Source organism: Bacterioplanes sanyensis (assembly GCF_014652515.1).
In the GTDB taxonomy this organism is placed as follows: domain Bacteria; phylum Pseudomonadota; class Gammaproteobacteria; order Pseudomonadales; family Oceanobacteraceae; genus Bacterioplanes; species Bacterioplanes sanyensis.
Map to the genome: position 1 here is coordinate 288,358 of NZ_BMYY01000004.1, position 57,671 is coordinate 346,028.

The 57,671-nt window shown below is 53.9% G+C and carries 57 protein-coding genes (2 of these 57 only partly in view); 17 read left to right on the forward strand and 40 right to left on the reverse strand.

Going from position 1 to position 57,671, the window contains the following annotated elements; all coding sequences use genetic code 11:
- The 9 genes from hisS to IE090_RS08820 form a co-directional block, all read right to left on the reverse strand.
- Nucleotides 1–292, reverse strand: the 5' portion of a protein-coding gene (gene hisS / locus IE090_RS08780) for a histidine--tRNA ligase (protein ID WP_189387986.1). It extends 989 nt beyond the left edge of the window; only the first 292 of its 1,281 coding nucleotides appear in the window; it begins with the start codon at nt 290–292; its stop codon lies off the left edge, out of view.
- Between the two features lie 26 nt (nt 293–318).
- Nucleotides 319–1,431: a flavodoxin-dependent (E)-4-hydroxy-3-methylbut-2-enyl-diphosphate synthase gene (gene ispG, locus IE090_RS08785; RefSeq protein ID WP_189387987.1), complete on the reverse strand. Its 1,113-nt coding sequence runs from the start codon at nt 1,429–1,431 to the stop codon at nt 319–321.
- Nucleotide 1,432: 1 nt separating this feature from the next.
- Nucleotides 1,433–2,233, reverse strand: coding sequence for a type IV pilus biogenesis/stability protein PilW (pilW, locus tag IE090_RS08790; RefSeq protein WP_189387988.1), 801 nt, complete (start codon nt 2,231–2,233; stop codon nt 1,433–1,435).
- Nucleotides 2,233–3,372 (reverse strand): dual-specificity RNA methyltransferase RlmN, encoded by a 1,140-nt coding sequence (gene rlmN / locus IE090_RS08795; RefSeq protein WP_189387989.1) that lies wholly within the window; start codon nt 3,370–3,372, stop codon nt 2,233–2,235. Before rlmN ends, pilW begins: the two co-directional genes overlap by 1 nt.
- Nucleotides 3,373–3,459: 87 nt before the next feature.
- Nucleotides 3,460–3,885 carry a nucleoside-diphosphate kinase gene (gene ndk, locus IE090_RS08800; protein WP_189387990.1) on the reverse strand — a complete coding sequence of 142 codons (426 nt, stop codon included), beginning with the start codon at nt 3,883–3,885 and terminating at the stop codon, nt 3,460–3,462.
- Nucleotides 3,886–4,003: 118 nt separating this feature from the next.
- Nucleotides 4,004–5,167, reverse strand: coding sequence for an aminotransferase class V-fold PLP-dependent enzyme (locus tag IE090_RS08805; protein ID WP_189387991.1), 1,164 nt, complete (start codon nt 5,165–5,167; stop codon nt 4,004–4,006).
- A 69-nt stretch (nt 5,168–5,236) separates the two neighbouring features.
- Nucleotides 5,237–5,722: a Fe-S cluster assembly transcriptional regulator IscR gene (gene iscR / locus IE090_RS08810; RefSeq protein ID WP_189387992.1), complete on the reverse strand. Its 486-nt coding sequence runs from the start codon at nt 5,720–5,722 to the stop codon at nt 5,237–5,239.
- An 86-nt stretch (nt 5,723–5,808) separates the two neighbouring features.
- A complete protein-coding gene (cysE, locus tag IE090_RS08815; RefSeq protein WP_189387993.1) occupies nt 5,809–6,636 on the reverse strand; it encodes a serine O-acetyltransferase in 828 nt (275 codons plus the stop codon).
- Nucleotides 6,637–6,670: 34 nt separating this feature from the next.
- Complete coding sequence (locus tag IE090_RS08820; protein WP_189387994.1) at nt 6,671–7,444, reverse strand: RNA methyltransferase; 774 nt, start codon at nt 7,442–7,444, stop codon at nt 6,671–6,673.
- A gap of 110 nt (nt 7,445–7,554) precedes the next feature.
- Between IE090_RS08820 and IE090_RS08825 the strand changes: the two genes are divergently transcribed.
- Nucleotides 7,555–8,331, forward strand: coding sequence for an inositol monophosphatase family protein (locus IE090_RS08825; RefSeq protein WP_189387995.1), 777 nt, complete (start codon nt 7,555–7,557; stop codon nt 8,329–8,331).
- Nucleotides 8,332–8,355: 24 nt separating this feature from the next.
- On the opposite strand, the gene IE090_RS17990 is transcribed toward IE090_RS08825, so the two are convergent.
- Complete coding sequence (locus tag IE090_RS17990) at nt 8,356–8,847, reverse strand: cold shock domain-containing protein (protein WP_308428495.1); 492 nt, start codon at nt 8,845–8,847, stop codon at nt 8,356–8,358.
- 260 nt (nt 8,848–9,107) lie between these two features.
- Between IE090_RS17990 and IE090_RS08835 the strand changes: the two genes are divergently transcribed.
- Nucleotides 9,108–9,344 carry a SlyX family protein gene (locus IE090_RS08835; protein WP_189387996.1) on the forward strand — a complete coding sequence of 79 codons (237 nt, stop codon included), beginning with the start codon at nt 9,108–9,110 and terminating at the stop codon, nt 9,342–9,344.
- Nucleotides 9,345–9,395: 51 nt separating this feature from the next.
- On the opposite strand, the gene IE090_RS08840 is transcribed toward IE090_RS08835, so the two are convergent.
- The 3 genes from IE090_RS08840 to IE090_RS08850 are packed head-to-tail and all read right to left on the reverse strand — an operon-like array spanning nt 9,396 to nt 12,899.
- Nucleotides 9,396–11,231, reverse strand: a complete 1,836-nt coding sequence (locus tag IE090_RS08840) for a GldG family protein (protein WP_189387997.1) — start codon at nt 11,229–11,231, stop codon at nt 9,396–9,398.
- 10 nt (nt 11,232–11,241) lie between these two features.
- Nucleotides 11,242–11,970 carry an ABC transporter permease gene (locus tag IE090_RS08845; protein WP_189387998.1) on the reverse strand — a complete coding sequence of 243 codons (729 nt, stop codon included), beginning with the start codon at nt 11,968–11,970 and terminating at the stop codon, nt 11,242–11,244.
- Nucleotides 11,970–12,899, reverse strand: a complete 930-nt coding sequence (locus IE090_RS08850) for an ABC transporter ATP-binding protein (RefSeq protein WP_189387999.1) — start codon at nt 12,897–12,899, stop codon at nt 11,970–11,972. Before IE090_RS08850 ends, IE090_RS08845 begins: the two co-directional genes overlap by 1 nt.
- A 334-nt stretch (nt 12,900–13,233) precedes the next feature.
- Between IE090_RS08850 and plsB the strand changes: the two genes are divergently transcribed.
- Nucleotides 13,234–15,705 carry a glycerol-3-phosphate 1-O-acyltransferase PlsB gene (gene plsB, locus IE090_RS08855; RefSeq protein ID WP_189388000.1) on the forward strand — a complete coding sequence of 824 codons (2,472 nt, stop codon included), beginning with the start codon at nt 13,234–13,236 and terminating at the stop codon, nt 15,703–15,705.
- Nucleotides 15,706–15,720: 15 nt separating this feature from the next.
- On the opposite strand, the gene IE090_RS08860 is transcribed toward plsB, so the two are convergent.
- The 6 genes from IE090_RS08860 to ppc all read right to left on the reverse strand — a co-directional run bounded on the left by IE090_RS08860 (nt 15,721) and on the right by ppc (nt 23,894).
- Entirely contained in the window at nt 15,721–16,530 is an 810-nt protein-coding gene (locus IE090_RS08860; protein WP_189388001.1) for a class I SAM-dependent methyltransferase, read from the reverse strand.
- A complete protein-coding gene (locus IE090_RS08865; RefSeq protein WP_189388002.1) occupies nt 16,527–17,333 on the reverse strand; it encodes an undecaprenyl-diphosphate phosphatase in 807 nt (268 codons plus the stop codon). The genes IE090_RS08860 and IE090_RS08865 overlap by 4 nt, the downstream gene beginning before the upstream one ends.
- Before the next feature lie 3 nt (nt 17,334–17,336).
- Entirely contained in the window at nt 17,337–18,017 is a 681-nt protein-coding gene (gene tsaB / locus IE090_RS08870; RefSeq protein WP_189388003.1) for a tRNA (adenosine(37)-N6)-threonylcarbamoyltransferase complex dimerization subunit type 1 TsaB, read from the reverse strand.
- Between the two features lie 141 nt (nt 18,018–18,158).
- Entirely contained in the window at nt 18,159–19,262 is a 1,104-nt protein-coding gene (locus IE090_RS08875; RefSeq protein ID WP_189388004.1) for a hypothetical protein, read from the reverse strand.
- 1,110 nt (nt 19,263–20,372) lie between these two features.
- The gene (adk, locus tag IE090_RS08880; RefSeq protein WP_189388005.1) at nt 20,373–21,029 is read right to left on the reverse strand and encodes an adenylate kinase; all 657 of its coding nucleotides are present in this window, start codon (nt 21,027–21,029) and stop codon (nt 20,373–20,375) included.
- Between the two features lie 231 nt (nt 21,030–21,260).
- Entirely contained in the window at nt 21,261–23,894 is a 2,634-nt protein-coding gene (ppc, locus tag IE090_RS08885) for a phosphoenolpyruvate carboxylase (protein WP_189388006.1), read from the reverse strand.
- 232 nt (nt 23,895–24,126) lie between these two features.
- Between ppc and IE090_RS08890 the strand changes: the two genes are divergently transcribed.
- On the forward strand, nt 24,127–24,444 hold the full coding sequence (locus tag IE090_RS08890; RefSeq protein WP_189388007.1) for a type 1 pili tip component: 318 nt from the start codon (nt 24,127–24,129) through the stop codon (nt 24,442–24,444).
- A 167-nt stretch (nt 24,445–24,611) separates the two neighbouring features.
- Here IE090_RS08890 and mazG read toward each other — a convergent pair whose 3' ends face one another.
- From mazG to cysM, 4 genes are all read right to left on the reverse strand, one after another.
- Complete coding sequence (gene mazG, locus IE090_RS08895; protein WP_189388008.1) at nt 24,612–25,424, reverse strand: nucleoside triphosphate pyrophosphohydrolase; 813 nt, start codon at nt 25,422–25,424, stop codon at nt 24,612–24,614.
- Nucleotides 25,424–27,682, reverse strand: a complete 2,259-nt coding sequence (gene relA / locus IE090_RS08900) for a GTP diphosphokinase (protein ID WP_189388009.1) — start codon at nt 27,680–27,682, stop codon at nt 25,424–25,426. Before relA ends, mazG begins: the two co-directional genes overlap by 1 nt.
- A gap of 2 nt (nt 27,683–27,684) precedes the next feature.
- The gene (locus tag IE090_RS08905; RefSeq protein ID WP_189388010.1) at nt 27,685–29,013 is read right to left on the reverse strand and encodes a class I SAM-dependent RNA methyltransferase family protein; all 1,329 of its coding nucleotides are present in this window, start codon (nt 29,011–29,013) and stop codon (nt 27,685–27,687) included.
- Between the two features lie 121 nt (nt 29,014–29,134).
- Nucleotides 29,135–30,028 carry a cysteine synthase CysM gene (gene cysM, locus IE090_RS08910; RefSeq protein WP_444542205.1) on the reverse strand — a complete coding sequence of 298 codons (894 nt, stop codon included), beginning with the start codon at nt 30,026–30,028 and terminating at the stop codon, nt 29,135–29,137.
- Nucleotides 30,029–30,231: 203 nt separating this feature from the next.
- On the opposite strand from cysM, the gene IE090_RS08915 reads away from it, so the two are divergent.
- Entirely contained in the window at nt 30,232–33,012 is a 2,781-nt protein-coding gene (locus tag IE090_RS08915) for an ATP-binding protein (RefSeq protein WP_189388012.1), read from the forward strand.
- Here IE090_RS08915 and acpS read toward each other — a convergent pair.
- The 12 genes from acpS to rpoE form a co-directional block, all read right to left on the reverse strand.
- Nucleotides 32,985–33,380, reverse strand: coding sequence for a holo-ACP synthase (acpS, locus tag IE090_RS08920; RefSeq protein ID WP_189388013.1), 396 nt, complete (start codon nt 33,378–33,380; stop codon nt 32,985–32,987). The two genes, IE090_RS08915 and acpS, sit on opposite strands and share 28 nt — an antisense overlap.
- A complete protein-coding gene (pdxJ, locus tag IE090_RS08925) occupies nt 33,377–34,111 on the reverse strand; it encodes a pyridoxine 5'-phosphate synthase (protein WP_189388014.1) in 735 nt (244 codons plus the stop codon). Before pdxJ ends, acpS begins: the two co-directional genes overlap by 4 nt.
- Nucleotides 34,077–34,772 (reverse strand): DNA repair protein RecO, encoded by a 696-nt coding sequence (recO, locus tag IE090_RS08930; RefSeq protein WP_189388015.1) that lies wholly within the window; start codon nt 34,770–34,772, stop codon nt 34,077–34,079. Before recO ends, pdxJ begins: the two co-directional genes overlap by 35 nt.
- Entirely contained in the window at nt 34,769–35,659 is an 891-nt protein-coding gene (gene era / locus IE090_RS08935; RefSeq protein WP_189388016.1) for a GTPase Era, read from the reverse strand. The genes recO and era overlap by 4 nt, the downstream gene beginning before the upstream one ends.
- Nucleotides 35,656–36,354, reverse strand: a complete 699-nt coding sequence (gene rnc, locus IE090_RS08940) for a ribonuclease III (protein ID WP_189388017.1) — start codon at nt 36,352–36,354, stop codon at nt 35,656–35,658. Before rnc ends, era begins: the two co-directional genes overlap by 4 nt.
- The gene (locus IE090_RS08945; protein ID WP_189388018.1) at nt 36,351–36,719 is read right to left on the reverse strand and encodes a DUF4845 domain-containing protein; all 369 of its coding nucleotides are present in this window, start codon (nt 36,717–36,719) and stop codon (nt 36,351–36,353) included. Before IE090_RS08945 ends, rnc begins: the two co-directional genes overlap by 4 nt.
- Nucleotides 36,716–38,515: a translation elongation factor 4 gene (gene lepA / locus IE090_RS08950; RefSeq protein WP_189388019.1), complete on the reverse strand. Its 1,800-nt coding sequence runs from the start codon at nt 38,513–38,515 to the stop codon at nt 36,716–36,718. The genes IE090_RS08945 and lepA overlap by 4 nt, the downstream gene beginning before the upstream one ends.
- Nucleotides 38,516–38,611: 96 nt before the next feature.
- Complete coding sequence (locus IE090_RS08955; RefSeq protein ID WP_189388020.1) at nt 38,612–40,000, reverse strand: DegQ family serine endoprotease; 1,389 nt, start codon at nt 39,998–40,000, stop codon at nt 38,612–38,614.
- A gap of 16 nt (nt 40,001–40,016) precedes the next feature.
- Nucleotides 40,017–40,442, reverse strand: a complete 426-nt coding sequence (locus IE090_RS08960; RefSeq protein ID WP_189388021.1) for a SoxR reducing system RseC family protein — start codon at nt 40,440–40,442, stop codon at nt 40,017–40,019.
- Nucleotides 40,439–41,401 (reverse strand): MucB/RseB C-terminal domain-containing protein, encoded by a 963-nt coding sequence (locus tag IE090_RS08965; protein WP_189388022.1) that lies wholly within the window; start codon nt 41,399–41,401, stop codon nt 40,439–40,441. Before IE090_RS08965 ends, IE090_RS08960 begins: the two co-directional genes overlap by 4 nt.
- Nucleotides 41,398–42,087, reverse strand: coding sequence for a sigma-E factor negative regulatory protein (locus tag IE090_RS08970; RefSeq protein WP_189388023.1), 690 nt, complete (start codon nt 42,085–42,087; stop codon nt 41,398–41,400). Before IE090_RS08970 ends, IE090_RS08965 begins: the two co-directional genes overlap by 4 nt.
- Nucleotides 42,088–42,103: 16 nt before the next feature.
- Entirely contained in the window at nt 42,104–42,691 is a 588-nt protein-coding gene (gene rpoE, locus IE090_RS08975) for an RNA polymerase sigma factor RpoE (RefSeq protein ID WP_189388056.1), read from the reverse strand.
- A gap of 239 nt (nt 42,692–42,930) precedes the next feature.
- On the opposite strand from rpoE, the gene nadB reads away from it, so the two are divergent.
- Nucleotides 42,931–44,535 carry an L-aspartate oxidase gene (nadB, locus tag IE090_RS08980; RefSeq protein WP_189388024.1) on the forward strand — a complete coding sequence of 535 codons (1,605 nt, stop codon included), beginning with the start codon at nt 42,931–42,933 and terminating at the stop codon, nt 44,533–44,535.
- A 20-nt stretch (nt 44,536–44,555) separates the two neighbouring features.
- Here nadB and IE090_RS08985 read toward each other — a convergent pair whose 3' ends face one another.
- Entirely contained in the window at nt 44,556–44,948 is a 393-nt protein-coding gene (locus IE090_RS08985) for a hypothetical protein (RefSeq protein ID WP_189388025.1), read from the reverse strand.
- Nucleotides 44,932–45,186, reverse strand: a complete 255-nt coding sequence (locus IE090_RS08990) for an FAD assembly factor SdhE (RefSeq protein WP_189388026.1) — start codon at nt 45,184–45,186, stop codon at nt 44,932–44,934. The genes IE090_RS08985 and IE090_RS08990 overlap by 17 nt, the downstream gene beginning before the upstream one ends.
- Nucleotides 45,187–45,499: 313 nt before the next feature.
- Between IE090_RS08990 and ygfZ the strand changes: the two genes are divergently transcribed.
- The 3 genes from ygfZ to IE090_RS09005 are packed head-to-tail and all read left to right on the forward strand — an operon-like array spanning nt 45,500 to nt 48,010.
- Nucleotides 45,500–46,303, forward strand: coding sequence for a CAF17-like 4Fe-4S cluster assembly/insertion protein YgfZ (gene ygfZ / locus IE090_RS08995; RefSeq protein ID WP_189388027.1), 804 nt, complete (start codon nt 45,500–45,502; stop codon nt 46,301–46,303).
- Between the two features lie 43 nt (nt 46,304–46,346).
- Nucleotides 46,347–47,195: an HDOD domain-containing protein gene (locus IE090_RS09000; protein ID WP_189388028.1), complete on the forward strand. Its 849-nt coding sequence runs from the start codon at nt 46,347–46,349 to the stop codon at nt 47,193–47,195.
- Nucleotides 47,192–48,010, forward strand: a complete 819-nt coding sequence (locus tag IE090_RS09005) for an HDOD domain-containing protein (RefSeq protein ID WP_189388029.1) — start codon at nt 47,192–47,194, stop codon at nt 48,008–48,010. Before IE090_RS09000 ends, IE090_RS09005 begins: the two co-directional genes overlap by 4 nt.
- On the opposite strand, the gene IE090_RS09010 is transcribed toward IE090_RS09005, so the two are convergent.
- Nucleotides 48,007–49,143, reverse strand: a complete 1,137-nt coding sequence (locus IE090_RS09010; RefSeq protein WP_189388030.1) for an enoyl-CoA hydratase/isomerase family protein — start codon at nt 49,141–49,143, stop codon at nt 48,007–48,009. The genes IE090_RS09005 and IE090_RS09010 overlap by 4 nt on opposite strands.
- Before the next feature lie 38 nt (nt 49,144–49,181).
- Here IE090_RS09010 and IE090_RS09015 point away from each other — a divergent pair, with 38 nt between their 5' ends.
- Nucleotides 49,182–49,838, forward strand: a complete 657-nt coding sequence (locus IE090_RS09015) for a hypothetical protein (RefSeq protein ID WP_189388031.1) — start codon at nt 49,182–49,184, stop codon at nt 49,836–49,838.
- A gap of 14 nt (nt 49,839–49,852) precedes the next feature.
- Entirely contained in the window at nt 49,853–50,806 is a 954-nt protein-coding gene (locus tag IE090_RS09020; RefSeq protein ID WP_189388032.1) for an alpha/beta fold hydrolase, read from the forward strand.
- A 12-nt stretch (nt 50,807–50,818) separates the two neighbouring features.
- On the opposite strand, the gene IE090_RS09025 is transcribed toward IE090_RS09020, so the two are convergent.
- Both IE090_RS09025 and IE090_RS09030 read right to left on the reverse strand, forming a co-directional pair.
- Entirely contained in the window at nt 50,819–52,471 is a 1,653-nt protein-coding gene (locus IE090_RS09025) for an alkaline phosphatase D family protein (RefSeq protein ID WP_189388033.1), read from the reverse strand.
- 11 nt (nt 52,472–52,482) lie between these two features.
- Complete coding sequence (locus IE090_RS09030) at nt 52,483–53,526, reverse strand: metallophosphoesterase (RefSeq protein WP_189388034.1); 1,044 nt, start codon at nt 53,524–53,526, stop codon at nt 52,483–52,485.
- A gap of 199 nt (nt 53,527–53,725) precedes the next feature.
- Here IE090_RS09030 and IE090_RS09035 point away from each other — a divergent pair, with 199 nt between their 5' ends.
- The 6 genes from IE090_RS09035 to IE090_RS09060 form a co-directional block, all read left to right on the forward strand.
- Complete coding sequence (locus IE090_RS09035) at nt 53,726–54,136, forward strand: GNAT family N-acetyltransferase (protein ID WP_189388035.1); 411 nt, start codon at nt 53,726–53,728, stop codon at nt 54,134–54,136.
- Between the two features lie 29 nt (nt 54,137–54,165).
- Entirely contained in the window at nt 54,166–54,663 is a 498-nt protein-coding gene (locus IE090_RS09040) for a DUF4442 domain-containing protein (protein WP_189388036.1), read from the forward strand.
- Between the two features lie 134 nt (nt 54,664–54,797).
- Complete coding sequence (locus IE090_RS09045) at nt 54,798–55,571, forward strand: ABC transporter ATP-binding protein (protein WP_189388037.1); 774 nt, start codon at nt 54,798–54,800, stop codon at nt 55,569–55,571.
- A gap of 33 nt (nt 55,572–55,604) precedes the next feature.
- Nucleotides 55,605–56,357 (forward strand): ABC transporter substrate-binding protein, encoded by a 753-nt coding sequence (locus IE090_RS09050; protein WP_189388038.1) that lies wholly within the window; start codon nt 55,605–55,607, stop codon nt 56,355–56,357.
- A gap of 99 nt (nt 56,358–56,456) precedes the next feature.
- Nucleotides 56,457–57,149, forward strand: coding sequence for an ABC transporter permease (locus tag IE090_RS09055; RefSeq protein WP_189388039.1), 693 nt, complete (start codon nt 56,457–56,459; stop codon nt 57,147–57,149).
- Nucleotides 57,146–57,671 carry the 5' portion of an ABC transporter permease gene (locus IE090_RS09060; RefSeq protein WP_189388040.1) on the forward strand. 185 nt of this gene lie beyond the right edge of the window, so only the first 526 of its 711 coding nucleotides appear in the window; its start codon is at nt 57,146–57,148; the stop codon falls past the right edge of the window. The genes IE090_RS09055 and IE090_RS09060 overlap by 4 nt, the downstream gene beginning before the upstream one ends.

Here is a 57,671-nt window from a genome sequence, read left to right on the forward strand (position 1 = left end):
ACAAACCGTGCTCTTCACACGCACGCACACAACCGGCCGTGCCTTCAGGACGCAACGTCAAACTGTCGCCGTTGCGATCATCGAAGGTGTACATTTCTTTTTCGACGATGTCTGTGACTTCACCGATGGAGCGCTTAAATAAGTTGGTCGACTCAACGATCGGCATGCGGATTTCGTTGTAGCCATAAGAGCCGAGCAGTTCAGCGACGGTGCCTTCCAAATACTGCCATACTGGTGACTGCGCTGGCAGAATATCGTTCATGCCGCGAACGGCCTGAATTTTTTTACTCATGATTTTGTGTATTCCTAAGCCAGCGTTTAAACGTCGCTGACAATTAATGCTTTGCGTTGTTGTTCCAGCTCGGTTGCCCGCTGGCGAATCAGCTGTTCAAGATCATCAACCAGATTCTCGTTGGTCAGCTTTTGTGCTGGTTTACCATCGATGTACACCAAATTGGGCTGACCGCCGGCCAAGCCAACGTCGGTTTCTTTTGCTTCACCCGGACCATTGACCACGCAACCAATCACAGAAACATCCATATCGGTACGAATGTCTTCTACCCGCTGTTCCAGCTCGTTCATGGTTTTAATCACATCAAAGTTTTGCCGCGAGCAGCTAGGGCAGGCAATAAAGTTGATGCCACGCGAGCGCAGCTTGAGGGACTTCAGCATGTCCCAGCCGACTTTAACTTCTTCCACTGGGTCCGCAGCCAGAGACACCCGAATGGTGTCGCCGATGCCATCCCACAAGAGCAAACCCAAACCGATCGAGGATTTAACGGTACCGCCTCGCAAACCGCCCGCTTCGGTAATGCCCAAGTGCAGTGGCTGCTCAATTTGATCGGCAATTTTCCGATACGCCGCCACCGTCATAAAAATATCCGACGCTTTTAAACTGAGTTTAAAATCAGGGAAATTCAAGCGGTCGAGAATATCGATATGGCGCATGGCCGATTCGACCAGCGCATCGGGCGTCGGCTCGCCGTATTTTTTTTGTAGATCTTTTTCCAATGACCCCGCATTCACGCCAATACGAATCGGAATGCCGTTATGACGTGCGGCATCTACCACGGCTTGCACTCTGTCTTCGCGGCCAATGTTGCCAGGGTTAATACGTAAACAATCAACGCCTAAATCTGCCACTTTTAACGCGATGCGATAATCAAAGTGAATATCCGCCACCAGTGGCACATCAACCTGCGCGCGGATTTTGCCAAAAGCATCGGCGGCATCCAGCGTCGGCACAGACACACGCACAATGTCCGCCCCAGCATCGGCAACTTGGCGAATCTGCGCCACCGTGGCATCAACATCTAACGTATCCGTATTGGTCATGGTTTGCACCGCAATCGGCGCATCACCACCAATCGCGACATTACCAACGTGAATCTGACGACTTTGACGGCGTTTAATCGGGTTTTCGAACTGCATATCAGTCACCCGCTCCCTTCAGCGAATCCTGGTACATTTGATATTCATCGGACTGGGGGAAGTTTTGCTTCAATTGCGTCGCCAGCTGAATGGCGCGCTGAGTTTGGCGCGCAATGGTCGTTAGCTTAACGCCCAGCCATAAACTGTGTGCTGTGTGCTCGGTTTGATCGCGTTCTACCAAACGATCAAAGCGATCAAAATAACGTTGCGATTCTTCATAGCGCTGCGCTTCAAACAGCAGCGTCGAAGCATTGACGAGCGCATCCACATTGTAAGGAGCAATGCGCAGCGCACGCATATACACCTCAATGGCTTGGTCGCGCTCATCCTGGCGATAAGTATTTAATGCCAGATCATTCAGTGCAGACACGCGATTCTCGTAATAGCGATCGCCCGCAGCTTGCTGCAAATACTGCTCTGCTTCATCGTGCTTGCCCTGGCGAGAATACAGTCGACCAAGATTATGACGCGCCTGGGTGTAATCGCCGTCGAAACTCAATGCTTTGCGAAAATACTCCTCGGCCAGATCTTCTTCGCCTTCTGCTTGCCACACCAGCCCCATGGCGTCATTGGCAGGGGCATAGTCAGCATCAATTTCCAGTGCCTTGGATAACCTCTGACGCGCCCAATCTGGCCGACCTTTCTGCAAATAGCCCAACCCTAATTGGGTATAGTTTTCGACCGCTTTTTTCGGTGAGGCTTTGGCACTGAAACGGCTCTCAGTGACAGTAACGCAACCGCTGCTCAAGGCAGCAACCAACACCAAAAAAGCAATATTTCGCAGCAGGGTCATCGCAGGCATTATTGTATCCTTGTTGGTTGATCTAGCTGGACCGCTTTAATGTAGCGCTCGCTGCGGCGAGTACGATCGGCCACTCGGCCGACCAGCTGGCCGCAAGCGGCATCGATATCGTCACCACGCGTGGAGCGAATGGTCACCACATGACCGGCGTTAATCAGATGATCGCGAAAACGATAAACGCGGTTATTGCTAGGGCGCTTATAACCCGAGTTAGGGAACGGGTTAAACGGAATCAGGTTAATTTTGCACGGTACCTGTTTCATTAGCTCGGCTAACTGCTCGGCATGCTCAAGGCTATCGTTTACGCCTTCCATCATGGTGTATTCGATGGTGGCTTTGCGTTTATCCGGTAACTTCTGCAAATAGCGATTGGTCGCCGCAATTAACTGCTCCAGCGGGTATTTTTTGTTAATGGGGACCAACTCATTACGTAACTCGTCATTGGGCGCGTGCAGGGATACGGCCAACGACACATCAATATCATCGCCCAGCTTATCCATCATGGGCACCACACCCGAGGTGCTCAGCGTCACGCGACGCTTCGACAAGCCGTAGCAAAAATCGTCCATCATCAAGCGCATGGCATCGACGACGTTGTCATAATTCAACAGCGGCTCGCCCATGCCCATCATCACCACATTGGTGATTCGGCCGGCGCGTTTCTCGCCTTGCTGGTGAAAACTCATGGCCGCCACATACACTTGGCCAATGATTTCGGCGACGCTCAGGTCGCGGTTGAAACCTTGCTTACCGGTAGAGCAAAAACTGCAGTCTAGGGCACAGCCAATCTGTGAGCTCACACACAATGTGCCGCGCTCTTTTTCCGGAATATAAACCGTTTCAATGGCACTGCCACCGTCCATGCGCATCACCCATTTTTGGGTGCCGTCATTGGAAATATCGTGATAAATCACTTCTGGCAGGCGGATTTCGCAAACGTCGGCCAGTTTGGCGCGCAACGCTTTGCTCATGTTGGTCATGTTATTGAAGTCGGACTCACCGTACTGGTGGATCCATTTGAGCATTTGCTGAGCTCGAAAGGGTTTTTCACCCAGACTGGCAAAAAAATCAGCCATTTTGGCAGGCGACAAGCCCAGTAAGTTCACTTTTTCAGTGGAAGCAGATGGAGTATCTGACATTTACAGCAACCTTGACGGTGTACGTCTTCAATAACCATGAATGGGGCAGCACGCCACCCCACCCGAGCCCGAAAGGGCCATTTCATCTTAGCGTGGGCAGATTTCTGCCGCGCCAAAGAAGTACTCAATTTCACGCTGAGCAGACTCAGCAGAATCAGAACCATGTACCGCGTTAGCATCGATGCTTTGAGCGAAATCAGCGCGAATAGTGCCCGCTGCCGCTTCTTGTGGGTTGGTAGCGCCCATCAGCTCACGGTTTTTCGCAATCGCGTCTTCACCTTCCAGCACCTGAACCACAACTGGGCCAGAGGTCATGAAAGAAACCAGATCACCAAAGAAAGGACGCTCTTTGTGCTCTGCGTAGAAACCGCCTGCTTTGTCGTCGTCCAGGTGCAGCATTTTCATTGCTACCACGTTCAGGCCCGCTTTCTCAAAACGTGTAACGATTTCGCCAATCACGTTCTTACCAACCGCGTCCGGTTTGATGATGGACAGGGTGCGTTCTACAGCCATGTTAGTCTCCAGATATAGTATGTTGATCAGTGCAAGTGGTCCGGCAGTGCCCGCATGGACACTGGGGCGGAATCAAAACCCGCGGATTATACGCACGTTTTGGCCAAAGTTGTACGACTCAGGCATCACCGCGTAGCAGCCGTACCACACGGCTCACCTCTTCGATCACCAACTCAATCTCATCGGCCTGGGTAAAACGGCCAACGGAAAAGCGCAGCCCCGCATGCGCCAGTGCATCACTGCGGCCAATCGCCTTCAACACATAAGACGGCTCAACACTGGCCGAGGTACAAGCAGACCCAGACGACACCGCCACTTTGGCCAGGGATGCCAGCAAGATTTCACCATCAACGCGATCAAAACTGACGTTCAAGTGGCACGGACTGAGGTGGTCGACATGACCATTCAAGTACACCTCGCCAATCTCTTGCAGCCCTTGCCACAAACGATCACGCAAAGCGCGCATGTGTATTTGATCTTGTTGCAGGCGCTGCGACACCAACTCTGCTGCGGCACCAAACCCAACCAACTGATGGGTCGCTAAGGTGCCCGAGCGAAAACCACGCTCATGACCACCACCGTGAATTTGAGCGCGCAGCGCAGGTTGCGGCTCACGTCGGATAAACAGCGCACCAACCCCTTTGGGGCCGTAGCCCTTATGCGCCGACAACGACACCAAATCGGCCTGCCATTGCTGCACGTTAATATCCAGCTTGCCCAGCGCTTGAGCGGCATCGACATGCCACAGCGCCGGGTGCGATTGCAGCAACTCACCGATGGCAGCGCTGTCGGTTACCGTGCCCAGCTCGTTGTTCACCGCCATCAAGGACACCAGCACGGTGTTGTCTTGCAGTGCATCCGCCACTTGCTGCGGGGAAATCATGCCATCGGCATCTGGGCTTAAATACGTCACCTCAACGCCGTAGCGCTGCTGCAACCAAGCACAGGGATCAAGCACCGCTTTGTGCTCAATGGCCGAAGTGATAACGTGCACGGGGCCCGATGCCTGTTCGAGCGCGGCTTCGACCGCACCTTTAATGGCCAGGTTATTGCTCTCGGTGGCACCTGACGTCCAAATAATTTCGCGCGGGTCGGCCTGAATCACATCCGCCACTTGTCGGCGGGCTTTTTCTACCGCTTGCTCGGCTTTCCAGCCAAAGCGATGTGAGCGCGATGCTGGATTAGCAAAGTTGCCTTCCAGTGTCAGACAGTCAGCCATGGCGGCCGCAACGGCAGGATCAACAGGCGACGTAGCGGCGTAATCCAGATATACAGGTGTCATAGGTTGTTCCGGGTTGTGAGACCGGCGGCATTGTACACGCCAGAGCTGCCAATCAGACAGCCATGATCGTCAAACAGTAACCTCGTCATCACGCAGCAAGGCACTGATACGCTGACTGGCCTGTTCTTCTTGGCGTGCTGCTGTGTCTTGAATTTCACGCCGCTGAATCAAACTGTGTAGGGTAATGTTCCCGAGAAAAGCATGAATCTGATCGCTGAGATCGAGCCAAAGGTGATGCGTCAAGCATTGCTGACCGTCTTGGCAATCGCCCTTGCGATTGCAGCGGGTGGCATCCATGGATTCATTCACGGCGTCGACGATTTCTGCCACATTGATTTCGGTATCGCCGCGACTGAGACGATAACCACCGCCCGGCCCACGCACACTGGCAACCAAGCCATTGCGACGCAATTTGGCAAACAACTGCTCCAGATAGGATAGGGAGATTCCCTGACGACCCGAAATATCGTTCAAACTCACAGGGCCATTCTGGGCGTGAATGGCCAAGTCGAGCATCGCAGTAACCGCATAACGGCCCTTAGTAGTCAGGCGCATGATAATTCCCCCTCATTCATTATGGGGGCATTATGCTAATTCCCGACCAAAACAGTCAACTTTATTGCTGCCGCTCTGACGAATAATTACTTATTCTCAGACCCAGCCACGGATTCGGCTTGATCAGTCTTCGCCACCTCTTCCGTCTCAACTTCAGCAAGGCTAACAAAGTCTTCTTTTTCCAACTCAGGCAAAGCTTCATCGCAGGTGCGATCACCCAAGTTGTGCAGAGCTTGGCACATGGTGTCGATTTTACGATCGACAGCGCCCATGTGATCCATCAAGTTATTGATAGAACGAGCAATAGGATCTGGCATTTCATCCGTCATGCCATAGGCATCAAAACCAATTTTCTTGGCGATGGCGGCGCGGCGGTCTTCTTGCTCGCTGCGCTCATCGGCTTTGCGCACTATGCGCCCCGGAATACCCACCACAGTTACCGCATCCGGCACATCTTTGGTCACCACTGCGTTAGAGCCAATGCGCGCATCCTTGCCGACATTAATCGGACCCAGCACCTTGGCACCAGCGCCAACCACAACACCGTCTTGCAAGGTTGGGTGACGCTTGCCTTTATTCCAACTGGTACCACCAAGTGTCACGCCGTGATACAGGGTACAGTCATCGCCAATCTCTGCTGTTTCACCAATCACCACGCCCATGCCATGGTCGATAAAAAAACGCCGCCCAATGGTGGCCCCAGGGTGAATTTCAATGCCGGTCATCCAGCGACTGAAAGCCGATAAAAACCGCGCCAACCACTTAAAACCACGGCGCCACAGCGCATTGGCCAAGCGATAGTGAATGATGGCGTGCACACCTGGATAGGTGGTAAATACCTCCAGGGCATTGCGGGCCGCAGGATCACGCTCAAAAACACAGGCGATGTCTTCACGCAGCAACTTAATATTCAAAGGAGCTCCTTGGCGCTGCTTTGCCAGCAGCGATTCAGTCAGCACGAGGCGGCAGACGCTTGTTTATCTGCGCCAACATGCCTCGCAAGATATTGATTTCCATTTGGTCTGGTGCGGCGCGCTGAAACAAGCGCCGCATCCGGGTCATCAGCTGTTTGGGTGTATTGGGGTCGAGAAAGTCGATATCAACCAGCGTTTGTTGCAGATGCTGCAACATGCCGTCCAGCTGCTCGTGGGTAGCCAGCGGATAATCCCACTCCACCCCCCAAGCTGGTTGGTTGTCAGGAGATGCATCCGTTACCGCCAAGCGCATCTCGTAGCACAAAAGCTGGATCGCTTGCGCCACATTTAAAGAGGAGTAATCGGCATCGGTCGGAATGTGCACATGCAGATGGCATAACTGCAGCTCTTCATTACTAAGGCCATTAGACTCACGACCAAACACCAGCGCAATGCGATTACCCGCCGGTAGCGCCGTCGCCACCCGACCACCCAACTCGCGCGGCGACAGTAAAGGCCAAGGGATATGGCGTGAACGCGCACTGGTGCCAACCACCAGATTGGCACTGGCCAATGCTTCGTTTAACGTTGGCACGATGCGCGCATGATGCAAAATATCCTCGGCACGCGAGGCGCGAGCAATGGCTTCATCGTCAATGCTCGCCTTAGGGTTGACCAGCACCAAACGGCTTAGGCCCATATTTTTCATCGCCCGAGCAGCGGCGCCAAGGTTGCCCGAATGCGTGGTTTCAACCATTACTACATCGATCTGACTGAGTGCAGCACGAATGGCAGCATCATCCATCATGGTATTTATTTCATCCGCATGGTTTTCAGGGCTGCGAAGTGTAGCGCAAATCACCCCCCGACTGATATAATTGCCGGTTCCCGTTTGTTCTTTAAGAGACCCACTGCCTTATGCAACCCATGGTGAACTTGGCGTTGCGCGCTGCGCGTAACGCAGGTCAAGACCTGGTCCGTCGCCTGGACCGTTTTGATGTGTACCAAAGTACAGATCAAGAAAAGGCGAAATTTGTCGCCGACTGCACCATCGGCCTGGAAAAGAGCATCATCTTTGAGCTGAAAAAAGCCTACTCAGAGCACAACTTCCAGGGCCGCGAAACTGGCCTAAACCAAGGCGAAGCACACCAGCCCACTTGGCAGATCTGCGTCATTGACGATATTGCGAACTTTCGTGTTGGCATTCCCAGCATTGCCATCACCATTTGCTGTCTGATCAAGGGTAAGGCAGAGCACGCTGTGGTGCTCAACCCAATGAATGGCGATGAATTTACCGCATCACGCGGCCGTGGCAGCCAACTGAACAACCGCCGCATTCGTTGCAGCCAGCAACATTCATTAAACGACGCCATTATTGGTTACACCCAGCCAATGAGCTTCAATGAGTCAGCCTATGAGCAGCGTCAGCGCACGCAAAAACTCATGTCACAAGGCTTGGAGCTGCGCAATATTGGCTCCAACGCATTGTCACTAGCCTATACCGCAGCCGATCGCTTTCAGGCGTCTTTGCTGGCCGATGTCGATGAATACTCACTGCAAGCCGCAGGCTTGGTTGCCAAAGAAGCCGGCTGCTTGCTGGCCGACATTCATGGCAAACCCAACCTGAGCGCGCCAGCCAATTTGGTGGTGGGCAACCCCAAACTACTGCGCCTGCTGGTCAGCAATGGCGAATAAAAAAAGCGGCCGCAGCCGCTTTTTTTAACGAATGGCGGAGACATCTTCCGCCTGTGGTCCTTTCTGCCCGCGGACAACAGCAAACTTCACTCGCTGCCCTTCTGTCAAAGAGCGATGCCCTTGGCCACGAATGGAGCGAAAGTGTACGAATACATCCTCGCCCTCATCCCAGGTAATAAAACCAAAGCCTTTTTTCACGTTGAACCATTTCACCACGCCACGCTCACGGCCGTCGTCGACGTCTTCCTCGACCACTGTGCCACTACCACGATGACGGCGACGACGCGTTGGCACCAACTGGGCAGAAGCAAAACTCACCGCAAAGCCCAGCAGGGCAAAAATTACAACCAGCACCACAGCCTGAGGCAATGACCAGAAGTTTGCTAACGTCAAAGCCGAACCATCCGTCAGCGTTAATTCAGATAACAAAGAAGTGATCGCCAATACCGCCACAACACCGGACAACAATGCAGATACACCTGCCACCATTAACTTTCGAACCAATAATTTACCCATGCGCTCTCTCGTTTTGATTACGTTATTATGCATCTGGGAGCGGTTGAATCAGTGATGATGTCCTTTGCTGTTGCGGCGACTATACAGCCGCAAACGAACCGCTCCGCAAGGTGGTTGCATACCCTCAGCCTTAGGTAAAAGGCCAGCCACAACACGGGCTACTGCTGCACCTTTTACTGGCCGATTGCGCTAGCAAACCGTTCGGTATCAAAGCCCAATTCATTAAAAAAATCAACATGATAGCCATGGGGAGTCAAGCCATGTCAGAGACAGGTCAACATAACGATGACAACACCCGGATCGTTGAGCTAGAAACCCGTGTGGCTTTTCTAGAGCACACGGTCGAAACGCTCAATGAGCAATTAGCCACACTAAACCGTGACTTTATTCTCGCCCACCAGGCGCTGCAATTGATGAATAAACGGCTGGAATCACTGCAAAGCGGCCAAGCCGGTGTTAAAGACTTCAGTGAAGAAACACCGCCACCACACTATTAAAACCAGCGGCAGCGCCTTTAATCGACGCTGCCGCTATTTCTCACAGCAAAATTACAGCACTGAGCGACGCTGCCACAGCCAGGCGACCAGCCCAGCCAGCAAGGTCAGCAACAACGGCAGGATAAAGATATTCAGCACTTTAAGCCGCGCCCCTAGGGCTTCAATATCCTGATTAAGGGCATGCTGCACCTCACGCAGCTCACGGCGAATATCCAGTTTTTGCTGTTGAAACTCCTCCAACGCCTGCTGCTGCTCAGACGTTAAGGCTAAAGAGTCTTCGCCTACTTCAGGCTGCAACTCGTTTAGTTTTTGCTCGGTCTCTTGCAAACGCTGCTGCAAGCGCTGCTCACTGGCCAAGAAACGCTGCTCGGCTTGCTGGCGCAAATGATCGACACGCGTGAATGGTCGCTGATATTGACCGCGAGCCCGCAGCGACATTAGCGCCGCACTGCCGGCCATCTGATCACTGAGGTTGACCAGCAAGGCACCGTTATCGGCCCATGGGGTTGCAATGCGCTGACCAAAGAAGTTTTGTACCTGCACCCACAAGCGATCACTTAGCCAGTCGGTATCGGCGACCAAAGTCACAGCCAACTGCTCAGTATCCGCCAAATGCGCTTGATCGCCCTGCTGCCAGTCGCTAGCCTGCTCCGAGGTAAAAGCCGATGACGCCTTGCCCGTCACATGCGCGGCCAGCACCTGACGCTCGTCAGCACTGGTAAACTCACGCTGCAAAGCTAGCAAGTCATTACCCAGCTGTAGCTTATTGGCATTGATGCGCATCGACTCAGTGCTGGTGAACAACCAAGGCTGAAACTCTGTGGTCGCCGAGTCGATCGCCGCTAAAAACCCAGCACTGGAAAAGTTCAACGCTTCTAAATTGGCCGTGACCAACAATTCTTCTGGCTGCTTGGCAGGGCTCAACGCCAGCAAACCAAAATGACGCAGCGGTGGCTTACCAGGCCCTTGGCTAACCACCAAGGCGTTACTGGCATCGAGCACGGCTTCGCTCGGCTGCCAGTTCACCCCCCAAGCTTTTAGCAAAGGCTGCAAACTGCTGGCACTGGCTTGGTCGCCCATGCCCATCATGCCGCCCTGCGCGGTTTCAGCGACGGGGTCTATAAAGGCCATTACGCGACCGCCGGCAAGGGCAAACTGGTCGATCGCATACAAAGTTTGATCGGTCAGCTCAGGCGGCTGAATCAGCATCAGCACATCGACATCCTCATCTACCTGAGTTAGATCACTGGGCAGTGAACGCACCTCGTATAAGTTACGCAGCTGCTCAATGGCCGTCCAGGGCCCACTGGGTTGACCACTGCGAGGGTCAAAACCTCCCATCACGGGCAACCCGCTCAGCACCCCGATCACTGGTGCCCGATCTTGCTGCAAACGATAAATCATTTGGGTGATTTCGTATTCTAGGTAGGCTTCGCGATCGGGTTGCAGGAAGGTGAGCGCTTCGTAGTTATCATCAGCATCGCGTATCACCAAACCAAAGTACAACGAGTCACCAAAATTCCCCACCGGCACCGACTGCAAGCCGAAGCGAGTGGCGTCATCTTCCGCTTCTGAAAATGGCTCTGGGTCTATACGCTGCACACTCAACTGACCGCCGGCACGCAAGCGGTATTCTTCCAGCAACTCAGTGACCCGCTCGGCATAGGCGCGCAGACGGGTTAAGTCTTCACTGCCCTGCTGAGAAAAGTACAACTCCATGGTCAGCGGCTTTTGCAGTTCACTGAGTATTTTTTCGGTGCCATCCGACAAGCTATAGAGCTGATGCTCGGTCAGATCTAACCGCGCTTGGCCACCCAATTGCTGCAGCCCAGCACTGCCTAACAACAACACCAAAACCATGCTGATAAAAATCATTACCTGACGCATGACTTCCTCCTCAGGCCGATTTTTTGATATTCAACAGCTGCACTGTGGCGGCCAAAAAGACGCCCATCAGCAGCACGAAATAACCCACATCACGGACATCAATCACGCCACGCGATAAAGCTTCAAAGCGGGTTAAAAAACTGAGTCCAGCAACGACGTCGACCACGGCAGCAGGTGCCCAGCCGCGCAAGGCATCCAACACGATGGAAAGCCCTGACACCATCAGTACAAAGCACACCACCACGGCCAAAATAAAGGCGACGATTTGGTTGCGACTTAACACCGACATACAAGAGCCAACGGCCAAAAAAGCACCGGCCATCAGCCAGCTACCCAGATAACTGGCAATAATGACGCCATTGTCAGGGTCACCCAAGTAGTTCACCGTCAGCCAGATTGGAAAGGTCAACAGCAAGGCAATGCCAGCAAACAACCAGGCGGCTAAAAACTTACCCAGCACTGCTTGGGTAATGCTTACCGGCAAGGTCAGCAGCATTTCGATGGTGCCAAGCTGGCGTTCTTGCGACCACAACCCCATGGCAACAGCCGGCATAAAAAACAAATATAACCAAGGGTGAAAATTAAAAAACGCGACCAAATCTGCTTGACCGCGCTGATAAAACTGGCCCAGATAAAAGGTAAAGACACCGGCCAAGGCCAGAAACATAAAAATAAATACATATGCCACCGGTGTGGCGAAGTAGGCGTTCAGTTCACGTTTGCAGATAACCCAACTCATCAGGCCACCTCTTGTTGCGTTAATTGCTGAAATACATCGTCCAAACGACCGCGCTCCATATGCAAGGTATCTACAACCCAGCCTTGGCGCTCGATCAACTCCGTGAGCGGCGCATAGAGTTGCGCCTGGGGTTGCGGCAGCAGCACGTAGGCTTGATCTGGCTCCAGCATTTCAACCTGCTCTACCCCAGAGACGGCCAATAATGCTGGCTCCAAATCGGCCACCGGTTGCTGCAGGCGCACACTGATAGCACCGTAATAGCGTGAACGCTGCTCCAGCTCATGCGGTCGACTATCGGCAACTAAACGACCGCCAGCAATAATGACGGCACGACTGCATACTGCAGCGACTTCTTCAAGAATGTGGGTGGAAATAATGACGATTTTATCCGCCGACAACTGGCGAATTAATTGCCGCACTTGGTGCTTTTGATTCGGGTCTAGGCCATCGGTAGGCTCATCCAGAATCAACACTTGCGGGTCATGCACCAGGGTTTGTGCTAAGCCCACTCGGCGTTTAAAACCCTTTGATAGCGTTTGAATACGCTGCTCAAGTACCGCACCGATATCCACCAGGTCAACGACATAACGCAACCTTTCACGCAAGCGCTCACCGCTCAAACCACGCATTTGCGCCATAAACTGCAGATACTGGCCGACACGCATATCGTCGTAAGCGGGAGCACCTTCGGGTAAATAACCAATGCGCTGTTGTACGGCTAATCGGTCACGCACCACATCTTGGCCAAATATTTGAATCTGGCCCGCGGTCGGTTCAAGAAACCCAGCCAACATTTTCATGGTGGTGGACTTACCCGCCCCATTCGGGCCTAGAAACCCCAGCACTTCGCCGGCTTGAACCTGAAAAGACACATCATTCACGACGGTAACGCCATCAAAGCGTTTCGTCAGATTCTGAATATCAATCATCTTGTACTCCGTACCAAACACAATTGACCGGAGCCTCCGAATGTTTCGGCACAACGGATGGGCCAGAGCAGCAGGCTTGCCGTACAAGACGCCGACAACGGGACGCGACCGGCCTTCTTCAACATCGACATTATGTATGCCTGTCGCCCGCACCCTTCGCCCACATCCGTCGCCAGCACACCGGGGGCGCCGAATTGTTCAGAGGTCCCTTAACAGCCAGAAAACTGACTGTGCTTTTGCCATGCTGCCTGTCGATGCTGCAATGCCGTTTAATCCCCGACGTCGCCGAGGTAAACTCGCATCCCTGTTAATTGAGTAACCGGTTCAGGCCAACATGAGTTTTCTTAAATCGCTACGCCGCACGCTTTTCCGCTGGCAGCAAACCTGGCTATACGGCGTCATTCGCACCCAAATCATTGGGCCGAGTTTGGAGGAATTCAAGCTCGACCCAGAACGCCCAGTGGTATATGCCTTGCTGTATTCATCGCGCGCAGAAAAACTGGTCATCGACCGCGAAGTTAGGCGCTTGGGCTGGCCAGCCCCCGTTGACAGCGCCGATCAAAACCAACTGACAGCAAAGCCGTTTTTTCCTATTTATCGCCGTGCGGGGGCGCCGTTTCGTAAGCGCGGCACTCCCATCGTTCACCGCTACTTAGTACGCCATTGCCAATGGCTGGCCGAGCACCAACACAGTGATGTGCAAATCGTACCAGTACGAGTTTTTTGGGGGCGGGCGCCCGATAAAGAGGGCTCCTTTCTGCGCATCTGGTTACAAAACAGCGGCACCCTAGGCGGACGGCTGACCACCTTGATGGCTATTTTACTCAATGGGCGCAATACGTTTGTCCATTTCAGTAAACCTTTGTCACTGAGTGAACTGCATGACGACGGCAAAAACCCAGAGTTATTGGCGCGCAAAGTGGCACGCGTTTTACGCGTGCATAATCGTCATGTATCGGCGTCGGTATTGGGGCCAGATTTGTCACACCGGCGTACGCTGGTGCACAAAATCCCCCATGCACCGTCGGTGGTGAAGGCGATTGAAACCGAGGTAACAACAAAAGGCATTAACCGTCAGCAGGCGCAAAAGAAGGCCCTCAAGTATGCCGACGAAATCGCCTCCAACATCTCTTATACCAATGTACGCTTCCTCGATGTGCTGTTGACCTGGGTGTGGAATAAGATTTACGACGGCGTGCAAGTACACAACATTGACCACTTAAAAGAGGTCAGCAAAGACAACGAAATCATTTACGTGCCCTGCCATCGCAGTCACATTGACTATTTGCTACTGTCTTACTTGCTATACCATCAAGGCTTGCAGCTGCCACAAATTGCCGCCGGTATTAACTTGAACATGCCCATCGTCGGGCCGATTTTACGTCGCGGTGGCGCCTTTTTTATGCGCCGCACCTTCCGTGACAACCAGCTCTATGCGGCGGTCTTTGACCAGTACCTGCACACTATTTTCACTCACGGCTATGCCACCGAATATTTTGTAGAGGGCGGGCGTAGCCGTACTGGCCGCACCCTAAATCCGAAAGCCGGCATGCTGGCCATGACCTTGCGTAGCTATTTGCGTGACAGTCGCAAACCAATCTTGTTTGTACCTGTGTACACCGGCTATGAAAAGGTATTTGAAGCCAGCAGTTACTTGGGAGAGTTACGTGGCCAGAAAAAGAAAAAAGAAAGCCTACTGGGCGTAGTCGGTACGCTGCGCGCCTTCCGTAAATCGTTTGGCAAAGTGCATGTTACCTTCGGTGACCCGGTTTATCTCACCGATTTCCTTAACGACCACCAACCTGGTTGGCAACAGCAAGACTACAGCCAGTGTGACTACCGCCCTGACTGGGCTCGCAACACCGTGGATCAACTGGCTATGCGTGTGGTCACTGAAATCAATCGCGCCACCTCGGTCAACCCGATTAACTTAATGGCACTGTCAATTTTGTCGGCGCCGCGCCAAGCACAAGAAGAGGCGCAAATTATTGCGCAAATGGAAGCTTACAAGCGTTTACTGGAGTTCACGCCCTACAGCCCTCTAACCCAGCTTCCCGACGGTAGTGGCAAAGACTGGCTGGCCTATGCGGAAAAGCTGGAGGTGGTATCACGCTCACCGCACCCAATGGGTGATTTAATTCAAACCAATGAACGCCAGGCCGTTACGCTAACCTATTATCGCAACAACGTACTGCACCTGTACGCACTGCCCTCTTTGATTGCCTGTTTGTTTATCAGCAATGGTCGCTATCAGCGCCAGCAAGTGTGCGACATAGTGCAACAGCTTTATCCCTTTCTGCAGGCTGAGCTGTTCTTGCAGTGGTCGCCGGCTGAGCTGGAGGCAGTCTGCGAGCAATGGTTAGAAGCTCTGGTCGGCGTCGGTTATTTATATCAAAGCGCACAGGGTTATCACGCAACACCGGCTCACAGTGACGAGTTCGTACAGCTGCAAGGCTTGGCTGATCATATGCTGCAAACCTTACAGCGCTACTATTTAACCTTGAGTATTTTGCGCCACACCACAGCGCCTTTGGATGCCCAACAGCTGGAAGAGCACAGCACCCTACTGGCTCAGCGCATCGGCATGCTGTATGGCATTAACTCACCTGAGTTTTTTGATAAGCAGTTGTTTCGCACCTTGATTCGCCAGCTGCTGAGAGGCGACTATATCAGCGAAGACCAGCAAGGTGCCTTGCAAGCAACAGAAGCTTTGCCTGCTCTACTGGAAACGCTCGAGCAACTACTGGATGGCGCTTTGCGACAAAGCATTCAGCACAGCGTCAGCACCACTCAGACGCAAGCGTAAACCGTTAGGCGTCGCTCAGTGCGGCGCCTCAACTTTGCGCTTGGCATACACATCGAAGCGATTGGCTTTACCCACCAGCTCATAAGTCGGTTGCTGTTGCGCTAACGGTGCCGCTTTGCGCGCGCGTTTGACCACACAACGGCAGCGCGCCACCCGCAACGCCTCAGCCAATAATTCGTCCGCATCATCATCACTGCCCACTAAACTACGAAAAGCCTGCATGTCTTTTTTGACTTGCGCTTTTTGCCGGCCGTCGTGGGCAAACATCGGATCTAAATACACCACATCAATGCTGTCGTCCCTTTGCTGCGCTAACCACTGGGCTGCGCCGATGTGCTGTAACCGAATGCGCTGGGCGATTTGGCGAACCTCCTCTGCTGGCAACTCATAACTGAGCGGCCACTCCCCTTGCGCATTGCCTGCCCGAGCTAAGCCATCAGCCAACAAGGCAGCCACGACAGGGTGGCGCTCCAGCGCCTGTACTCGACACCCCAAGGACGCCAGCACAAAGGCATCGCGCCCCAGGCCTGCGGTTAAATCTGCCACCTGAGGAACATAGCTCGCCACACCGACGGCCTTGGCAATATCCTGGCCTTTACCGCCACCAAAGCGTCGACGGTGGTCGTTAGCACCGCCACAAAAATCGACCTGAACTCGGCTTTTATCCGAGCAACTGCGCGCCAAGCTCAAGCCTGAGTGATCGAGTAATAATTGATACTCCTGCGCCTCCGTCGGCCAGTCGCTATTCACCTTTAACTGATAATAGTGGGCGATTTGTTGTGCACATGACCACAGCGACGAATCACCACAGATCAGCCAAGTCATACCACACCCGCCATTAACAATCCGGCCAGCACTAGCCCAAGCAGCAAGCGATAAATAACAAACGGCATTAAACCAATGCGTTGCAACCAGGCGAGAAAATAATAAATACACAGCCAAGCACTGACCGCCGCCACCAAGGTTGCCACCGCCAACATCAGCCAGTCGGGCGCATGGTCGGCTGCCAATAGCTCAGCGCCTTTTAATAAACCGGCAGCCAGAATTAAAGGAATGGACAGCAAAAATGAAAACCTTGCCGCATCCATGCGATTAAAACCCAGCAGCAATGCAGCTGTCATGGTAATACCACTGCGTGATGTGCCAGGAATGAGCGCCAATGCTTGCGCCAAACCAATCACCAACGCCGCCGCCAAGGTCATCTGTAGCAGCGTCCTCTGCTCATGGGCGCTGGCATGCGCTAGCCACAACACGCCACCAAAAATCAGTGTGGTGGCGGTAATCACCTCCACACTGCGCAGGTGCATAGCGATCCAGTCATTCAGAAACAGACCCGCAAACCCAGCGGGTAATGTGGCCACAATGATCCACCACCCCAAGCGGGCATCGTCGTCGGGTTGATGCCAGCCTGTGGCAACAAAGCGACGACTGATATGCCAGATATCCCGACGAAAATAAAACATCACAGCCAGCAAGGTGCCCAGGTGAACCGCGACATCAAACGCCAGCCCTTGATCAGGCCATCCGAACAACTGCGACGGCAAAATAAGATGGGCCGAGCTGGAAATAGGTAGAAACTCGGTCAGCCCTTGAATCAACGCCAAGATCAGCGCCTGCACCATGTCCATCACTTAGCGCCTCAGCAAACTGGGCTGTTCAGCAAGTTTTTTCCAAGCAACACCGTCACGCAAATACACAGGTGCATGCAGCTCTATATCGCCAAACTGCTGCTGTTGCCAAGCATACTCCACCAAAGGCGCCATATCCTCAGCCAGCAACACTTGGTCCGCATTGCCTGGCCAATGACACAGCTCATTTAATGCAAGGCCATTCCCCACCGCCGGCATATCAGCCTCTGCATGCGCCAGAAAATCCGCTGGCGAACACACCCGCTCAGGGGCCATAGGCTGCGCCAAACCATTGTTGTATTGATAGGGTGCCCAAAAAACCTCGCCCATATGCGCATCCAAGACAGCGATACACTGCTCTCCGGGCGACTGCAGCGTTTTTTGCGCCAATGCTTGCAGCGTAGAAATACCTGCCACAGGCAAGTCCAGTGCCATAGCGATGCCTTGGGTTACGGCTGCTGCGATGCGAATACCGGTGAACGAACCTGGGCCACGCCCATAGGCGATGGCGGTTAACTGGTCGCGGTACACCCCATTTGAACTTAACAGTTCTTCTACCATGGGCAATAAACGCTGAGCATGTTTGCGCGGCTGATGCTCATGCAACCCGATAACTCCCTCTGGACGCAACAGCGCTACAGAGCATAGCGATGACGACGCATCGACGATCAGAATATTGGCCATAACGACTCTGGCTAGCAGACAAAGGCGGGCAGTATAGCAAATACCACCCATTAGACCGAATGCCGCCTGACTACGTGCCAAACAGACACAAAAAAAAGCCGCTCAGGAATCCTGAGCGGCTTTTTATGCAACAGCGCCGACTTATTCTGCCGAAGAGTTATCGCTATTTGAATCTGCCGGCGTGGGCGTTACTGCTGGCTCCACCGCAGGCTTCGCTGCTGCTTTAGGCGGACGACCGCGACGCTTAGGTGCTGCTTTTTCTGCTACTGCCTTATCCGCTGCGGCTTTAGGCGGACGACCACGACGCTTAGGTGCCGCCTTTTCTGCTACCGCCTTTTCCGCTGCGGCCTTCGGTGGACGACCGCGACGCTTAGGTGCCGCCTTTTCTGCTACCGCCTTTTCCGCTGCGGCCTTAGGTGGACGACCGCGACGCTTAGGTGCCGCCTTTTCCGCTACCGCCTTATCCGCTGCGGCTTTAGGCGGACGACCGCGACGCTTAGGTGCCGCCTTTTCCGCTGCGGCCTTAGGTGGACGACCGCGACGCTTAGGTGCCGCCTTTTCTGCTACTGCCTTGTCCGCTGCTGCCTTAGGTGGACGGCCACGACGTTTAGGTGCAGCTTTCTCTGCTGCCGCCTTAGGAGGACGACCAGGGCGACCGGCCTTAGTTTGCGACTCTTCCGTCGCAGCGATGCGCTGCTCCAGTTTTTTTACTTTAGCGGCAACATCGCGCTTAATTTTGCTGGCCTGGGTTTTAACCTTGCTACCGTCTTTACGTTCGCGCTGCTTGCGCCATTTACTTTCAAATGCCGCCAAGGCTTTGTTCAGATCAGCTTCTGCTTTCTCTGCCAGACGCGCCTCAAACTCTGCTACGCTCTCTTCCGCTTTCGCCTCAGCTTCCTGAATACGCGCTTGCAGCTCTGCTACCTTAACGCCGACCTTTGCCTCGCGCATTTTTGCTTTAAGCTGCTGCAGCTTTTCTTTTTCAGCTTTCACTTTGTCGGCAGCACGCACCGCTGCACGCTGAGTCGCCGCGGTAGCACGCGGACTAGAAGTTTTTGCTTTGGCTTCAACTGCCTTTTTTTCCGCCGCCTGTACCTTATTCTCTTGAGTTGCTACCGCAGACTCTGCTTTTAAGAGAACAGCACTGGCCTTGGCGATCACTGCAGGTACCGCAGCCTTGTCAGCTGCTTTGCTGGCAGCTGGCTTGCGGCCGCGCTTGGCAGGGGCTTTTTTTGGTCTGGCCATATTTTATTCCTCTGTATTCACCTGATCTGTATAGCGAACGCCAGTGCTGTGACTGACGAATGGGCTATCAATGTGTATCGGATAGTGACAGTTGCCGTTAACCGTCTGTCATTCCAAAAGCGCAATGCAGACAAAGATCTTAACTACTGATCTATACAACTAGAGGCATCCGAAATGCACCCAGATCAATAATAGTATTTATATAACAAAATCCAAAACAAATTATGCGATAAAACACCCCATTGAGGCCAGCTTTTGTCAGCATAAGCCGATAAAATTGCTTTGTCGCGGCCGCCAAGGTTATTAGAGCGAAATACTGTCCACCCTGTATTCGGATTTATTACTCCAGCTCTTTCTATGATGCACTTAGCCTATAGATGACAGGCGGTTCGTCAATATGGCGCCAAACAACCTCCGAGCAAGACTCAGATAGCAACAACTTAAAAGCTTTTCGGCAGCATCGGGAGCAAAATAATTCTAGGACACCTCTGAATATTGCCACATTTGCACTCACACGCTCTTCTATAGCACACATAGCAGGGCCTAGCATCCTGAGTAAGAAGCTCGTATATATTCAAAGGCGCCTTCGGTTAGCAGGAAATATCGAGCTCATTTCAAGAGTAGCAACGCCGTCGTTTGTTCCCGTAGCACAGCCCTCTAGCTTCGTTCTGCCTCTTACCAAAGAGCTTGGATGCACGCTGAAAGCATGCGAGCTTCTGACTCAGAACACTAGGGCACCTCTGAATAATTCTGCACAGTTCTGCGCGAGTGCAGCAGGCTTTCAGAACAAGGCGGTGAGGGCAGGAAATGGCCAGCCCTTTTCAACATCACCAACGACGTTATGGAAGCCTGCCGCCCGCGCCCTGCGGGGATCGCCAGAGAACTCCAGCTCTGTGTCGCCGTTTTGTGCTGTAGCCTTGCTAGAGCAGCAAACCGTCTTCGGGATCTGAAGCCCTCTGGCGATCCAGAGCGGGCACCGAATTATTCAGAGGTGCCCTAGAAAGGAGGCGCAGGCGTTTAAAGATAGGTGTGGCTGCTGCCAACAGTGACAACAGCACCATAAGCCAAGAGGGGGGGGGGGGGTAGAGCCGGCCTAGGCCGGCTTAAATACTAACTCTGCAGAGCGGACAACACGGCGTTCTTAATGTCATCCAAAGAACCAACGCCGGCAATATGGTGATACTGCGGTGCTTGCTCACCTTTTTCTTGCTGCAGTTGCTGATAGAAATTCACCAGCGGCGCAGTTTGCTCATGGTAAACAGCCAGACGCTTACGCACAGTCTCTTCTTGGTCGTCGTCACGCTGAATCAAATCTTCACCGCTAACATCATCTTTGCCAGCAGTGGCTGGCGGGTTGTATTCAACATGGTACACACGACCAGAACCCGGATGCACTCGGCGGCCGCTCAAACGTTTAACAATTTCTTCATCATCAACGTCGATCTCAACCACGTGATCAATTGCCACACCAGCATCCAGCATGGCTTGCGCTTGGGGAATGGTACGCGGAAAGCCGTCAAACAAAAAACCGTTAGCACAATCGTCGGCTTGGATACGCTCTTTCACCAGGTCAATGATGATGTCGTCAGAGACCAGGCCACCGGTTTCCATAATTTCTTTGACCTTCAGGCCTAGTTCGGTACCCGCTTTTACCGCTGCACGCAGCATATCGCCGGTCGAAATTTGCGGAATGGCGAACTTGTCGCAAATAAATTGTGCCTGCGTACCTTTACCGGCACCTGGTGCACCCAACAGAATTACGCGCATGCGCATACTCCTTGTGGTTAATGAAAAGCCTGCGGTTTCGTTAAAACTTGTATATTTTTCAACCAGAAACCGAAAAAATAGGCCTAACCTTACTCTGTGCGCGTCATCGGCTCAAGTGATTGGCAGTAAAAAGCCACATCAGTGGCAGCAGACTTTGGTAGAGCGACAAGCGAAGCCACCATGCAGCATTCGCGGCACGCGAACACTGCAAGGCAGTTAGGCCATTAAACGCTAGCCCGTGTTGCGCATGCCCGCCGCGATACCGGCCATGGTGACTTTTAACGCTTGCTCAACCAACTCATTGGTCACATCGCCCGCTTGACGATCTCGATACAGCAGCTCGCTTTGCAGATAATGTAACGGATCTGTGTAGGGGTTACGCACCGTCATCGAATGCTGCAAGCTGGGGTTGTCCTCCAGCAAATGCTGCTGCTGTTTTATTTGCAACACCAGCTCACGCGCCCGTTCCAAGCGCTGGCGCAATAAACTACCCAATGGCTGCAGCTCTGCGGCGACTAAGCGTTTTTCATAATATACCGCGATTGCTGGGTCAGCTTTTGATAACACCATTTCCAACATATCAATGTAGGTGCGGAAAAACGGCCAGCTCTTATACATGCTGTGCAAGGTGGCCAGCTCTTCGCGCTCAATACTGGCCTGCAAAGCCTCATCCGCACCCAGCCAAGCCGGAAGCATCAATCGCATTTGCGTCCAAGCAAAAATCCAAGGGATTGCACGCAGTGTTTCTATGCCACCGCCGGCCTTACGGCGAGCCGGCCGACTGCCCAAAGCTAATTTACCTAGCTCCATTTCAGGCGTCGCAGCACGAAAATAGGTCACAAAATCCGGCTCCTCTCGCACCATTGCCCGGTACGATTGCACGCCATCACTCGCTAATTGTTGCATCAAGGCCCGCCACTCAGGCTGAGGCGCCGTAGGCGGCAGTAAGTTTGCCTCCAGCACAGATGAAACGTACACCTTTAAATTGCGCAAAGCCACGGCGGGCATACCAAATTTAAAGCGGATCATTTCACCTTGCTCGGTGACTCGTAAACCACCTTTTACCGAGCCCGGCGGCTGCGCCAAAATCGCGCTGTGTGCTGGACCACCACCACGACCAACGGTACCGCCGCGACCGTGAAAAAGACGCAAACGAATACTGGCTTCTTCCGCTGCTTGGGTCAGACTTTCTTGGGCTTGATATTGTGCCCATACAGCAGCCAGCTGGCCGGCATCTTTGGATGAGTCTGAATAACCTATCATGACTTGCTGATTTTGTTGGCAATAATCACGATACCAAGGCACTTGCCAGAGTTTTTGCATGCGCGGTGCCGCCAACTCTAGGTCATCGAGGGTTTCAAACAAGGGCACAATCGGCAATGGCGTGCGCACTCCAGATTCCTGCAACAATAACGCAACGGCCAACACATCCGATGGCTCGCTGGCCATGGAAATAATGTAGCAAGACACACCGGCCCCGGCTTCAGATGCCAGCACTTGCATGGTATTTAACACTTCTTGTGCTTCATCCGAGGGCTGCCAGTGGTGTGGAATTAACGGACGCTGGGATTTTAATTCTCGCAGCAAAAAGGTTTGCTTCTGCTCTTCATCCCATTGGTAATAATCACCCCATTGATAAAAATCGCAGAGCTCGGCAATCACATCACTGTGGCGCGTCGATTCTTGGCGCACATCCAGCTGCACTAGGGTCAAGCCAAAACACGCCACTCGACGAATGGTATCGAGCAAATGGCCGTCGGCAACGGTTTTCATACCTTGGCTGACTAGGCTGTCGTAACACAACAATAGCGGCTGCAATAATTGTTGTTCATCCAATAACGGCGTTTTATCGGTGGGCTTACCCGCCGCTTTAGCCTCAGCCCAGCGTCGGGTTTCTTTTAGTTGGTCACGCAGCTCATGCATGCAAGCACGATATGGTTCGTCCACTGGGTAGGCTTGACGCAGTTCGCTGCTGGCCTCGGTCATCGACAACTGACCACTCAGGTCATGAATGTCTCGCAGCAACAAATCGGCTGCCATCCAACGCGCTAAATACAGGACTTCGCGAGTTACCTCGGAAGTAACATTAGGGTTGCCATCACGATCTCCACCCATCCAGGAAGCGATGCGCACCGGAGCGGCGGTTAATGGCAGAGGGCGGCTGCCACGAGCCAACAACTGCTCGTCTAAATGCCGAGTCAGCTCAGGAATGGCCTGCCACAAAGAGTTCTCAATGACAGCAAAGCCCCACTTAGCTTCATCCACGGCCGTCGGGCGAATACGGCGAATTTCGTCCGTTTGCCATATTTCTTCCACCAATACCGCTAGCCGCTGTTCTATGGCAAGTAATTGAGGGTGACCATCACGCAAATCGTCACGCTGCTGTAATAATTGAGAAATTTCGTCATATTTCTGGATTAAAGTCCGGCGCGTCACTTCGGTAGGATGAGCCGTTAATACCAACTCTATGCTGACATCGGCAACCTGCTGACATAAATCTAGGCCGCGCACACCGCTGTTTTCCAAACGATCCAACAGGTCGTTAAACAGCTGATCGACATCATCATCCAAGAACTCAGAGCGACGCCAACTGGCGCCATGTTGCTGCTCAGCGATGTTGGCCAAATTCAGAAACTGATTAAAACCACGCACCACCGACAGAACCGAATCATCCGGTATGGTATTGAGCATGGCCAATAAACGATCGCGCTCATGTTCTTCACCACTGCGCGCAGCCTTCGCTTGCTGGCGAATATCTTCTATTCGCGCCAGCATCTCCTCCCCCTGATGACGGGCAATGGTTTGCCCTAACAGGTTCCCCAACAGCCGCACTTTATCGCGCAGCAGGGCATCCAGTTCACTCATTGCAACCTCCGTTTCTGTGCCGTTACCTCATCTTGTCTCGAATAATGGCGTTAGACAATGCCTAGAACTGCTCCGAATAGGTGCCCTAGCATCGTGAAAAAGTTCGGATGCCCTCAACACAACTGGAAGGCGCCAACACAAGGCGCTGTTAACAACGCATTCGAACTGCCGACGCGCTTCCGCTCCGTGGCTGCTAAGCTGACTCCGTCACCCCACGACAGGAGATATCTTTATGAAAACAACTGAGCTACTGTCTCACTGGCAAAAAAACTTTGGTGGCCAAGTGACGAAAAACAGCTACCAGCTGCATTTGAATGTAAAAGATGCCGCCCGAGTGGAGGCCTTAGTGGAAATGTTCCCCGCCAGCTCGCGCGAACGTATTTTGAGTGACTTAGTCAGTGCCGCATTGAATGACTTAGCCGGTCAGTTTCCCTACCAAGCTGGCCAGCAGGTAATCGCTGAAGACGAAGCTGGCGACCCCATTTATGAAGACAACGGCTTAACACCGACCTTTTTACAGCTGACGCGTAAACATCTAAGCCGGCTATAACAGCGCTTGGGGACCTCTAAACACCTCTGTTCTCAGTTTGGCTGAATAAAAATCATCTTGGGACGCTCATTAACCAGCGTAAATTCCGCTGCGCTACAATTCTTTAGCCACAATGTCGCCTCCGAGGTTTTAGAGGCTTTCCAACACGGAGCTGCCTGCCAATGACATCATGATTCCGACGCTTGGCGCTTGGCTTGTTGCCAAGCTTGTTCCATTTGCTCGGCATCCACCTGCTGCCAGCCTCCCTGCTGTGCCACAACGGTCTCCACATGAGCAAAGCGCTGGCTAAAACGCTGGTTGCAACCGCGCAAAGCGACTTCGGGATCAATTTTTAAATGACGGGCCAAGTTGGTCACTGCAAATAGCAGATCACCAATTTCATGCTGCAGGCGCTGCGTTTGTCGCGCTTCAATTTCCTCTTCAACTTCCTGCAGCTCTTCATGTATTTTCGCCACCACGCCAGCAATATCTGACCAATCAAATCCGACCTTACTGGCTTTTTTCTGCAGCTTGACGGCACGCTGCATCGCCGGCAACGCCAGCGGAACATCCGCTAAAATCGAGTCGCAGGGCGGCTTGCTTTTTTCTTGCTGCTTGATGGCTTCCCAGTTGGTAGCCACTTCCGCTTCTTCCGGCGTGGTATCCGCGTCGCGCTCACTCGTTAGTGTGCCTGCAGGGAAAACATGAGGGTGGCGACGAATCAACTTCTGTACCAGTTTATCAATGATGGTGGCAACGGAAAAATGTTGCTGCTCCTGTGCTAACTGACCGTAAAAAATCACCTGAAATAACAGATCACCCAGCTCTTCTTCTAAATGCGGCCAGTCACGACGCTCAATGGCATCCGCGACTTCATACGCCTCTTCTAGGGTATGTGGCAAAATGCTGTGAAAGTCTTGTTTTAAATCCCAAGGGCAACCCGTTTGTGGGTTGCGCAAACGGGCCATGCAGTACAATAAATCCTGCAGCTGGTATGGCATTATGCGCCTCCACGCACACGTCGAGCAGATACCACATTGGGTAACTGGTCAATTTTATTCATCAGCCGAGCGAAGTGCTCTAGGCTGTCTACTTCAACCGTCAAGGTCATCAGCGCGGTATTATCGTTGCGATTGGTTTGCGTGTTTACCGACAATACATTGATGCGTTCATTGGCGAGCAAGCCACTGACGTCACGCAATAAGCCCGTGCGGTCATAGGCGGAGATTTTCATATCCACCGGATAACGCTGTTGAGGCTCTCCGCCCCAGCTCACCTGCAAAATACGCTGTGGCTCTAGGGAGCTGAGATGCAATAGGTTGTCACAATCACTGCGATGCACGACCACACCACGACCAATAGTGACATAGCCTTGAATATCATCGCCTGGCACTGGCGAGCAACAACTGGCGAGCTGAGTCAGTAAATTACCCACTCCTTCAATGACAATGTCGTTGCCTTGGTCATTGCGTGGTTTTGCCGGCTGAGAGCGACGCAGCAATGGCAGCTCTTGTTGGTCTATGGGCGTGGGGTGACGCTGATCGACTTGCTGCAGCACGTGATGAACAATTTGCCCCAGACGCAAGTCACCGGCACCGACAGCGGCGTACATATCGTCCGTGGTTTTCATGTTCATTTTTTCTGCGATCGGCTGCAATGCTTCATCTGCCAGGTCGAGTCGATCCAGTTCACGCAGCACCATTTGCCGACCTTCTTCGATATTCTGGTCACGCGCTTGGCGCTTAAACCAATGCGTAACCTTGGCGCGGGCACGCGTAGTGTGCAAATAACCGGAATCTGGATAGAGCCAGTCGCGACTCGGATGAGCATTGGCACTGGTCAGAATCTCCACCTGCTCACCGGTTTTTAATAAATACGTCAGCGGCACAATACGGCCGTTAACTTTGGCACCCCGGCATTTATTACCCACTTCGGTATGCACGCGATAGGCGAAATCCACCGGTGTCGCTTTGGGCGGTAAATCCACCACGTGACCGTCGGGGGTAAAGACGTAAATGCGGTCCGGATTGATATCCGAGCGAAACTCCCCCGCCAGCTCGGGCAGGTCATCCAGCTCTTCATGCCATTCCAACACCTGCCGCAGCCAAGCGATTTTTTGCTCATAGCCCTGGTCTTTGGCACTGGTGTCGGTGCCCTTGTAAAGCCAATGTGCGCACACCCCCAGCTCGGCATCTTCATGCATGGCATGGGTACGAATCTGCACTTCAAGAATTTTGCCTTCCGTGTCGATCACCGCGGTATGCAATGAGCGATAACCGTTTTCTTTCGGGTTAGCAATGTAGTCATCAAACTCGTGGGGAATGTGCCGCCACAGCGAATGCACAATCCCAAGCGCGGCATAACAGTCACGTAATTCGGGCACCAGAATGCGCACTGCGCGAATATCGTAAATCTGCGAAAAATCGAGATTTTTACGACTCATTTTGCGCCAGATGCTGTAAATATGCTTAGCACGACCGTACACGTCACACTTGATACCGGCCGCTAATATTTCATCACGCAAACGCTGTACGGCTTGCTCAATGTATTGCTGGCGCGCCATGCGTTTTTCGTCCAGCAGTTTGGCAATTTGCTTGTACGCTTCAGGTTGCAGATAGCGGAAGGAGAGATCCTCTAACTCCCACTTCAAATGGCCAATACCGAGGCGATGCGCCAGCGGCGCATAAATACTGAAGACTTCATCGGCAACCTTGCGACGCTTATCATCGGGGGCATCTTTTACCGCCCGAATGGCCGAGGTGCGCTCCGCCAGCTTGATTAGCGCCACACGCACGTCGTCGATCATGGCTACCAGCATTTTGCGCAGGTTATCGACCTGGGCTTCACGCTGCCCCAGTACGGTATCCGCGCTGGAGTTCTGAATGGCGCTGATGGCCGCCATGCGTAGCACACCTTCAATCAGTTTGGCGACTTCTTCACCGAACTGGCGCTCTACTTTCTGCAGTGATACCCGACCTTCGCGCACGGCACGATAAAGAATGGCGGCGACAATCGAGTCGGTGTCCAAGCGCAAATCAAGCAGAATGTAGGCCATCTCGATGCCCATTTGCGCACTGTCAATGGACCAATAGGTGCGGTTGGCAATGGCTTCGTCAGACAATTGCTTCGCCAATATCAGGGCTTCACGTAAGCGCTCTGGGTCTTTGACGTCTTGCGACTGCTGAACGCTCTCTAACCAGCGTTCGACATCCAATGAGCCGTCGTGCAGCAGCGGGTGATCTTCACGTACTTTAACCATAATTATTTCCCCACCCTGGTCAGTAACACCATGGTTTCCACATGATGGGTCTGTGGAAACATATCCATAATTCCGGCTTTTACCACCCGGTAACCGCCCTGAGTCAGCCGCCGCAAATCCCGGGTTAGCGTAGCAGCATCACAAGCAACATACAGGATTCTATTGACCGCCTCATCTAACAAGTGTTCGACCACAGCTTCAGCCCCAGCACGGGGGGGATCCAACAATACCGCCGATAGGTCAGGTAAGCCCACCAGCCCGCCAGCTTGTGATAGATCCACACAGCTAGCTTGGATTTCCAGCCCTTGCTGTTGGGCTTGTTGCTGCAAACGCGTCACCATCGTGACTTGCCCTTCTAGCGCCAGCACCTGAGCTTCACGGCGGGCCAAGGCCATGGTGAAGTTGCCATGGCCGGCAAAAAAGTCAGCGATCAACTCTCCCCTTTGTGGCTGCAACCATGCCATGGCTTGCTGCACCATCAAGGCATTAATCGCGCCATTCACTTGAATAAAGTCATCTGGGTGTACGGCCAGAGGCGCGCCATCAACTGGGTAGTGCAGGGGCGCATAATCAGACCGCAAGGGCTGAGAAGGTTCGTCTTTGTGATATTTCACCCACAGCTGCACTGGCAATGTCGTCTCTGGCTGTTCAACGAACACCTGATCGACAAACGCCTGCAGTGATTGCTGGCTGGTCTCGTCCAGCCGTTTCAGCAAGCGCAAGGTCAACACCAATGCCTGATCCGTTTGCAGCACCTCGATTTGCGTTAGCTCTGCACGCCGCGGCCAATCACGTAAGAACTGCCGCCAGCGCTGCCAATGAAGCAATGGATGCTCGATCAGTACAGCGCACTGGTCGATGTCGGTTAAATGACTTGAGCCAGCCTCGCGAAAACCTAGGTACACTTGCTGCTTTGCTTGGCTATAACGCACCCCCAGCCGCGCTTTGCGGCGGTAATGCCAAGGCTCGGCAGTGAGTGGCGGTGCCCATTCAGTGACGCTCACACCAGCGCGCTGGAACTCACGTGCTACTCGGGCTTGCTTGGCTTGCACCTGAGCCGAATACGACAGATGTTGTAGGTGACAGCCACCACAGCGCTGGTAGTGCGGACACGAGGGTTCGACACGCTCAGGGCTTGGCTTAAGAATGCGCTTTAGATGCGTGTACTGTACTTTGTGGCGCCGCTCAGCCAGTGACACTTCTACTTCTTCTCCTGGCAGGGCGCCTGGGACGAAATACACATCACGACCGCGACGGGCAACACCCAATCCCTCCGATGTTAAATTGTCGACCTGCAATGTCAGCAAGCGGGGAGACGATTGACGCACCATAAATATCCTCAGTCAGCCAAGCTGCCGGCCATCAGCAGCAGCGGGCATTATTGGCATCTGCGAGGGCATTTCAAGGGCGCATTGGTGAGCATGTGTTACTCACCACAGTGACAATGACGGTTTAACGGGCAAATACGCCAGAAGATAGATAGCGATCACCGCGGTCGCAAATGATGCAGACGATGGTGGCATCCTGTAGCTCGCTGGCCAATTGCAGCGCTCCCGCCACGCTACCGCCAGATGATACTCCGGCAAAAATACCCTCCTCCCGCGCCAAGCGACGCATGGCGTCTTCCGCTTGCTGCTGACTGATATCCAGCACTTGATCCACCCGAGTGGCATCATAGATGGTGGGCAGATAAGCCTCAGGCCAGCGCCGGATACCAGGAATAGAAGCGCCCTCAGCCGGCTGCAAACCGATGATCTGCACATCAGGGTTGCGTTCTTTCAAGTAGCGCGAAGTACCCATAATGGTGCCCGTGGTGCCCATGGAGCTAACAAAGTGTGTAATTTGTCCACCAGTTTGCTGCCATATTTCTGGCCCCGTGCCTTCATAGTGCGCCTGTGGGTTATCCAGATTACCAAACTGGTTCAGTACAATGCCTTCACCACGCTGTTGCATGGCCAGCGCCAGGTCACGCGCGCCCTCCATGCCGTCTTCCTGACTCACCAAAATCAGCTCCGCACCGTAAGCCTCCATCGCCCAACGGCGTTCCATGGTGGCGTTATCGGGCATGATCAACACCATGCGATAGCCCATAATGGCCGCGGCCATCGCCAGTGCAATACCAGTATTACCACTGGTAGCCTCGATCAAGGTATCGCCTGGTTGAATATCGCCGCGCTGTTGAGCTCGCTGAATCATCGATAACGCTGGTCGGTCTTTCACTGAGCCAGCCGGGTTATTGCCTTCTAACTTTAATAACACTGTGCTGCTGCAATCCGGTGGCAGCATTCTCTGCAAACGGACCAGTGGTGTCTGGCCGACACAGTCGGCAATGGTGGAATACTGAATGCTCACAAGTTCGCCTTCACGATATAAATGCGCGCATGATAACCACCCCAAAGCATAATGCGTAATAGCGAAACGGCATTTGCTTATAGCCACCCAAGGCCGCTTACTCATTGCGGTCGCCGCTGCTGACCGATAATCTAGCCTGCCGGCAAGGCTAAACTGCTGATGACCGGCCTTGTGTATTGCAGTGGTGAACCTTCCGTATGAAGCAGTGGAGCATTCAAAACCAGATCCTAGTCTTGGCGCTATTGCCTGCGGTCTTGGTTTCTGTGCTGCTGGGGTTGTTTTTTGTTTGGGACCGCAGCCAAGCGCTGGATGATTTACTCGAACAGCGGGCCTTGGCCATGGCCAAACAACTGGCGCCGACCTGCGAATATGGGGTGATGACTGGCAACACCGGCATTCTGCAAAATATTGCCAATAGCATGCTAGAAGAGCAGGATGTTCGCGCCGTCAGCATTTATAACCAGGACATCCATATTCTGGCTCATGCTGGTCCCAAAATGATGACTGAACGCATGGGTGGCACGCAGATGAATGAGCAGCTGCAGCTGCTGCGTACCGATGGCTCAGTGCGGGTACGCGCGCCCGTTTATGCAGAACACCTCGTCATTCCCGACCAGGTATCTGATCAGTTTTATGCAGAAACAGACAGCACGCCTCCCAAGTTGCTAGGATGGGCAGAACTGGAGTTATCCATCACCAACACGCAACTGGCGCAGTATCAGCACTTGGCCTCAGCGTTGGCAATGATCGCCTTTGCCCTGCTGAGCTGCATTCTCATTGCCGTGCGTATCAGTCGCCAAGTGTCAGCCCCTCTGGCCAAAATTGTTGCCGCCATCGGCAAAATGGAAGATGGCAAACTAGAAACTCGTATACATATCGATAACGACGGCGAATATCAGCTGTTAGCCTCGGGTATCAACACCCTAGCCAGCGCCCTGCAACGCGCGAACACTGAGCATCAACAGAGCCTAGAGCAAGCCACCAAAGACCTGCGGGAAACGCTAGATGAGCTCGAGGTACGCAACCATGAACTGGCCATCGATCGCGCCGAGGCCATCGAGGCTAGCCGAGTTAAATCGCAGTTTCTGGCCAATGTCAGCCATGAAATCCGCACGCCTCTCAACTCCATCATCGGCTTCAGCCAGTTCCTTGAACGTACACCGCTGACCTCGCACCAAATCGATACGCTCAAAAACATTCAAATCTCGTCCGCTGACTTACAACGGACCATTGATGATCTGCTGGATTACTCCAAAATCAGCGCCGGCAAGTTACCGCTAGAACGTGAAGCCTTTGGTTTGCGCGATGTGATCGACGAAGTCATGACCATGCTCGGCCCACAAGCGCAGAAGAAAGGTCTTGAATTACAGCAGTTGGTGTATTCAGACGTACCTACATGCCTCAAGGGCGATGCTCTACGTTTAAAGCAAGTACTTACCAACCTAGTCTCTAACGCCGTGAAATTTACTGAGCATGGCAGCGTGACCCTGCAGGTCTCTACCCTTAAGCGCCAGCAACAGCGCGCGGTGCTTAAGTTTGAGATTCAAGATACTGGCATTGGTATGGATGATGAGCAGCTGTCGCGTTTGTTTCAGGCTTTTACTCAGGCCGATGCCAGCACCGCTCGGCGCTTCGGCGGCACTGGCTTGGGGCTGACCATCGCCCGCGCACTGGTTGAAGCCATGCACGGTGACATTAAAGTCACCAGCGAGCCGGGCAAGGGCAGCCATTTCACCTTTCATATCGATATCGAACTGGCCAAGGGCAGCCCAGCGGCTACATTCGAGCCAGCGCCGCGCGTTGCCTTATATGAACCGCGCAACCTCAGCCGCTTGCATATCAGCAACCTGCTACAGCAGTGGCGAATCACTGTGATCGACATTACTGAGCGCCATCAGCTACCACAGTGGTTGAGTGATACGCCTCCGCAACCCGTTGATATTCTGCTGCTCGCCCAAGACAGCGGCCAGCCCCCACCAGAATGGCAGACATGTACGACCCCTATTATTGCTCTGCTTAATAGCTTCCAAACCGTGGACCTAGAGCGCGCTGAACAGTCAGGTGCTTATGCAGCACTGAGCACACCTTGCTCCCACCGGCGCCTGTTGAGTGTGCTGCAGAGTGCGTTGACAGGTGAGCCTATAACAGATGCCGCGCCCCAAGAGCCTAGCGACGAGATCGGGCAATCTCTTGCTGTACCCACTGTGCTAGCGGTGGATGACAATGAAGCCAACCTCAAGTTAGTCACCATTTTGTTGCAAGAGCTCGGAGTCAATACTCTGGCTGCCCGCTCCGGCCGCCAGGCCATCGAGCTATGTCAACAGCAAAGCATCGACCTGATTTTTATGGACATTCAGATGCCAAGCATGAACGGCCTAGAAGCCAGCCAGGCCATTCGCCAACTACCGGGCAAGTCGCGCTTACCCATCGTTGCCCTGACCGCTCATGCCATGGCCGATGAAAAAGAAGCCTTGCTCAAAGCCGGTCTCAATGATTACCAAACCAAGCCCATCAGCCAACAGCAGTTGGCAGATAGCATCGCTCAATGGACGCGCTTTCGCGCCACTGTATCGGCATTCACACCCCGCAAAGTCGATAGCAACGACTGCGTCATGGATATCGACTCGGCCCTACGGGTCACCAATAATCGACCGGAATTAGCTGAGGAAATGTTTGCGATGCTGCTAACCGCACTGCCTCGAGATCGCGACGCCATTGTTGAGCAATGGGAAGCTGAAGACTACGACGCCTTATTGGCAGCAGTACACCGCCTACATGGCGCTACACGCTATTGCGGCGTACCGTGCCTGCGCCAGGCACTAGACCAATTTGAGACCGCTATCAAAGCGGCTCGCTATGGCGAACTGGCCGACCACATGCGCCACAGCATGCAGCAAATCGATCGCTTGCAGCAGTGGGCCAAGGATAACGACTGGCGCGAGCTACTGGCTCAAGCAGACACTACCGCGAAGGCCTGAACCCAGTGACCCTCATCGGATAAGCTAACCCAAGCACGCTGGCCTTGCAGCTGCTGCAGGCGCTGTAAGGCTGCGCCCGACAGGGTCACTTGTGGCGCACCATCAGGAGCACGCAATATTTGTAGCTGCTGGAAACCAACGCCCTTGGCAATTCCAGTGCCCAGCGCTTTGGCCAACGCTTCTTTAGCGGCAAACTGCTTGGCAACAAAGTTGAGCGACTGGTGCCGCTGGTACCAAAGCGCTTGCTCAGCCGGCGTCAGAAATCGCTCAATCAAACGCTGGCCACGGCGCTGATAGGCTTGCTCGATGCGACGCGCATCCAGCAAGTCGGTTCCTACTCCCACCACGCCAGGCCACAGTGCACTCATGGCCGCTTGAGCAAGGCGCGCATCTCTGCCACCGCCTGCGGTAGCCCAACAAACACGGCGTGAGCAATCAGGGCATGGCCAATGTTAAGCTCGTTCATGCCGTCGATGGCGGCAACCGGCTCAACATTATGCAGGTGCAGGCCGTGCCCAGCATTGACGATCAAGCCGGCACTGCGGGCATAAGCCGCTGCCTGACGTAGGCGCTCTAACTGTGCCCGCTGCTGCTGCTCCGTGGTCGCGTCGGCATAGGCGCCAGTGTGCAGTTCAATCACAGGGGCACCACAGCGCACGACGGCGTCGATCTGGCGTTCATCCGGGTCAATAAATAACGAAACCTCGCTGTCGATGGCAGCCAAGCGCTCTACCGCCGCTGCCACCTCGGCCTCCTGACTGGCGACATCCAGGCCGCCCTCGGTGGTCAGCTCTTCACGTTTTTCCGGCACCAGACAACAGGCTTCGGGGGCTACCTCCTCGGCTAAGGTCAGCATGGCTTCGGTAATGGCCATTTCCAGATTCATGCGCGTCGTTAAGGTTTCTTTTAACACGTACACGTCGCGCGTCTGAATGTGGCGGCGATCTTCGCGCGGATGAATGGTGATGCCATCGGCACCGGCCTGCTCCGCTAGCATGGCGGCCATCACAGGGTCTGGATAGCGGGTGCCGCGTGCCTGACGTAAGGTGGCGACGTGGTCGATGTTAACGCCCAACAGGACGCGATGAGGGTTCTTCATGTATTTCTCCCGCAGTAAAGGTGGCTGGCTGGCGACGCAAACTCTGGCTGACCAGCGGTCGCTGCAAATAAGGCATTAGCGCTGATTGCAAGGTCTGGCGCGCCATTTGCCACAGCTCAGGCCGATGTGAGCCGTGAGCGTAATCCAGCAGCCACTGTCCAGCAACACCAGACTCGCTAAGCTGCCAGCCTGATTGCGGATAAAACTGATAATGGCGCTTGGGGTTGATGGGACAGCGTTGATGATCAAGATGCCAGCTAAAGCCATAACCTAAACTCTGCAGCAAGGTTTGCTCAAACAAGCGCAACCAAGGCACTGCGAGGCTGCCGTCGGCAATGGCTTTCAGCGCTTCACTGTAAAGATCAAACAAAACCGATTGTGGATCGCGATCCGGCAATAATTGCACCAACAGTTCGGTCAAATATAAGCCGCAGGCAAGGCCATCATCTGACCACGGCGAGGCTTGCCACAGAGGTTGCTGCAAAAGCAGGCGAGGCCAGTCGCTGTCTGGTTGCCACTCCCCTTGGTATTGCACCAGCAAATCCGGCTGCATTCGCACCCCAGCCGTGAGCTGCAACCGACCATGGCTGCGACTAAAAACATCCAGCAGCCACTCCTGCTCACGCCACGGCTGTGCCTTGAGCAGCCAAAACAGCGTCACTGATCGTCGTAGCCCAAGCTACGTAAAGCACGCTCATCATCCGACCAGTTCGACTTCACTTTTACCCATAAATTGAGCATGACTTTGTTGTCGAACAGCACTTCCATATCTTTGCGCGCCTCCTCACCAATGCGTTTGAGGCGGTAACCGCCCTCACCGATGACGATACGCTTTTGCGACGAACGCTCCACCAGAATCAATGCACTGATTTCCAACAAGCGGCCATCGTGCTTAAATTCTTCAATCTCTACCGTCATGGCATAAGGCAGTTCATCGCCTAACTGGCGCATGATTTTTTCACGCACCAGCTCTGCCGCCAAAAAGCGCGAGCTGCGGTCGGTAATCTGATCTTCCGGATAAAAGTGCATATTTTCCGGCATATAGCTGGCAATCAGATTTTCTAGGCGATCAATGTTATGGCCAGTTTTGGCGCTCAGCGGAATGATCTGATCAAAGGGGTGGCGATCGTTCAGCTCTTGCAAATAAGGCAACAGCTCGTCTTTTTCACGCACAAAATCCACTTTATTGACCGCCAACACAATCGGCGCACGTTGTTGCTTAATGGTTTGCAACACCATTTCGTCTTCTTCCGTCCAGCGCATGCGATCGACCATCATCACCACTAAATCCACGTCTTTAACAGCCGTAGTCGCGGCGCGGTTCATGAAGCGGTTAATGGCTTTATCGTGATGCTGGTGAATACCTGGGGTGTCGACATACACCACTTGCAGGTTCTCTTCAGTTTTAATACCCACCACTTGGTGGCGCGTGGTTTGAGGTTTGCGTGATGTTATAGAAAGCTTTTGCCCCAAAATACGGTTCAGCAAGGTGGATTTGCCCACATTAGGGCGACCGACGATGGCGACAAAGCCACTGCGTTCACTCATGCGCTTTCCTCCTTACCTGAACTCAAATTGAGTTGCTCCAACACTAGCCCTGCGGCCGCTTGCTCAGCATGGCGGCGGCTGTTGCCCGTCGCTACGGCTGGTGCCGATAGCTCTGGCACACTGCAACTGACGGTAAAGACTTGCTCATTGGTCGGGCCCACCACGGACTGAACGTCGTAGACAGGTAAGCGCAAGCGATGCTTTTGCTGATACTCTTGCAGCCGAGTTTTGGCGTCTTTCACCGGATCTTCAAGCGTCAGATCCTGCAAGCGTTGAGCAAACCAAGCCAATACCACCTCACGCGTCGGCTCTAGGCCACTTTCCATGTAAATAGCACCGATCAAGGCTTCAACCGTATCTGCCAGAATCGACTCGCGTCGGTGCTCACCGCTTTTAAGCACGCTGCTGCCAAGAATAAGAAACTCTCCCAGCTGAAACTCTCGTGCGATTGCGGCCAACGTTTTGCCGCGCACCAGCTGCGAGCGCAAGCGCGTGAGCTTGCCTTCTTTCGCTTGCGGAAAGCGCTTAAACAGCGCTTCAGAAATAATCAGGCTGAGAATAGAGTCGCCTAGAAATTCCAAGCGTTCGTTGTTTTGCCCGCCTTTACTGCGATGGGTCAAGGCCAGGGTGGCTAACTGCTCATCGGCAAATTCATAGCCAAGACGCTGGCCCAGTTTTAACAGAGGATCATTCACCGTTCAAACACCACTTCATGCTGAAAGCGGGTAACCAGATCGATATTGGACATCACATTATCACGACGCTCATAGGGCCAGCGCAGGGTAATGGTGTCACGCGTGCGATCGATCTCGAGGGTTTCAAGAGGAATGTTAAGATTGTTGAAACGTAAACGTTCCTCTAACAAATTACGGATTTCCCGATTGGTGCTTTTTCCCTCGATGTCTCCATTTTTTTCGATGGTCTCCAATACCTGCTGAAGCATTCGATCATCAAAATACATTGGAAACAGGGCAATCCCCACACGGGCAGCAACAATTACCACCAATATGATTACCAATATGGAGGGCATGGACAGCCCACGTTGTCTTTTCATCATCATTCTTTCACCTGTAGTACCGCGAGGAAGGCAGATTGTGGAATTTCCACACTACCAATCTGCTTCATGCGCTTTTTGCCTTCTTTTTGTTTCTGTAGCAGTTTTTTCTTACGGCTAACATCACCACCGTAGCACTTTGCCGTCACATTTTTACGTAACGCCTTCACATTCGTGCGTGCCACTACTTGGTTCCCGACTGCCGCCTGAATGGCTACGTCAAACATTTGGCGAGGAATTAACTCTTTCATTTTTTCTGCCAGGGCAGCGCCACGGCGACGAACATTATCGCGGTGCATAATCACCGCCAGCGCATCAACTCGATCGCCATTCACCAGCACATCCAAGCGCACCAAAGGGGCTTCTTGAAAGCGGACGAAATTGTAGTCAAGGGATGCAAAACCGCGACTGGCAGATTTAATACGGTCAAAGAAGTCCATGACGACTTCCGCCATTGGCAGCTCGTAGCGCAACGACACCTGATTGCCAGTGTATTGCATATCCACCTGCACGCCGCGCTTCTCCACACACAGAGAAATAACGTTACCCAGGTACTCTTCCGGCACCAGAATGTTGGCTTCGCAAATGGGCTCACGCATTTCTTCAATGCTGCCAACATCGGGCAGTTTGGATGGGTTATCCACCTCCAACAGCTCGCCTTTTTTGGTAGTAACTTCATAAATCACCGTCGGCGCCGTGGTTATCAGATCGAGGTCGTATTCGCGCTCCAACCGCTCCTGAATAATTTCCATATGCAGCATGCCCAAGAAGCCACAGCGAAAACCAAAGCCCAATGCATCGGATGACTCCGGTTCATAAAACAGCGAAGCATCGTTCAGTGACAGCTTCTCTAACGCATCGCGGAAATTTTCATAGTCATCGGAGCTAACTGGGAACAAGCCGGCATAAACTTGCGGTTTGACTTTCTGGAAGCCGGGCAAAGAAGGGGTGTCTTTTTCTTTGGCGGCCACAATGGTGTCCCCCACGGGCGCGCCGTGAATGTCTTTGATGCCCGCCACCATGTAGCCGACCTCACCTGTGCCTAACCGACCGGTTTCCTTGCGTTTCGGGGTAAAAATACCAATGCCATCTGCCCCGTGATCACGCCCCGTCGATTTGATATGAATCTTATCGCCCTTTTTGATCGAGCCACTTTTTACCCGAATCAAAGACACAACGCCTAAATAGGAATCGAACCAAGAGTCAATAATCAGCGCCTGCAATGGGCCGTCTGGGTCGCCTTCCGGCGGTGGAATATTGGCCACCAGATCTTCCAGCACGTCCTCAATGTTCAAGCCGCTTTTGGCACTGCAGCGCACGGCTTCGAGGGCATCGATACCGATAATGTCTTCAATTTCTTGAGCAACTTTATCTGGGTCTGCCTGTGGCAAGTCCATTTTGTTGAGCACTGGACGTACTTCCAAGCCCATATCAATCGCAGTGTAACAGTTGGCCACCGACTGAGCTTCAACGCCCTGTGCCGCATCGACCACCAACAAAGCACCTTCACAGGCCGCCAATGAGCGCGACACTTCATAGCTGAAGTCCACGTGCCCAGGCGTATCAATAAAGTTGAGCTGATAGGTCTTACCGTCACGGGCGGTGTAGTCAAGGGTCACACTTTGCGCCTTGATGGTGATGCCGCGCTCGCGCTCGATATCCATGGAATCCAGCACCTGCTGCTGCATTTCACGATCGGACAAACCGCCGCAGACCTGAATGAAACGATCCGACAAAGTGGACTTGCCATGGTCGATATGGGCAATGATGGAGAAGTTGCGAATGTGGTCCAGCTGGCTCACAGAGTAACCCGACTATTGTTGAAATGGGCGGGAATTTTACTGCAAAGCCAGCCAGATGGCTATGTGGCCGACGCGGCTGCCGGCCACCATTGACGTTTAGTCATTCACTTGCAGGGCAACGAACATGGCCGAACCACGGCGCACAATGCGTACTGGAACACTGCGGTTGCTTGGCAGCTCTTTGACGATGCGGTGGAAATCGTCCACTGAGCGCACCGGCTGGCCATTGAGCATGGTGATGACATCGCCATTGATCAGGCCCGCCATCGATGCTGGGCCGCGTTGAATTTGCTTGATGACCACGCCGTCACCGTCGCGTTTGCGACGCGCATCACTGAGCTCGGCCACCAGCACACCTAGGCGATTACTGAACTGCTCATCTGGGCCATTGGCGGACGCCAGTTCAGCACCATCACCGTCGGGCAACACACCGATTTCAACTTCCAGATTTTTGCGTTTACCGTTGCGAACAACGCGCACATCGGCCTCGGTGCCTGGTTTGACTCGCCCTACTTGATGCGGCAGATCCGACGACAGTTGGATTGGGTTGCCATTAAAGTGGGTAATGATGTCACCATTTTGCAAGCCCGCCTCTTCAGCAGGGCTGCCAGGCACCACCTGCGCCACCAACGCACCCGCAGCTTTATCCAAACCAAAGGACTCGGCGAGGTCTTTATTCACTTCCTGAATCACGACACCCAACCAGCCGCGACTGACTTTGCCGCGCTCTTTCAACTGCTCAGCCACATTCATGGCAACGTTGATGGGAATAGCAAACGACACGCCCATAAAACCGCCTGAGCGGGTATAAATTTGCGAGTTAATGCCCACTACCTCACCGTCGAGATTAAACAGCGGCCCACCCGAGTTGCCCGGGTTAATGGCAACATCGGTCTGAATAAAGGGCACGTAATTTTCACGCGGCAAACTGCGGCCTTTAGCACTGACAATGCCAGCGGTAACGGAGTAATCAAAGCCGAACGGTGAGCCAATCGCGACCACCCATTCGCCGACTTCGAGCTTGTCTGAGTTACCTAGCTCAACCGTGGGCAAATCATCGGCCTCCACCTTCAATACCGCCAAATCAGAGCTGGGATCGGCACCAATCAAAGTGGCGTCGAGCTCGCGCCGATCATTAAGACGCACGATGATTTCATCGGCTCCCTGCACGACGTGATTATTCGTCAAAATGTAGCCATCTTTGGAAACGATAAAACCCGAACCCAATGACGACTGCTCTTGCTGGCCACGTGGCATGGGCGCACCGAAAAAGTGACGGAAAATTTCCGGCACATCGTCGGGCAAGCCATAGCGGCGCATAGAATTAGATTGATGTTGCACAGTGGAAATGTTCACCACCGCCGGTGATGTTTCTTTCACTAGGTCACGAAAATCTGGCAATGACGCCTTAGCTGACACACTCAGCGCCATCAACCAGAACAACACTAAGGCCCCAACAGGGCGAATCGACTTAACAAGAATCATGGATATCCCTCTAAAGCTAACGAAGTAAATGCTCTTGCGCGACTATCGATGGCGTCCAGTTATGGGCGAAACGTCGCGCCAATTGCCTAGATGCCAAAAAACCTAAAGCCAAACCCAGTACAGCAGCCAACACGCTGGCCAACTCACCTAAGCCACCAGTTAAAATGGCTGCCACTAACATGCAAAGCAAGGGCAGGACGTACATCACCAGCGCGCTGGTTGCCAAACCGCCCGCAGGCAGTTGCAGCATAACGTCATCGCCCGGATGCAATGCGTGCCCTTCGCAGGCAACCCATAACTTCATCGGCCGCCCCAAATCAGACAGTGCTTTTTGCCCGCAACCACTGCGAGCTTGGCAACTGCCACAACTGCTGCGCTGCACAGCCTCCACCCAAACACCGCTAGGCTCTATGGCGACCACTCGGGCTTGCTCTACATTCATGGTTGATCTCCTACTGACCACGGCCCTCTCATAGAGGCAGCTATTTTTTCGGCGGTTGCCATGGGAACTTCGCCCACCACCGTAATACGGTAGCGCTCGCCACTGTGTTCAACATGACGCACAACCGCCGAGGTCGCTCCCCATTGCTGGCGCATAGACGGCACATCGACATCCGCCTGGTGATCCACAAACACACTAAAAGCCGCCATACCATCGGTATACATCACCGTCGATAAATGCCCAGGGTGATGATCATCGCCACCGGCTGACGGCATAAATCCCGCTGGCAGCCAAGTCGGCGACCAGTTTACGGAGGCTTGAGTGGGGGCTGCGGCTGATTCCTTCAAGTGGCGAGCCATATGATGGCGCTGCTGTTGAGCGCTAAAATGCTCGCGAGGCAAGGCTATTCCAATATCAATATCAGCAAACTGCAAGCGCTCTAGCACCACACCATCCTGGCGCACCAAATCGGAACGCAGCAGTAGCGCAGTGTCAACATCCAGCCATAAGTCATAACCAAAGCGATGGTTATCTTTGGGAATCACCCTGACCACTTGCGCCGCACGCCCGGCAATGCGCTCTTGCGGCCCTAGAGCCAGTTGATACCAACCCTCGATATCACCGTGTTGACGAGCGAACTCAGCCGCCAGTGGGTTGCTGCTAGAAGGACTTAAACGCACGACATGATCACCTGGATGAGTACAACTGACCGCGTGGCCACGGCGAATGACTTCACGCGGCTCACCCGTGAGGTGGATCAGCTTTTCATACTCAGTGTCATCATGCACGGCATGACTAAACGACATGGTTTCCCAGCGCCGAGCGTCACCGTAAATCAGCACGCCCTGATAGTTCAGCTCTTTTAACGCATGGGACATTCGATCCAGCCAGCTGCGTGCATCATCGGCTTGCACTAAGCAAGCCGCCATCAGCAGCACTATGCCAGCTAGGTAGTTCACTGCTGCGCATCCCGCTGCTTTTCTGCTTGCACGGGTCGAGTGTGCACAGGCTGGCTGGCTTCAGCTGTACGCTCAGCAAAACTAGCCACCCGAGCGAAGGGCATCATGCCGCGACCAGTGTTCAACGCCGCATTTTCGGTGTGTTGCAGCACGTATTGCTGCAATTTACGCTGCGCCTCGGGCAAGGCTATGTCGCTACCGACAGGTTGGGATTCTTGGGCAACCAGCTGGCGCTCAGGCTGGGCAGGTAACATCACGGGTTGCGCCGTCAGTTGCGACTGAGACGGTACGGCCGCAGGACTGTGTGCGACCGGTATAGGTTGTGCAGATTCACTCTCTAGCCTCACTCCCAACAATACCGCCAACGTCACCGACGCAGCCACGGCACCGCCCGTCAGCCATTGCTGCCACTGACCTGAAGACGTGGTTGTGGTTGCAGTTGCCGCTGGCTGAGCAGCCGGCACCTCATCCATCGGCTCACCATCAATGGCTTGGCGAATGCCGCGCGATAAATCAACGGTACTGATGGCTTCATCGCGCATCAGGGCACCCATCATTTCATAGCGGGCCCAGGTTTGACTCAGCTCGGGGTTGTCATCCAACTCATTCAATAAGCGGCGCAGCTCCAGCTCGTCGGCCTCGCCATCTTTTAATGCGGACAAAGATTCTTTTAAACGCTCATGCATAGTTATCACCCAACCTTCAGGCGCTCATGTTCAACAAGGGCTGCATTTTTTTATCAATGGCTTCACGGGCACGAAAAATACGTGACCGCACGGTGCCAATCGGGCAATCCATCACCTCGGCAATTTCTTCGTAGCTCAGCCCATCCATTTCTCGCAATGTCACCGCGACTTTTAGCTCTTCTGGCAGCTCCGCAATGGCGGTAAAAACCACGTCACGCAGCTGCTCACGCTGCAATAGGGCATCTGGCGTATCCACCTCTTTCATGCGATCTTCATCGGCGAAAAAGCTGGCATCCTCCAATTCGATGTCCTGGGTCGGCGTTTTACGCCCACGGCTAACTAAGAAATTTTTGGCGGTATTGACGGCGATGCGATACAGCCAGGTATAAAACTGACTGTCACCTCGAAAGCCCGGCAAGGCGCGGTAGGCTTTGATAAAGGCTTCCTGGGTCACGTCCTGCGCTTCGGCATGATCGCTAACAAAGCGCCCGACCAAGGCCAAAATCTTATGCTGATACTTCATCACCAAAAGATCGAAGGCGCGTTTATCCCCGCGTTGCACCCGGGCTACCAGTTGTTTGTCGGTCTGCTCTGCATCCGGCATGTGTTTTTCCGTTGGTTTGACTCCGGCATGGCTGGCCGCTTGCGCGTGCATCACACCCTTTCCTCCCGTCATCATTGGTTTGGAAAAGGCATCGACCGCTGCCGTGCAAAGAACATAACACATGCGGCGACGAATGCCTTACCTGCGCTCAGAACTCAGCTCAGGTAAATAGTTCCCCAGTGACAACACTCAGCCGCCAGCAGTATAGTGGCGAGCAGTTATTTTCACGTTGAGTTGGCATGAATCAGTCGTTTACGTTTGACGTTCTTATTATTGGCAGTGGCGCTGCCGGCCTCACATTGGCGCTGTCGCTGCCGCCAGAAATGCAAGTCGCGGTGATCAGCAAAGAATCGCTGGAGGCGGGCTCAACTCGCTGGGCACAGGGCGGCGTTGCCGCCGTACTCACTCAAGAAGACAGCGTTGACGCCCATGTTGCCGACACCCTAGATGCCGGCGCAGGGCTGTGCCATGAGCCCGCCGTGCGCTACACGGTGGAGCATTCGACCAGCGCCATTCACTGGTTAATTGAGCAAGGCGTGCCCTTTACCCGCGAAAACGGCGATTACCATCTCACCCGCGAAGGCGGACACAGCGCGCGGCGCATCATTCATGCTGCCGATGCCACCGGCTATGCGCTGTCCGACACCTTATTAGCTCGGGCGCGCGAGCGCAGCAACTTGACCTTGCTGCACGACTACATGGCCATCGACTTAATCACCCGAGAAAAACTCGGCGTGCCTGGCCATGGCTGTGTAGGTGGCTATTTTCTCAACAATCAAACCGGTGAGGTCGATGTCATTACCGCGCGCGCCGTGGCGCTGGCCACCGGCGGTGCATCGAAAGCTTACTTGTATACCAGCAATCCGGATGGCGCTTCAGGCGACGGCATCGCCATGGCATTTCGTGCCGGCTGCCGGGTGGTCAATATGGAATTTAATCAGTTCCATCCCACCTGCCTTTATCATCCGCAGGCCAAGTCCTTTTTGATTACTGAAGCGGTACGCGGTGAAGGTGGTCGCTTGCTGCTGCCCGATGGTCAGCCCTTTATGCAGCGTTTCGACCCGCGAGAAGAGCTAGCACCGCGTGATATTGTCGCCCGTGCCATCGACCATGAAATGAAACGCTTGGGCGCAGATTGCTTATTCCTAGACATCAGCCACAAGCCGGCCAAATTTATTCGCGAGCATTTCCCCACTATTTACGAACGCTGCCTACAGCTGGGCATTGATATCACTCGCGATCCGATACCGGTTGTGCCAGCGGCCCATTACACTTGCGGCGGCGTTGCCACCGACCAGTTTGGTCGCACCGATATTCAAGGCTTATACGCCATTGGCGAGACCGCCTGCACTGGGCTGCACGGCGCCAATCGCCTGGCCAGTAACTCGTTGCTCGAGTGTCTGGTGTTTGCCCGTGCCGCCGCCGAACACATCAGCCAACACATAGATCGCAGCGAGCCCATTCCCTCGGCGCCGCACTGGGACGCCACCCAAGTGACCGACTCCGATGAAGACGTGGTGATTTCGCACAACTGGGATGAGCTCAGACGCTTTATGTGGGACTACGTTGGCATTGTGCGCACCACCAAGCGCCTGCTGCGCGCTAAGCACCGGGTGACGCTGCTGCGCCAGGAAATCGAAGAGTTTTACAGCAACTACCGCGTCAGCCATGACCTGCTGGAGCTGCGCAACCTGGTGGATGTCGCCGACATGATCATTCGCTCGGCGCTGCTGCGCAAAGAATCTCGCGGCCTGCATTATTGTCGCGATTACCCAGACGCCCTGCCCAGGGCCTACGACACGGTATTAACGCCGAAATACTTGCGCGAGCTGGGCGAGTTGTAGAACGCCTTAAAAAAATTGGCTTAAAAATCCCGATACAAACAGCGCCGCAGCTGGCGAAAGTCCTCGTCGCTGCGGAATTGATCGGCCAATAGCAGCCAATATTGCCAAGGCCAATGGCCGTACTGCAGCTTGACTTGGTCGGCGCGACGAACGGACCCAGGGCGAATAAAAAACTCATATTGCTGGCCATTGTGCTGCCACCACCAGCGCTGCCCGTCGCAGCCCAAGTGCAGGGGGCTAACGGCACGGCGGCAACCCAGCCGCAGCAGCACCGGCACACACAACAGCGGCCAATACAGCTGTTTAGTCACAGCCATCGCCAGCAATGCCAGCACCAAGCACGCCACTGCCAGCCATTGGCGGCGACGCAGCCGCATCGAGGGTTTTAGCTGCCACTCATGCCTGACGGGCATGGGCCAAGACAACCTCAACAATGTCTGCCAACTGCGAGTCTTCAGGCACTTGGCGTTCTAGAAAATAAGCGAATAAATCGCTGTCTTCACACTCCAACAACTGAGCATAAGCCTGCTGGCGCTCTGGGCTTAAGCTGGCATAGGCGTTGTCGACAAAGGGCAACAGCAGCACATCCAGCTCCAGCATGCCGCGGCGCGAGTGCCAGCGCAGGCGTTTAACTTCGGTTGATTCAGTCACACGTTAATCCTCATACAACAGGGCGATCATTTTAGTGCCAGAGCGAGCGACATGACAGACCTGCGACCAACATCCACCGGCCATCGTAAGGCAAGCCCACATTTTGTGGCGTTATTCCGCCATCCGCTTTGCAGTAAACTGGCAGCTCTTGAATTTTGCCCGTCTGCCCAGATAACGGGTAGCCGAGCCATTAGCAAAGGTTGTGCATTGCATGTCTGTCTCTGAACACGTAGCGGCCCTAGGCCGACTTGATCCGCAACAGGGTTTTCAGCCCCACGCCCAAACTACCGGTAACGCGACGCTCTTGAGTCAGATGAGCGTTTTAAGTATTGAAGGCAGTGATTGCGAGCGCTTTCTGCAAGGCCAATTAACTTGCGATGTATCCAAACTCGACGGCCAATGGCAGCTAGGGGCCTGCTGCAATGCCAAAGGACGCATGGTGGCCAACTTTGTGATTGCCCGTCGCGGCGACGAGTGCCGTGTGCGCCTACCGGCCGATCAAGCCGAGGCATTGCTCAGCCACCTGAAGAAATACGCGGTCTTTTTTAAGGTCACGCTGAGCGTGCTGGACGACATTTGGGTGGTGGCACAGTGGCAACCGCAACAACACCAGCCAGAGCTTGCCAACGGCTGGCAACTGCACTGGCAGGATCGCAGCGAACTGTGGCTCCCACAAACTGAGGCGCTGGAATGGCTGCAGCAGCAGTCGCTGTGCAGTGAGCAGCGCTGGCATGAAGATGACATCAACGCCGGTCTGGTATGGGTCACAGCCGCCACCCGCGAGCACTGGATTCCACAAAACATCGACTGGCACCGTCACGGCGGCGTCAGCTTTAACAAAGGCTGCTATACCGGCCAAGAAATCGTGGCGCGCTTGCAATATCTGGGTAAGGCCAAAAAAGGACTGTTTCGTCTTAGCAGCGAGCAACCCGCTGACTTCGATGCGCTGGCAACGATTCGGAGCAGCACAGGCAAAACCATCGGAGAGCTGGCCAGCTGGCGCCAGAGCAGCGGTCTTGGCTGGATCAACCTGAGCGCCGCAGACGACAATGCTATCAATATTGACGACACTCAGCTCAGCTGTGAGGCAATCGCCTATACTGAAGTCCACGAGTAAAGCCATTGTGGCTGATAGCCAGACACCCAGTTAAGGACTTCGCATGACTAACCTGGCAAAGCAGGTCAAAGATGACATCGTCGCCCAGATAAAAAACGATGAACTGGTATTGCCGACGCTGCCCGAAGTGGCTTTGAAGGTACGAGAGACAGCAGAAGATGTGGATGCCAGCATCAATGACCTGACCGCCATCATCGGCCAAGACCCAGCCCTGACGGCGCGCATCATCAAGGTCACCAACAGCCCACTGATTCGTGTTTCCAGCCAGATCACCGACTTGGCCACAGCAGTATCACGCTTGGGTATCAACTTCACCAGCAGCCTAGCCATTGGCTTGGCGATGGAGCAGATGTTCCAAGCGACCCACGACAACATCGACAAGCGCATGCGCGGATGCTGGTCACGCGCGATGGAAATTGCCGCCTCAGCCCAAGTGCTGGCTAAGCATTTCACCAGCCTACACTCAGATCAGGCGATGTTGGCCGGCTTGGTGCACCAAATCGGCATGCTACCGATTCTAAGCTATGCCGAAAATCATAATGACTTGCTGGCCGACAGCTTTTCACTGGATCTGGTGTTAGACAAACTGCACCCTACCCTCGGTGCCTACATTCTCAAGAGCTGGGAGTTTTCTCCCGAGCTGGTGGCAGTGCCACGCAACTACCTCAATCTTGATTATCAAGCGGAAGAAGCCACCTACGTTGACCTAGTCCAAGTAGCCACAGTGCAAAGCTATGTCGGCACGGAACACCCGCTGGGTCAGCTCGACAGCGCTCAACTGGGCTCATTTCAGCGTCTCGGGCTCGACAGTGACAATGACATCACGCGTTGGGAATCCCTCAATGACGAAGTGGGTGAAACGCATTCTGCGATGGGTGGAGGTGTTGAATGAGCCGTCTCAGCAGTGAGATCACGCAGGCACTGGAAAGCGGTAGCCTGGCCATGCCGACGCTGCCCGATGTGGCACAAAACATTTTGCACAACAGCCAAGCAGATCAACTGACGGCACAGTCGCTCGCACGCTTGGTAGAAGAAGACCCAGCCATTGCCGCCAATCTAGTGCGCATCAGCAACAGCCCATTAGTGGGCCGCCCCAATCACATCGCCGATTTAGCCACGGCCATTGGCCTACTGGGTGTTAGCTATTGTGCGCAACTGGCGCTAAGCCTAGCGCTTAAGCAGCTGTTTCATGCCCAGCACAAAGAAGTTAAACAACAGCTGGAGCAGACTTGGCGTCACAGCAGCGAGCAAGCAGCATTGTGCATGATGATGGCCAAAGATCTCGACGCCAGCCCAGGCGAGGCATTTCTGGCCGGACTACTGCACCAGATTGGCCGTTTACCTGTGTTGCGTTGGTACGACCAGCAACAGCAGCCTGTGCAGCTAGATGAAGCACTGCAGCAGCAAGCGGAAGTCGGCCAACATTTGCTAGAGCATTGGCAATTTCCGGTGTTGCTGCAATCTGTGCCCATGATTCGCAACGACCTGAGTGACCCAGTACTGTATCTGGACCACCCACCCGAGCAGCAAAGCCAAGAGCGCGTGCTCGACATCGTTGCGCTGGCCAGCTTTTTCTTAGAGCATCGGCCAGTAACCGAGTGGCCCGCCAGCGCCGTATTGCAGCGCTTGGACATTGCGCCAGACGAAGCCAGCAAAGCGGTGCAAACTTGGTCCAGTCTGGCGATACAGTCTAAGTGGCAGTCTTAAAGGCCGGCCAGCGGATGCTCGTCCTCATTCCAAGGCGAAGCTGTTAACTGTGCCAGCCAGCTGGCTGGCACCTCCGCCGCACTGCGATGCTGCCATTTAGGGGCATTGTCTTTATCTACCACCATGGCGCGAATACCTTCGGCAAAATCTGGATGACGCACGGCCTGATACGCCAGCACCAGCTCCCACTGCACCACTTCTTTCAAACTCATGCGCGCACCGCGACGCAGCTGCTCCATAATTAAGCAGGCCGTCGCTGGACAACCGTCGCGATAATTTTTCAGGCCTTGGTTGAGCCACTCGTGCTCACTGTGATAATGGCGCAAGCGCTCATCTAGGCGCGCCATCGGCTGATGACCTAGAGACTCCAAAGAGTTACCAAACAGCTCATGCAAATCCTGCCGCACCGCCTGCCAGTGACTTTCAACGCCACTTTCGTCAGTCATGCCAGTAAGCAAAGTACGAACTTGCTGATGGTTCATGGCGCGATTTTGCTGCCACGGCAATTGCTGTAAAGCGTCCAACATGGGTTGCCAATCGTCATCACCCAAAGTGTATTGAGTGAGTTTCAACTGGCGCGCATCGGCGGCATTAATGTGGCTCGCGCTCAACCCCATCCAGTGCCCCATAGGGTAAGGCAAGCGCGCTAGGTAATAGCTCGCGGCCACGTCTGGGAACAAGCCGATGCGCACTTCTGGCCACGCCAATTTAAGCGAGCGACAACCAATGCGATGATTGGCCCCGATAAACAGCCCCAGGCCGCCGCCCATCACAAAGCCCTGCCCCCAGGCAATGAGCGGCTTAGTGAACTGGTGTACGCGATAGTTTTTGCCGTACTCCCCGCTGAAAAAGTCATCAGCATAACGGTAACGCTGTTTGCCTTTAGCCTGCATGCTGTCGTAAAGCTGGCGAATATCGCCGCCAGCGCAAAACGCTTTATCACCGGCACCGCGCATCACTACCGCCACGATGCGATCGTCTTTTTGCCAGCGCTCCAGGGCTTCGCCTATCATGCCCACCATCGCCAGATCGACGGCGTTCATGGCTTTGGCTTTATTCAGGGTTAAGACCCCAATGCGGTACGATTTGCCGCAACTCAGCTCTTCACTCAAAACAGCTTGTGTGGATGACACTGTCGACTCCTTTTCTGCACTGAGATTACACTGGCGCCATGACCATATTACTCAGCCTTATTGTTGTCTCTATTATTATTGCCCTGCTGTTGGCTCTGATGCTAGTCGACCGAGGTCGAAGAAATACACATTTGCAGCAGGTTGCCGACCAACTGGGCTTGCGCTATCGGCCTTATGCCAGCCTCAGCCAGCCCGTGCGCGAGGCACGTTTTCGATTGATTGAATGCGGCCAGTTTCGCCATTTTCGCTATTTGCTCGAAGGCAGCTTTCGCCAGCGGCCCGTCAACATATTTGATTACAGCCTGGTCAATCAACAGGGAACCGCGACGCAAACAGTGATCTTACTGCATTGCCCATTAGCGGTGGCAGACTGGCGCCTGCAACTGTGGCAGCAGGGCTGGTTGCACACAGACCCTCTAACTGATCCCGAACTGCAGCCACTGCAAACATTAAGCGCCCATCAAAAACCACCGGCGCTGCGCGACTGGCACCTGGCCAGTAACCAGCCAGGACGTCTGCACCAAGGCATCGATGCCTTAGCAGACTGGTGTTTGGCGCATCCCCACCTTCACATCGAATATGCGGCTGGCATGCTCATGCTGTACCGGCCACGCCACGAACTGGATGCCGAGCAATTGGAGCAAGCCCTGATCGCGGCTGACGATTTATGCCAACGCTTGCAGTCCATCACTTAAAGAGGTTTAAGACTTTGTTGCGCGTATTGATAAGCGTCACCCTGCTTTCCCTGCTGCTGAGCGGCTGCAGCCACTCTCAACAAGACGCCTTACTGCAATTGGCCATCGATGCCGGCCGCAGTCAGGCCGATCTCACCTTGCACCAAGCACACACCCTAGACGTCGACATGCACTACCTAGAGCGCCCTGGCAATGGCCCAGTGGTGGTATTGGTGCATGGTTTTTCCGCCAACAAGGACACCTGGCTGCGCTTTGCCCGCTATTTGCCCGACGATTATCACCTCATCATTCCGGATCTGGCCGGCCACGGCGACACGCCCGCCGCCAACAGTTACGACCTGTTTATGCAAGCCAAGCGCCTGCAGGCGTTGGCCGAACACTTGCAAATTCCCGCCTGGCACATCGCCGGCAACTCCATGGGCGGTGCCATCGCCGCGATTTATGCCGTGCAGTATCCGCAACAAGTGCAAAGCCTGACGTTAATCGACGCCGCTGGCGTCGAGGCACCAAAGCAAAGTCCGTTTTTTGCCGCTTTAGAGCAAGGCCATAACCCGCTGATCGCCACCGACAACGACAGCTTTGAACAGCGCTGGCACATGACCATGAGCCAGCCGCCGCTACTGCCCTGGCCCCTGCGCCCAGCGTTAGTGCGCCAGACTCTGGCACGCGAGAACATTAACCGCACTATATTTGCTGACATGCTAGCCACCCGAGCAACACTGTCGCAGCAAGCCTTTGCACAGCAACTCAGCCAAACCGACGTGCCGGCATTGATTATGTGGGGAGAAGAAGATCAGGTGCTGGATGTGTCATCCGTCGGCGTTTTTAAACGTCATTTGCCGCACGCGCAAGTGGTGACCTATGCCGATATTGGCCATTTGCCCATGGTAGAAACGCCACAGCAAAGCGCCGACGACTTTATTCATTTTATTGAGCAGCAGCGGGCGTCCCTGCCCGCAAAACCTTAAGCCCTTAGACTCTTAAGCTTCGGCTGCTGCCGGCTCAGGTTGAGGTGCCAACGGTACCTCGTTATGAACCCCTGTCACCGGGCCGCTCGCCTCGCTGACGCGGTTAGCGCCGTTGTCGGTTTTATATGAAGTGGCATGGAAATGTGCAGTCGTGCGCTTATCAACGCTTTGCACATGATACCAATCCGCTTGGGCACGCTCAGCCGTGACATCGAGCACAAAAAAGCCGCGATGCACCATGTCACAGTATTTTAAATGCGGGCTGGAGCCTTTCAGCGCCGCAGCAGCGACATCACCCACCACTGGCGGCAAAGCCGGTGATGTTACCGACGGCGTCACAAACTCAACCCCCAATGAGCCTTCACCGGTGTTGCCATCATACAAAGAGCGATCGAACGGATCCTTGGCCAGATCGGCGACCCAGGTCGAGTGAATATCGCCGGTCAGCACCACAAAATTATCAATATTGTTGCGTTCAATATGATCGAATAAACGCTTGCGGGTAGCGGTATAGCCATCCCAGGTATCGAGGAAAAACGACACACCGCCGCCGAGTTTATCGGGCAGCGCGACTGGGCCAATCTCCTGCATTTGCACTTGCTGACCGCACAGCTTCCAACGGGCGGTGGAACTGGCCAGCTGGTTTTGCAACCAGGCCTCTTGCTCAAACCCGAGCAAAGTACGGTTCGGGTCATTGCGCTCACGCTGGGTGAAAAAACCCACCTGCTCGTCGCGCCCTTCGACGCGTGTGTCCAGCATCATTAAATCGACCAGATCGCCAAAACGAAACTTGCGATAAACCGCTTCCAAATCATGCGGCTGCTGGCGAATCGGCATCCACTCAAAATACGCCTGCTTAGCGGCACGCTTGCGTGCCAGCCAATCGCCTTCACCTTCGTTGTGGTTTTCGGCGCCGTCTTTCCAAGTATCGTTGGCGAACTCGTGATCATCCCACGTCACAATAAAAGGGTATTGCTGGTGGGCAGCTTGCAAGTCCGGATCACGTTTATACAGATTATGACGTAGGCGGTAGTCACCCAAGCTCACGATTTCATGTTTGGGTAATAAAGCACGCTGTGCACGCAGGTCTTTATCGTCGTATTTGCCTTCGGCGTATTCATAAATGTAATCGCCCAAATGCAAAATGGCGTGTAGGTCGTTGCGCTCGGATAAAATGCGATACACATTAAAATACCCATGCGCAAAACTGGAGCACGACACCACCGCCAAGCGCAAACGGTCCATACCGGTTTCTGCCGCGGTATGTGTGCGGCCAATCGGCGACTGCACATTGCCGACACTGAACTGATAATAATACCAAGTGTCTGGCATCAAACCGTCGACATCGACCTTCACCGTATAGTCACGACTGGCATCCGTTACCACGGTGCCGCTATTGACCTCGTATTGCATATCGACGTCTTCGCAAATGCGCCAATTAACGCTCACCGGCGCATCCACTTCAGGTGTGATGCGAGTCCACAAAATAACTTGATTGGCCAGTGGGTCACCCGAGGCTACCCCGTGAGCAAAATTCGCCAGTTCACGATCGGCCAAAGGGTCATCGCCTGGCTTAGAAGTCATGGCAATGGCAGGGCCAGCGACCGCCGCAGTGGCACCTAAAAGTCCCGCCTGTTGAAAAAACTTGCGTCGAGAAACAGTCATCAGCAATCTCCTTATTGGCGCGTCAGGGTTTGGTTAAAAGCAGCATTAACTTCGCCACTGCTCGGGTCGACGGTGTAGGCCGTACCGCGAAATTCATCACCTTCAATTTCGATATAGAAAAAGCCCAAGGTATTGTCGGCTTGCCAATAGGCTGGGTTGTTATTTGGTTTTTTCAGCTCGCGCGTTTTACCGCCCGCGCCAGAAATAATGTGAAAAGTCTTGCCGCATTTATCGACGGGTTTCAGCCATTGCAAATCATGATCGTGACCGGCGATCATCACATCCACGCGATCACAAACGTGATTTTTTAGCATTTTGTAATACACCACACCGGCGCCTGGAAAGCCGTCGTAGAGGCCAGCGTTACCGTGCTTGCCATTAGAAATAAACGCATGATGAGCAAAAGCGATTTTCCACGGCGCGTTGGAGTCTTGCAGCTCCACTTCCAGCCAGCGCTGCTGTCGATCACGGTAGGGCAACTGCCAGTATTCCGGGTCACCGTCTGACACCGCGGCCAGCGGATTTGAATCGAGCGAGAAAAACTCCACCAGCGGCTCAACATCGCCTTTAGGCGCGGTAAAATTGTAATAACGCGCCGGCATTTGCCATTTATTACTGAGGCGATCGCGCTTGTAGTGGTACTCGACCTGTACGTCGCCCTTGTCATTGTCCAAACCGTCACCGCCGACCAACCAAGAGTTATCGTGATTGCCCAGGGTCATATAAAACGGAAAGTCCAAGTTTTGATAAGGCTGTTCGAATTTCATTTCGAACTGAATATCATCGGTAGAGTCCGCGCCCGACTCGTAAATATTGTCACCCAAGCCAATGGCAAAATCGCAACCGCGTTGAGCACACACCTGCTCCATGGCGGCGGCCACTTTATATTGGCCGTCTTTGCCTGTGCCCATATCGCCAATGGCAATAAAGCGTACAATTTTGCCCTCAACTGGGTCGACATCCGGTAATGGCTCTGGTTTATCAGACATGGCCAGTACCGTGGCACTGGACAGCAAGCCAGCCAACAGGCCGGTATAATGCGTGGTGCTAATCATCGGGCGATCTCCAACGGGGGTGAGAAACAGCGCGCAGGTTAGTTGCACGTTGTTACAAACTCATTATTGTTTTATTGCAGCCAAACACCTGACGACATGGTCAATTTCGATTTAAATCAGAAACTTATCAGCATTGCCGCCATTTTGGGTTGGCTAGAAAAGCAGTGCAGCACGAGATTCAAAAGTTGGTTAGGTACATATGTGCCAGTTTGAATTTCGACCCGATTCGCCCCTCGCTGATTGCAACCAGCTGTACAAAGCCGCCGGCGATCATGGCCGCGCAGGCCCTACTGAAGCCCGCCCAGGTTTGTATTGTCAGCAGCAATTGGTGGCCATCGCCCGCTTGCTGCCCGGCGAAAACGCTTGGTTATTGCGCAACCTTTGTGTGGCACCCACCTGGCGTGGACAGCGTCTGGGGCAGGTATTAATGGCTCATATTCACCAGCACTGGCCGCAGCACACGCTGTATTTACGCCCACTGCCGGGGCTGGAACCCTATTATCGCCAACTCGGCTATCAGCCATTACCGCCTCAATCTTTGTTTCGAGCACGCTTTCCCAAACAACGCAGCGTCACTTCGGTCATGTTCAGAGCCGCTACCAAGGCCTAAACTGCGCTCTTTTTTACGGAACAACTGTCATGCCACAAAGTAACCAACTCTCTCGCCTGGTGCACAGCGTGCGCCGCGTCCCCAAGCGTTTTCAGCCAGCGGTTTTGTCGTTCATCATGGGCAAAGTCATTCCTTTTGCCGGCACCGCGGGCACACGGGTAGAAAAACTTGAACCACAAGAGTGCATCATTGTGCTGCGCAATCGCAGAAAGGTGCGCAATCACATTGGCAGCGTGCACGCTGCCGCCATGGCACTGCTGGCAGAATCCGCCACCGGCTTTATGACCGGGCTGTCCGTGCCGGATGATCGCATCATTGTGATCCGCACAATGGAGTTGGAATACGTCAAGCGCGCCAGCGGTGATATGAAGGCCGTCGCCAGCTTCAGTGATGAGCAACTTGAGTACGTTCGTAACACCGAAAAAGGCGACATTCAGGTGCCCGTTACCATCACTGACGCCAGTGGCACAGAAACGGTAAAAGCCAACATGGTCTGGGCTTGGACACCGAAAAAACGCCCCGCCTAAACCACCGCTTCGTCGTGTCAAGCTGGACGGATGGCCAAACAGCAGATATTGTCATCGGCTTTTGAATACCTGCTTGGGCAGAAAACCTACCCAAGCAGAGCGGTTATCCACACAATAACAACGGCGAAAGCAGCATGAGCAATCCAACCCTCGCTCTGGAGCTCACCGACATCCATAAGTCGTACGGTGACCTGGAAGTGCTGAAAGGCGTCAGCCTCAGTGCCCATACAGGCGATGTCATTTCCATCTTGGGCTCCAGTGGCTCTGGCAAAAGCACCCTGTTGCGCTGCATTAATTTGCTGGAAAACCCCAGCCAGGGGAACATCGTCATTGGCGGCGAGCCATTGGCACTTAAGCCAAATAAAGCAGGCGATCTAGTCGCTGTCAGTGAGCAACAATTGCAGGCCGTGCGCGCACGGCTGGGCTTTGTGTTCCAACAGTTCAATCTGTGGCCACATAAGACCATTTTGCAAAACATCATCGAAGCGCCCACTCAGGTTTTAAAGCTGCCTAAAGACCAGGCCATCGAAAAGGCACAAGCCTTGCTTAAGAAGGTCGGTCTGGCGGACAAGCAGGATGCCTACCCAGGCAATCTTTCCGGCGGACAGCAACAACGTGTCGCCATTGCCCGCACACTGGCCATGGACCCACAAGTACTGCTGTTCGATGAACCGACCTCCGCCCTTGACCCAGAACTGGTCAATGAGGTGTTGGCGGTGATGCGGGAACTGGCACAGGAAGGCCGCACCATGTTAATTGTGACTCACGAGATGCGTTTTGCGCGCGAGGTGTCATCACAGGTGGTATTCCTGCACCAGGGACAAATCGAGGAAATGGGACCACCCGAACAGGTGTTTGATAATCCTCAGTCGCAACGTGTGCGCGACTTTATGTCCAGCCATCAATAACAAACCAAAAAAACTGACAGCGAGGAAGACTGCATGATTCGTAAACTGTTTGCTGCGGGCATTGCCCTAGCTACACTGGCCGCGGCGCCCGTTACTTTAGCAGCGGATAAAATTCGCATCGCCACAGAAGGCGCCTACGCACCTTTTAACATGGTTGATTCCGACGGCAACCTGATCGGCTTTGACGTCGACATTGCCAACGCTCTGTGCGAGCAAATGGAAGTGGAGTGTGAAATCGTCGCTCAGGATTGGGACGGCATCATCCCGGGTTTGCGCGCACGTAAATACGACGCCATCATCGCCTCCATGTCGATTACCGAAGAGCGCCTGCGCGTGGTCGACTTCTCTGAAAAATACTACTCCAACGTACTGGCGTTCGTTGCCGGTAAAGACAAAAACCTCGACGTCAGCAAAAAGGGCCTGAACGGCTTAGTAGTCGGCGCTCAGCGCGCGACCATTGCTGGCCAAATGCTGGAAGACAAATACAGCGACGTGGTCACGGTGAAGCTGTACGACACCCAAGACAACGCCTACCTAGATCTGGCATCTGGCCGCCTGGACGCACTGTTGTCGGATAAATTCCCAGCCTACGACTGGCTGCGTACCGACGACGGTCAAGGCTTTGAGTTCAAGGGTGAAGACCTCGACATCAACGATGAAATTGGCATCGCGGTGCGCAAAGGCGACGACCTGAAAGATGACTTCAGCGCTGCCATCAAAGCCATTGTTGCCAACGGTAAGTACGAAGAAATCAACAAAAAATACTTCCCGTTCAGCATTTACTAATCTGCTTTAACCTTACACCGACCCGGCCAACGGACAGGCAAGCCTCAATAAGAGTGCCACTGCCGTCCTGGCCGGGTCGTTTGTTTGCAGGACCCGGTTATGGAATTACAAGGCTTCGGCCACCTATTACTCAGCGGCACTTGGATGACCGTACAACTGGCCGTCAGCAGCTTGCTGATCGGTTTGGTCATTGGTCTAATTGGCGCCAGCGCTAAATTATCTGACTCGCGCATTTTGCGCGGTATTGCCACCGGCTACACCACTATTATTCGTGGCATACCCGAATTACTGCTGGTTTTAACCTTATATTTTGGCGGCTCGCAATTGATCATGCTGGTCGCCGCCTGGTTTGGCCACGATGACTACATCGAAGTCGGCCCCTTCGCCGCCGGTGTGGCCGCACTCTCGATTGCCTTTGGCGCGTATGCGACGGAAGTGTTTCGTATGGCCATGCTGGAAATTCCCAAAGGCCAGTGGGAATCCGCTGCCGCCATGGGCATGGGTAAAATACAAACCTTTTTCCGCATTATTTTGCCGCAGTTGTGGCGCCTATCGATTCCAGGCCTAGGCAACTTGTTCCAGGTATTATTGAAAGACACCGCTTTAGTCTCGGTGGTGGGCTTGAATGAACTGATGCGCCAGGCCGCCGTCGGCGCTGCCAACACCAAGCAACCCTTCGACTTTTACATGGCCGCTGCCCTGCTTTATTTAGGGCTGACCTTAATCGCCACCGTGATCACCATGATGCTGGAGCGCTGGAGTAAACCTGAACTGCGAGGCAGCCGAGCATGAGTTGGGAATGGTCTGTAATTTGGGAATACCTGCCACGCCTCTGGCAAGGTGCGCTGCTGACCTTGGAGCTGGTATTCTTCTCCGGCTTAATTGGCATTATTCTGGCGGTGCCACTGGCACTGATGCGCGCCTCACACAACTGGGTACTGCGCGCACTGCCCTTTGCTTATATTTTCTTTTTCCGTGGCACACCGCTTTTGGTGCAAATTTTCTTGATTTATTATGGCGCCGCGCAGTTTGATGTTATTAAAGACTCGGCTCTGTGGCCGGTGTTAAAAGAACCCTACTGGTGCGCCATCATCGCCTTCTCCCTCAATACCGCTGCTTACAGCGCTGAGTTGATTCGCGGTGCGATTCAAGCCATACCCAAAGGCGAGATCGAAGTGTCACAAGCGCTGGGCATGAGCAAGGCCACCATGATTCGCCGCATTATTTTACCGCGCTCTTTTGGCATTGTGTTCCCAGCCTACAGCAACGAGCTGTTACTGATGCTCAAAGGCAGCGCCCTGGCGTCGACCATTA

Excerpts from the sequence above, each read along its gene's own strand:
- ispG (WP_189387987.1), bottom strand. The coding sequence starts at position 1,431 with ATGCAGTTCGAAAACCCGATTAAACGCCGTCAAAGTCGTCAGATTCAC.
- pilW (WP_189387988.1), bottom strand. The coding sequence starts at position 2,233 with ATGCCTGCGATGACCCTGCTGCGAAATATTGCTTTTTTGGTGTTGGTT.
- rlmN (WP_189387989.1), bottom strand. The coding sequence starts at position 3,372 with ATGTCAGATACTCCATCTGCTTCCACTGAAAAAGTGAACTTACTGGGC.
- ndk (WP_189387990.1), bottom strand. The coding sequence starts at position 3,885 with ATGGCTGTAGAACGCACCCTGTCCATCATCAAACCGGACGCGGTTGGT.
- IE090_RS08805 (WP_189387991.1), bottom strand. The coding sequence starts at position 5,167 with ATGACACCTGTATATCTGGATTACGCCGCTACGTCGCCTGTTGATCCT.
- iscR (WP_189387992.1), bottom strand. The coding sequence starts at position 5,722 with ATGCGCCTGACTACTAAGGGCCGTTATGCGGTTACTGCGATGCTCGAC.
- IE090_RS08820 (WP_189387994.1), bottom strand. The coding sequence starts at position 7,444 with ATGATGGATGATGCTGCCATTCGTGCTGCACTCAGTCAGATCGATGTA.
- IE090_RS08825 (WP_189387995.1), top strand. The coding sequence starts at position 7,555 with ATGCAACCCATGGTGAACTTGGCGTTGCGCGCTGCGCGTAACGCAGGT.
- IE090_RS17990 (WP_308428495.1), bottom strand. The coding sequence starts at position 8,847 with ATGGGTAAATTATTGGTTCGAAAGTTAATGGTGGCAGGTGTATCTGCA.
- IE090_RS08835 (WP_189387996.1), top strand. The coding sequence starts at position 9,108 with ATGTCAGAGACAGGTCAACATAACGATGACAACACCCGGATCGTTGAG.
- IE090_RS08840 (WP_189387997.1), bottom strand. The coding sequence starts at position 11,231 with ATGCGTCAGGTAATGATTTTTATCAGCATGGTTTTGGTGTTGTTGTTA.
- IE090_RS08845 (WP_189387998.1), bottom strand. The coding sequence starts at position 11,970 with ATGAGTTGGGTTATCTGCAAACGTGAACTGAACGCCTACTTCGCCACA.
- IE090_RS08850 (WP_189387999.1), bottom strand. The coding sequence starts at position 12,899 with ATGATTGATATTCAGAATCTGACGAAACGCTTTGATGGCGTTACCGTC.
- plsB (WP_189388000.1), top strand. The coding sequence starts at position 13,234 with ATGAGTTTTCTTAAATCGCTACGCCGCACGCTTTTCCGCTGGCAGCAA.
- IE090_RS08860 (WP_189388001.1), bottom strand. The coding sequence starts at position 16,530 with ATGACTTGGCTGATCTGTGGTGATTCGTCGCTGTGGTCATGTGCACAA.
- IE090_RS08865 (WP_189388002.1), bottom strand. The coding sequence starts at position 17,333 with ATGGACATGGTGCAGGCGCTGATCTTGGCGTTGATTCAAGGGCTGACC.
- tsaB (WP_189388003.1), bottom strand. The coding sequence starts at position 18,017 with ATGGCCAATATTCTGATCGTCGATGCGTCGTCATCGCTATGCTCTGTA.
- IE090_RS08875 (WP_189388004.1), bottom strand. The coding sequence starts at position 19,262 with ATGGCCAGACCAAAAAAAGCCCCTGCCAAGCGCGGCCGCAAGCCAGCT.
- adk (WP_189388005.1), bottom strand. The coding sequence starts at position 21,029 with ATGCGCGTAATTCTGTTGGGTGCACCAGGTGCCGGTAAAGGTACGCAG.
- ppc (WP_189388006.1), bottom strand. The coding sequence starts at position 23,894 with ATGAGTGAACTGGATGCCCTGCTGCGCGATAAAGTGCGGCTGTTGGGG.
- IE090_RS08890 (WP_189388007.1), top strand. The coding sequence starts at position 24,127 with ATGAAAACAACTGAGCTACTGTCTCACTGGCAAAAAAACTTTGGTGGC.
- mazG (WP_189388008.1), bottom strand. The coding sequence starts at position 25,424 with ATGCCATACCAGCTGCAGGATTTATTGTACTGCATGGCCCGTTTGCGC.
- relA (WP_189388009.1), bottom strand. The coding sequence starts at position 27,682 with ATGGTTAAAGTACGTGAAGATCACCCGCTGCTGCACGACGGCTCATTG.
- IE090_RS08905 (WP_189388010.1), bottom strand. The coding sequence starts at position 29,013 with ATGGTGCGTCAATCGTCTCCCCGCTTGCTGACATTGCAGGTCGACAAT.
- IE090_RS08915 (WP_189388012.1), top strand. The coding sequence starts at position 30,232 with ATGAAGCAGTGGAGCATTCAAAACCAGATCCTAGTCTTGGCGCTATTG.
- acpS (WP_189388013.1), bottom strand. The coding sequence starts at position 33,380 with ATGAGTGCACTGTGGCCTGGCGTGGTGGGAGTAGGAACCGACTTGCTG.
- pdxJ (WP_189388014.1), bottom strand. The coding sequence starts at position 34,111 with ATGAAGAACCCTCATCGCGTCCTGTTGGGCGTTAACATCGACCACGTC.
- era (WP_189388016.1), bottom strand. The coding sequence starts at position 35,659 with ATGAGTGAACGCAGTGGCTTTGTCGCCATCGTCGGTCGCCCTAATGTG.
- IE090_RS08945 (WP_189388018.1), bottom strand. The coding sequence starts at position 36,719 with ATGATGATGAAAAGACAACGTGGGCTGTCCATGCCCTCCATATTGGTA.
- IE090_RS08955 (WP_189388020.1), bottom strand. The coding sequence starts at position 40,000 with ATGATTCTTGTTAAGTCGATTCGCCCTGTTGGGGCCTTAGTGTTGTTC.
- IE090_RS08960 (WP_189388021.1), bottom strand. The coding sequence starts at position 40,442 with ATGAATGTAGAGCAAGCCCGAGTGGTCGCCATAGAGCCTAGCGGTGTT.
- IE090_RS08970 (WP_189388023.1), bottom strand. The coding sequence starts at position 42,087 with ATGCATGAGCGTTTAAAAGAATCTTTGTCCGCATTAAAAGATGGCGAG.
- rpoE (WP_189388056.1), bottom strand. The coding sequence starts at position 42,691 with ATGCCGGATGCAGAGCAGACCGACAAACAACTGGTAGCCCGGGTGCAA.
- nadB (WP_189388024.1), top strand. The coding sequence starts at position 42,931 with ATGAATCAGTCGTTTACGTTTGACGTTCTTATTATTGGCAGTGGCGCT.
- IE090_RS08985 (WP_189388025.1), bottom strand. The coding sequence starts at position 44,948 with ATGCCCGTCAGGCATGAGTGGCAGCTAAAACCCTCGATGCGGCTGCGT.
- ygfZ (WP_189388027.1), top strand. The coding sequence starts at position 45,500 with ATGAGCGTTTTAAGTATTGAAGGCAGTGATTGCGAGCGCTTTCTGCAA.
- IE090_RS09000 (WP_189388028.1), top strand. The coding sequence starts at position 46,347 with ATGACTAACCTGGCAAAGCAGGTCAAAGATGACATCGTCGCCCAGATA.
- IE090_RS09005 (WP_189388029.1), top strand. The coding sequence starts at position 47,192 with ATGAGCCGTCTCAGCAGTGAGATCACGCAGGCACTGGAAAGCGGTAGC.
- IE090_RS09015 (WP_189388031.1), top strand. The coding sequence starts at position 49,182 with ATGACCATATTACTCAGCCTTATTGTTGTCTCTATTATTATTGCCCTG.
- IE090_RS09025 (WP_189388033.1), bottom strand. The coding sequence starts at position 52,471 with ATGACTGTTTCTCGACGCAAGTTTTTTCAACAGGCGGGACTTTTAGGT.
- IE090_RS09030 (WP_189388034.1), bottom strand. The coding sequence starts at position 53,526 with ATGATTAGCACCACGCATTATACCGGCCTGTTGGCTGGCTTGCTGTCC.
- IE090_RS09035 (WP_189388035.1), top strand. The coding sequence starts at position 53,726 with ATGTGCCAGTTTGAATTTCGACCCGATTCGCCCCTCGCTGATTGCAAC.
- IE090_RS09040 (WP_189388036.1), top strand. The coding sequence starts at position 54,166 with ATGCCACAAAGTAACCAACTCTCTCGCCTGGTGCACAGCGTGCGCCGC.
- IE090_RS09045 (WP_189388037.1), top strand. The coding sequence starts at position 54,798 with ATGAGCAATCCAACCCTCGCTCTGGAGCTCACCGACATCCATAAGTCG.
- IE090_RS09050 (WP_189388038.1), top strand. The coding sequence starts at position 55,605 with ATGATTCGTAAACTGTTTGCTGCGGGCATTGCCCTAGCTACACTGGCC.
- IE090_RS09055 (WP_189388039.1), top strand. The coding sequence starts at position 56,457 with ATGGAATTACAAGGCTTCGGCCACCTATTACTCAGCGGCACTTGGATG.